The following is a 49782-nucleotide window of genomic DNA, read 5'->3' on the forward strand; positions in this document are numbered from 1 at the left end:
GTCCAGGCCGAACACCGGCACCGCGTCCGGTCGGCGCCGCGCGGCGTAGAAAGCCTTGTCCGATGCCCTGAGTTCCGCCATCGACATCGTCCGGCTACCGGGGCAGGCGTACCGCTCATGCATCTCTGCCAGTGTCACGTCGTGGTTGAGCAGCGCGGCATTGATCCCGTAGGAGCAGCACACGTCCAGTACCGCCGGCCGGTGGGTGCGGCCCTCGTCGAGCGCGGCCCGCTCGGTGGCAGCCTGTCGGAAGACCGGCTGGGCATGGTGCGGGATCTCGTACTCCAGCGGCGCCAGCCGCCTGAAGTACGCGCGAGGGTCCGGCCCGCTGTAGATGTCGTCGAACCGTGACATGCCGCCCCGCCACGCCCCCGGTACCGCCAGAGCCGGTTCCCTCCATGCCGCACTCCGCCTCTCACGACGAATCAGTGCTTTCATCCTGTCTCGCCTCCTCCGCCCGAGATGTCTGCCACACCGGGGCACCCCCTGTCTGCGGGCGGTCGTACCCGGCTCACCGCGGGGCGGGCTCGCTCGACTGTCCGATGCTTGTTTCGCTGTCCGACGGACCAGAGCGGCAGCGAGCCCTCGGCCCGGGAGGCGCCGGCAGGCACGCCATGGGCACGGGCATCGAAGCCGGGGACACGGTCAGGCGAGCCCTACCGGCCTTGCGAAGGGGGATCGGATCCCGGGCCCGTGGCTGTCGCGGTCCCGGCCCGGACAGGAAGACGCAGTGCCATCAGCCAGCCGACCACGGCCAGCACGGCCATGCCGGCGGCCGACACGGTCAGCGCCCGCTCCCTGGCACGTGCGTTGATCCGTACGAGCGCGTCGGCCGCGGGACCCGTGATGCCCCGTGACGTCGCCTTCGCCCGCAAGGCGTCGTCGGACACGGCGGTGATCTGGACCTGGTGCTCCACGGCCCGCGTCACCAGCTCCTTCTCGGCGGTGGGAAGAGCCCTGCTGTCGTTCACCCCGGCCTCGAACGCGTACAGCAGCGATGTGGCCATGAAGGCACCGGCGAGGGCGACTCCGAAGGAACTTCCCAGATAGCCGGCCGTGTAGGAGAGCCCTGTCACGTCGCTCACCTCGTCGCGGTCAGGTGCTGACTGGACGAGGTCGGTGAGCGTCGTGGCCAGACCTCGGCCGAGGCCGATCAGGAGGATGCCCGGCGCGAGTGCCAGGCCCACCGCGGCCAGTCCCTGTGCACGCGGACTGAACAGAACGGCGACAGCGGCGCAACCGACGCCCATGCAGACGAACGCCCCCATCGCAGCGGCGCGGTGGGTCATCCTCCCCTGCCCGATCCGCCGGGCGGCGGGCGGGGCGGCCGCCATCAGCCCCAACGAGATCGGGAGCAGCACGACTCCGCAGTGCAGCGCGCCGAATCCGAAGGCCGTCTGCAGGAAGACCGGCACCAGGAAGAGCATGCCGTTGGGCACCAAGATCAGCATCAGCTGCGTCGAGATCCCGGTACGGACGGTGAGGTTGTGCAGCACCGTCACGTGGACCAGCGGATCCCTTCCGCTCTTGACGAGATGCAGCTCCCATCCGGCGAAGGCGGCCAGGACCACCACCCCCGTACCCGACAGGACGGGAACGGGTGACAGACCGCCGCGCTCCAACAGTGCGTGGCCGAGTACCACGAAATCCTGCCGAGCCCTGAGCAGGCCGTACCGCCCCGCGGACAGGGCCGCGACGACGAGCAGGACGAGTCCTGTCGTGGACAGCAGCACCCCGGGGGCATCGAAGCGCCGTACTGAGCGTCCTGGGAACGGCCCGGCATCGACCGTATACCGTATGAGCCACGTCACGGCCAGAGTGATCGCGGCGCCCAAGAGGAACGACACGCGCCAGGTCAGGTAATTGGTGATCAGGCCGCCCAGAACGGGACCCGCTGCCGCACCGATCCCGGACGTCATGGCCAGGGTCGACAGCACCTTGGTGCGTACGGCCCCGGTGAAGGTCGCGGTGAGCATCGCCATCAGCGACGGAAGCATCAGCGCGACCCCGAGTCCCTGGAGTACGGACCAGCCGAGCAGCAAGAACGCCAGGCTCGGAGTGAGCGTGCTGATCAGCGCCCCCAGAGCGAAGATGCCGCCGCCGGTGACGAAGGCCCGCCGGTACCCGTGGCGTCCGCCCAGCTTGCTGCCGCTGATCAAGAACGCGGCGACCACCAGGGCGTACAGCGAAATCGCCGACTGCACGCCGGTCAGCGAGGTGTGCAGACCCCTGACGAGCGCCGACAGGGCCACGTTCATGGCGGTGGCGGTGTAGTTGATCAGCAGGTTCTCGGCGGCGAGGAGGAAGAACAGCGTCTTGGCGGCCGACGACGTAATCCCTTCGAACGGTTTCCTGATCCGTCGCGCCCTGTTTCGCCCATGCACGAATGCGTCCTGCCGTTCGATCGGCCCGCTCCGGACGGGCCCGTTGCTGCCAGGACCGGCCTCTGTTTCCGACTCTCCGGTTCAGAGTGCACGCCGTGCGCACCGCAGGGCTGCGTGACGCGCCTGTACAGACCCGAGCGAGCGGCATGGCCCGCCGGTCGGCCCCCGCCAGGGCTGTCGGGGTGCATCTTCCGACACGGCCACTCGCATGCGTCCCGACCCGTCCCGCCGCAGGCTGCGGCCTCCTTGCGGTGGCGACCTGCTCGTCCGTGCACAGCACACGAGGGTCCTGGGGCCCGCCTGGCCCCGCCAGCACTGTTCCGTCTGCTGCCACAGCAGGTGGAGAAGGACGACGAGGGCCAGTTCCTACGTCGCCTCCCACGGGGCCGCGCGGACAGGTCCGCGCGGAGTGCGGCCGAGTCCACGGCGCGCAACTCCCCGTGGGGGCCGCGACTGGTCCGGGACGGATTCACCTGGAGCCCGGACGGTGGCGTGGGGGCGCCGTGCTGATCACGGAGGGCAGCTCCCGTGTCGGATTGCCTGGAGCGCAACGATTGCCTCCAGGCAACCGACTTCAGGCTCTAGAAGAAGCCAAGCTTCTGAGGGCTGTAGGAACAAAGAATGTTCTTCGTCTGCTGGTAGTGCTCCAGCATCATCTTGTGCGTCTCCCGGCCGATCCCGGACTGCTTGTAGCCGCCGAACGCAGCGTGCGCGGGGTAGGCGTGGTAGCAGTTGGTCCACACCCGGCCCGCCTGGATCGCGCGCCCTGCGCGGTAGGCGGTGTTGGCGTCCCGGGTCCACACGCCCGCGCCGAGGCCGTACAGCGTGTCGTTGGCGGTCTTGATGGCGTCGTCGAAGTCGTCGAAGGAGGCCACCGAGACTACCGGGCCGAAGATCTCCTCCTGGAAGATCCGCATGCGGTTGTCGCCCTCGAAGATCGTCGGCTGGACGTAGTAGCCGCCCTTCAACTCGCCGTCGTACTCGATGCGCTCACCGCCGGTGAGGACCTTCGCGCCCTCCTGCCGGCCGATGTCCAGATAGGAGAGGATCTTCTCCAGCTGGTCGTTGGAGGCCTGGGCACCGATCATCGTGTCGGTGTCGAGCGGGTGGCCCGGCTTGATCTGCCGGGTGCGTTCGACCGCCGCCTGGAGGAACTCCGCGTAGTGACCGCGCTGGATCAGCGCCCGCGACGGGCAGGTGCAGACCTCGCCCTGGTTGAGCGCGAACATGGTGAAGCCTTCGAGCGCCTTGTCGCGGAAGTCGTCGTCGTGGGCCCACACGTCGTCGAAGAAGATGTTGGGCGACTTGCCGCCGAGCTCCAGGGTGACGGGCTTGATGTTCTCCGAGGCGTACTGCATGATCAGCCGCCCGGTCGTGGTCTCCCCGGTGAACGCCACCTTCGCCACGCGCGGGCTGGACGCCAGCGGTTTGCCCGCCTCCACCCCGAAGCCGTTGACGATGTTCAGCACGCCCGGCGGCAGCAGGTCCGCGATCAGGCTGACCCAGTAGTGGATCGAGGCCGGGGTCTGCTCGGCCGGCTTGAGGACGACCGCGTTGCCCGCGGCGAGCGCCGGCGCGAGTTTCCACGCCGCCATGAGAATCGGGAAGTTCCACGGGATGATCTGCGCGACGACCCCGAGCGGCTCATGGAAGTGGTACGCCACCGTGTCGTCGTCGATCTCGCCCAGCGACCCTTCCTGCGCCCGGATCGCGCCCGCGAAGTACCGGAAGTGGTCGATCGCCAGCGGGATGTCGGCCGCCAGTGTCTCGCGGACCGGCTTGCCGTTCTCCCAGCTCTCCGCCACCGCGAGGGCCTCGAGGTTCGCCGCCATGCGGTCGGCGATCTTCAGCAGGATGTCGCTGCGCTCCGCCACCGGCGTACGGCCCCACGCCGGCGCGGCCGCGTGCGCCGCGTCCAGCGCCCGCTCGACGTCCTCCGCGGTGCCGCGCGCGATCTCGGTGAACGGCTGTCCGTTGACCGGCGACGGATTCTCGAAGTACTGCCCGCGCAGCGGCGGCACGTATTCCCCGCCGATGAAGTGGTCGTAGCGCGCCTGGTAGGAGACGATCGCGCCCTCGGTGCCCGGCGCCGCGTAACGAGTCATGCTGGTCTGCCTCCCGGTGCAGCGCTGCCCGCCGTTGGGCAGCTCTCGGGCGCGAGGCTAGGCCGGCGGACGTTGCAACCACGTTGCGCCGCGGGCCTGCCCCCGCGGCCGGCCGGCCGGTGCCGTCAGCTCGGCCTCCAGCGCGGCGAGCCGCGACCGCACCGGCGCGCTGGGCCGCAGTGCGGCCAGCGCCCGCCACACCTCCAGGTCGTCCTCGCCCCAGGGCGCGTGCGCCCAGTCGGCCAGCAGGTCCGGGTCGCGGTGCGCGACGAGTGCCGTCCGCAGCTCGGCGGCGAGGCGGCTGCGCAGCCGTACGATCGCCGGCGCCTGCGAACCGGGCAGCAGCGGACCGGTGTACGCCTCCGCCGCCGCCGTGACCGCGCCCGCCCTGAGCCGCCGCTCCACCACGGTGACGTCCGACTCGACCGCGGCCGTCAGCCGGTACGGCCGCGAGGCGAGCAGGCCGGCACCCAACAGCCTGCGCAGCCGGGCCAGTTCGGCACGCAGGGTCACGGGCGTCACCGATTCGTCCGCGTACAGCGCGCACAGCAGCTCGTCACCGCTCAGCCCCTCGGGATGCCGGGCCAGCAGCACGAGGATCTCGCTGTGCCGACGGCTGAGCCGGATCCGGCTGCCGTCCAGCACGAACTCTGCCTCGTCCCGGCCCAGCGCGCCGAGCAACGGCGTGCCCACCGCGCTCCCCGGTGGTTCCAGTAGCGCGAGCTGCGCCTCCGCGGCCCGCGCCACCGCCTGCACGAACCCGAGGCTGTGCGGATGCGCCAGCCCGTCCCCGCCGGTGATGTCCACGGCGCCCAGGACCCGCCCGGTACGCGGATCGTGCACCGGTGCCGCCGCGCACGTCCACGGCTGGACGCGCCGTATGAAGTGCTCCGCGGCGAACACCTGCACCGGCCGGTCCACGGCGACCGCGGTCCCCGGCGCGTTGGTGCCGACCGCGCTCTCCGACCAGCGTGCCCCCGGCACGAAGTTCATGCCGTCCGCCCGGCGCCGGGTCGCCGGGTGCCCCTCGACCCACAGCAGCCTGCCGTGCGCGTCGCACACCGCCAGCAGATGCTCGCCGTCGGCGGCGAACGTGCCGAGCAGCTCCCGGAACAGCGGCATCACCCTCGCCAGCGGGTGCTCAGCCCGGTAGGCGCCGAGGTCGCCGTCGGTCAGCTCCACGCTGGCGGTGCCGTCCGGCCCGACACCGGCCCGAGCGCTGCGCCGCCACGACTCCGCCACCACCGACCGCACCGGACGCGGCACCGTGCCCGCCGTGGTGAACGTCTCGTGCGCCCGGCGCAGCACACGGACCCGCTCGGCGGGATCGGCCCCCGGCTCCAGGGCCACCCACGGATCGGTCAATTCGGCCTCCCCGGACGGTGAAACAGTGACATCGGTCCCGCGACCATCGTCTTCCGGCTAGGCGAAGTTGACCAGCCTCATGTAGCGCACCCAGTCCCAGTACGGCCCCGGATCGGTGTGGTCGGTGCCGGGCACCTGGTAGTGGCCGATGATGTGCTCCCTGTCCTTGGGGATGCCGTGCTTGTCGCAGATCGCCGCCGTGAGCCGCGCCGACTGCTCGTAGAGGGCGTTGGTGAAGTAGGCCGGCTGGTCCACCCAGCCTTCGTGCTCGATGCCGATGCTGCGGGTGTTGTAGTCCCAGTTGCCCGCGTGCCAGGCGATGTCGGCCTCGTGCACGCACTGGGCGACGTGCCCGTCCGCCGAGCGGACCAGATAGTGCGCGGACACGTTCTTCTGTGGGTTGGCGAAGATCGCCAGGGTGTTGGCGTACGTCTCCTGCGTGACATGGATGATCACGCGATCGATGGTGTAGCTGCCGGGGCGGTCGGACGCGGTGTAGTTGGAGGGGCTCGCCGACTGCCACTCGGCAGGCGGGTAGTCGACGGTCTCGGACTGCGCACCGGCGCGTGGGTCGGGGAGCAGCGCATAGGGGACGGCGGCGAGCGCCGCACCCTTCAGCAGCCGTCGTCTGCTCAGGCGGGGCTTGCCCTGGCTCGCCGGGTGCACCGGCTCTCTTCGCCGTGCAGGTCCGGCCGGGTCCATGTCCATGTCCATCGGCGGGTGCCTTTCGGGGTGTGGGGGGTTTCAGGAGTTGTGGGGGAGTGGGGGCGCCGCAAGCCGGTGGTGCGCCTTCGGGGACCTGGTCGCCGTCAGCCGCGCAGGGCCCGCGCGGTTTCTCGCAGGCGCGCGTGCACGCCCCGGTACGTCTCGCGGGCCGGCAGCCATTCCTTGCGGAGCTTGGCCACGCACGTGTAGTTCGTGTCGCACACGTTGGCCAACGGGGATTCGACCGCCTGGGTTGCGAATTGGTACGCGTCCGGCTCACTGAACCCGTAGTCGCGCGCCAGCCACTGCACCAGGTCCAGCTGCGATATCCGGAACGCGTCCTCCAGCGGCCGGGCTGAGCCGGTCGAGATGATGTGGGTGTCCGACTCCAGCCGGGGCCACGGCGTGGCGACATCCTTGAGAAGCTCGACGACCACCACGGTGTTCATCGCGCACTCCACGGCCACGCCGCAGGTCTCGCCCTCGCCCTGCCGGGCGTGCCCGTCGCCGAGGCTGAGCAGGGCACCCTCGACGTTGACGCCCAGATAGCAGGTGACGCCTGCCCGCATCTCGGGTGTGTCCATGTTCCCGCCGTGCGCGTCCGGCACCAGGGCCGAGCGCACCTCGAGATTGGCGGGGGCCACGCCCACCGTGCCGTGCATGGGGTCCATGGGCAGCGCCACCTCGATGTCGCTGTCCTGCGCCTGGAAGAGGGCGGTGCGCCGCGCCCGGTCCAGCTGCCAGATCCAGACGCGTTCCGGCAGCGGGGGCTGCAGGGTGGCCGTGGTGTGCGTGGAGGTGAGCGCGCCGAAGAGCGGGACCGTCGTCGACGCCGCCCAGTCACGGGCCGGTTCGATCGACACGAAGTGCACGGCCACCGTGTCACCGGGCTCGGCGCCCTCGATGTGGAAGGGGCCGGTCTGCGGATTCAGGAACGGGAACTCGCAGACCTCGGAGACGAGATCCTTCTCGGAGCGCACCCGGCCGGCGAAGCAGTCCTCCGTGTACAGGTCGAGAACCGTGCCGGGCGCGATCCGCGCCACGGGCGGTGCGCCGCCGAACGTCCAGGCGTAGTCGTCCGGTTCCGGGCGCACGGTGAGGATCCGGGGGTCGGTCATCGTCGAGGTGGTCCCTTCTGACGGGAGCGTTCGTGGGGAAGGGGGCTTGCGCAGGCCGGCGGGGTGGCTCTCCGTAGGGCACCGGCGGGTCAGCGGGGTACGGTCCCGTCCTGCCGGGGACCGGCCGTGTCGTACGTGTCGAGGTGCACCCGAGCGGTCTCGGCTATGCGCTCGGGGTGCCGGCGTATCAGCAGGAGCAGCACGACCACGCCGGCCACCATCCAGACGCCGACGATCGGGCCGGCGTAGGACACCGGGGCCGTAAGTTCGGTGACGAAGTCGAAGACCGGGAGGCCTGCGGCCGTCAGCAGCGCGGGGACGAAGGCCGCGATGCCGAGCACCGGGAACACCAGATGCCGTACCGGCCTGAGAGCGGCCCGGCCGGCCCGCAGAAAGTAGCCGGCGCAGGAGAGGTTCACGACGATGTAGACACCGACGACGACCGTGACGATCACCGTGGCGAGCAACAGGAACGCGGTCACGGGGTCGTAGCCGAAACCGAGTCCCAGGACCGCCCCGACCGCCACGAGGGTCTGCAGTGCGATCCCGGCCACGGGGGAGCGGTGCCGGGGGTGGAGCGTGGCGAGCAGACGGGGCAGGACCCGGCTACGGGCCAGGGCGAACGCCGTGCGGGTCGACACGTTGGCGCACGCGTTGGCGTTGGCGATCGTGGAGTTGATCACCGCCAGGAAGACCAGCACCCAGAAGAGGCCGAAGGAGGCCCGGGCGACGCCGTCCCAGGAGGCCGCGCCGGAGGCGCCGAACTTCGCGAAGCGGTCCGGGCCGAAGTAGACGGTCATCGCGTAGGTCGTGATCACATAGAACAGGCCGATGCCCAGGGCCGCTCCGAGGACCGCGCGGTGCATCGTCCGCCGGGAATCGCGTGTCTCCTCGGCGAGCGGCGCCGCCGCCTCGAACCCCGCGAACGCCAGCACCGTGTACACGGACCCGGCGAACACCCCACTGATCCCCGCGTAACCGTCGGCGGTGTGGGAAGTGCCGAACACCGACAGGGTGTTGGCGTCGCCCGCCCTGCCGATGAGCAGGGCCGCGAACACCAGAAAGACGAGGATCTCGAAGACGCCGAGGACGGTGCCGAAGCGGGCCGAGGCCCGGACGCCCAGGTAACCGGCGACGGCGATGATGCCGGCGCCCGCCAGGGACCACGGCCACCACAGGTCCGCCGGATACGAGGACCACTCCTCGTGCAGCGTGCCCGCCGCCGTGAAGCCCAGTTGGAGGAGCAGCAGCGGGGGGACCAGCATCTCCACGAAGACGTACCCCCAGCCGACGAGAAACCCGACCGCGGGGTGCAGCCCCCGCGCCGCATAGGTGGCCACCGAGCCCGCGGCCGGCAGCTCCCGGGCCAGCTCGGCCACGCACGACGCGGTGAACAGACAGGCCACCAGGGCGATCAGCACCGCCAGCGGCAGGCTGCCGCCCGCGAAGGCGGCACCGGCCGGGATCGACGCGGCCACCGCGGCTGCCGGCGCCATCGCCGTGACGCTCTGGAACAGCACCTCGCGCAGCCCGACGGCGTCACGCCGCAGCGCCCCGGTCCTCTCCTCGTGCATGTGTGTCCCCCGATGCCTGTCAGCCCACTGCCACCCGAACGCGCGTGAAATACCGTGAACCGTTCGGCCTGCCGACGACCTTGACGAGCCGTCGGCCGTGCCTCGCGTGAATCACGGTACGGCGCGGGCGGGTTGGGCAGAAGAGCGCACACCACATCCGTGGAGAGGCCTCCACTTGTGGAAAACCCGGCCACCCGAGCGGGTGAACACGGCAGCCGCGACGCCCCGATTCCCGGCAGCGTGGGAGCCCCCGGCGAGTCGGTCCGAGCCGTCAGGGACGCTCCGCCACCACTGCCGGATCGTCCAGCACAGCCCGGACGACCGAGTGCGCCGCCCCCAGCAGGGGGCCCTCCGGGCCCAGCCGGGAGACCGCCACCGGGCAGGGCGGGCCTGCCGTGCGGCTCGTCAGCTCCGTCTCCAGGGACGGCAGCAGCCAGGGGGAGAGGCCGGCCAGGGCACCGCCCAGGACCACTGTCTCGGGGTCGAGGAGGTTCACCGCCCCGGTGAGGGCGATACCGAGCGCCGTGCCGGCCTCCCGCAGGGCCGCCCGTACGCCGGCGTCGCCCTGCTCGGCGCGCCCCGCGAGCAGGCCCACCAGGTCCTCGCGCGGCTCCAGCCCCGCAGCGCGCCGCACCGCCTCCTCGCCCGCGTACTGCTCCAGGCAGCCCCGGCCGCCGCACGGACAGGGCGGCCCGTCCGGCCGCACCGGTACATGACCCAGCTCGCCCGCGAAGCCGCGGGTGCCGCGCAGCAGTCCGCCGTCCACGACGACCGCGGCGCCGATGCCGATCTCGGCCGACACGTGCAGGAAGTCACGCGGGGTGCCGTCGCCGAGCCACAACTCGGCGAGCGCACCGAAGTTGGCCTCGTTGTCCACGGCCAGCGGCCAGATCTCGGGCAGCAGGGCGCCGAGGTCGGCGTCGTGCCAGTCGAGGTTCGGGGCGCGTACGACCGTACGGCCGTCCCGTGCCACGAGTCCGGGGACGGCGACCGCGAGCCCGGCGGGCCAGAGCGCCTCCCGTTCCGCCTCGGCGACGACCCGGTGCACCAGCTCGGTCAGTTCCTCGACCACCGGTCCGGGCGCCCGGCCCCGGTTCGCGCCGTGCCGCAGGGCCCGCGCCCGGACCGCCCCGCGCAGATCGACCGCGCACACCGCGAGGTGATCGACGCCGATCTCCGCCCCGATCCCGGCCGGACCATGGCCGCTCACCGCGAGCGCCGACCCGGGCCGGCCCACCCGGCCCGGCCGCTCCGGACCCAGTTCCTCCAGCAGACCCCACCGGGTCAGCTCGTCCACCAGCGTCGACACGGCCGCCCGCGTCAGCCCGATGCGCGAGGCGACCGCGGCCCGCGACAGCGAACCCTCCGCACTGACGGCGTGCATCACCCGGGCCAGGTTGCGCCGGCGCATGCCCTGCTGGGTGTCCGGCAGGACGCGGCCGGCGCCCGGCGGACGGGCCTCGTGCAGGGGTGCGGTCATGCCTGAACTCAGTCCTCGGTGTCTGCCGCCCGGCTCATGCCCGCGGCGTGGTCTCGGTCCCCCGCTCCAGCAGCGGGGCCGCGTCGGAGAGTACCCCGGTGATCCGCTCCAGCGTCTCCTGGTCCCGCTCCACGGCGTCCAGCACCGGTCCCGCGGCCGTGTTCCAGCGGCGCGCCACCGCGCCCGGGTCCTCGCCGGTCAGCAGGCCGGCGGCCTGTGCCGCGGCTCCGAGGGCGACCAGTTCCCGGGCCTCGGGGACCTGGACCGGCCGCCCGGACAGCCGCCGTACCGTCTGCTGCCAGGCCGTCCCGCGTGCCCCGCCACCGATCAGCAGCAGCGGGGTGCTGCGGTCCGCGTCCTCGTCCAGGACCAGGTCGAGCGCCCCCAGCAGCGCGTGCACGGCGCCGTCGTACGCGGCCTGCAGCAGCTGCCCGGCGGTCGTGTCGTGACGCAGGCCGTGCAGCAGACCGGAGGCGTTCGGCAGGTTGGGGGTGCGCTCGCCGTCCAGGTACGGCAGCAGGGTCACGGCGCCGCCGGGTGCCACCGCCTCGCGGTCCAGGCCCAGCAGGGTCGCGACGCGGTCCACGGCGAGCGTGCAGTTCAGGGTGCAGGCCAGGGGCAGCCAGTCCCTGTGTGCGTCGGCGAACCCCGCCACCGTGCCGGTCGGATCGGCCGGACGGTGCCGGGAGACGGCGTACACCGTGCCGGACGTGCCGAGGCTGAGCACCGGGGTGCCGGGCCGCAGGCCGAGACCGAGCGCGGCAGCCGCGTTGTCGCCGGTTCCCGGGGCGACCAGCGTGCCCTTGGAGAACGGCAGGTCATGGCTGTCGCGAACGGTGCCGGCGACCTCGCCCGGCCGCACCACCCGGGGCAGCAGCGCCGGGTCGAGACCGACGTGCGCCAGGGTCTCCGCGTCGTACGCCTCCGTGCCGGACGCCCACCAGCCGGTGCCGGACGCGTCGCCGCGGTCGGTGGTGCCCTGCCCGGTCAGGCGCTCGGTGAGGTAGTCGTGGGGAAGCCGAACCGCCCTGGTCGCGCGGACCGACTCCGGCTCGTGCTCGGCCAGCCATGCCCACTTGGCGACCGTGAAGGACGCCCCGGGCACGCTGCCGGTGCGCTCCGCCCAGGCCTTCGGACCGCCCAGTTCCTCCACCAGCCGGCGGGCCTGCGGCGCCGAGCGGACGTCGTTCCACAGCAGTGCCGGACGCACCGGCTCGCCCCGCTCGTCCAGGGTGACCAGGCCGTGCTGCTGGCCGCCGATGGACACCGCGGCCGCCTCGTGCGCCGCGTCACCGCACTGGCGCAATGCCTCGCACAGCGCGTCCCACCACTGACGCGGGTCGCTCTCGCGGCCCGCGCCGGCGGACACGGTATGCGGTGCCTGGCCGCTCGCCACCACCTGGCCGGTGGCCGCGTCGACGACCAGTGCCTTCGTGGACTGGGTGGATGTGTCCACGCCGACGACGAGCGGACCCTCGGCTGCTGACATCGGGCTCTCCCTTTTCCGCGACGTTCCGCGATTCGCGTGACTTTCCGTGACTCTGCGGGACAAAGACATCTTGTCTCTTCCCAGAGGCGTGAGCGCATACTAATTTGTAAACGGCCATGACGAAATAGTCGCAACGCAGCAAGGAGCCGCGGCATGAGCTACCAGCCCACCCCCGAGGACAGGTTCACCTTCGGACTGTGGACCGTCGGCTGGCAGGGAAGGGATCCGTTCGGCGACGCCACCCGCCGCGCCCTGGACCCTGTCGAGACGGTGCAGCGCCTGGCCGAGCTGGGTGCTTACGGGGTGACCTTCCACGACGACGACCTGATCCCGTTCGGGTCCTCGGAGACCGAGCGCGAGTCGCACATCAAGCGGTTCCGCCAGGCCCTGGACGCCACTGGCATGACCGTGCCGATGGCCACCACCAACCTGTTCACGCACCCGGTGTTCAAGGACGGCGCCTTCACCGCCAACGACCGCGACGTGCGCCGCTACGCACTGCGCAAGACCATCCGCAACATCGATCTCGCCGTGGAGCTCGGCGCGAAGACGTACGTCGCCTGGGGCGGCCGCGAGGGAGCCGAGTCGGGCGCCGCCAAGGACGTGCGCGCAGCGCTGGACCGGATGAAGGAGGCCTTCGACCTGCTCGGCGAGTACGTCACCGCCCAGGGTTACGACCTGAGGTTCGCGATCGAGCCGAAGCCGAACGAGCCGCGCGGCGACATCCTGCTCCCCACCGTCGGCCACGCGCTCGCGTTCATCGAGCGCCTGGAGCGCCCCGAGCTGTACGGCGTCAACCCCGAGGTGGGCCATGAGCAGATGGCGGGCCTGAACTTCCCGCACGGCATCGCGCAGGCGTTGTGGGCGGGCAAGCTGTTCCACATCGACCTCAACGGCCAGTCCGGCATCAAGTACGACCAGGACCTGCGGTTCGGTGCCGGTGACCTGCGGGCGGCGTTCTGGCTGGTCGACCTGCTGGAGAGCGCCGGCTACGACGGCCCGCGGCACTTCGACTTCAAGCCGCCGCGGACCGAGGACCTCGACGGGGTGTGGGCCTCGGCGGCCGGCTGCATGCGCAACTACCTCATCCTCAAGGAGCGCGCCGCGGCCTTCCGCGCCGACCCGGAGGTCCAGGAGGCGCTGCGTGCCTCGCGGCTGGACCAGCTGGCCCAGCCGACCGCGGCCGACGGCCTGCAGGCGCTGCTTGCGGACCGTTCGGCCTTCGAGGACTTCGACGTCGAGGCCGCTGCGGCGCGCGGCATGGCGTTCGAGCGGCTCGACCAGCTCGCGATGGACCACTTGCTGGGCGCGCGAGGCTGAACGCGAAGGGCCGGGGTGCGGTACATGCCGCACCCCGGCCCGCCGTCAGTCCACTTTCCGGACTGTCCCGTCGAGGAACCTCACAGTTCCTCGGGCAGCCGGACGTACACGACGCTCGTCTTGATCCCGCTGTCGACCAGTCGGCCCTGCGCGTCGAAAGAGCCCGGGCCGTCGGCCATCCCGAAGTCGTTGTCGTTGATCAGGGCGAGCGTGTCGTGGTCCACGCGCGCGATGCCCTCGATCTTCCGCTGCACGCCGTCGACCTTGTTCAGGTCGACCACGAGGCGCTTGTCCAGCACCGGCACACCGTCAGCCGCCGGATCGTCCAGCTGCTCCAGGGACGGCGAGGTCGTGTCGGCGTCCCAGGGTCCGCCGAGAATGCTCGACTTACGCCCCAGCCGGACCAGTTGCAGCCGGGTCGCCTTGTCCGTGCGCTCCTCGACGAGCAGCCGGTCACCGCCCACGGCGACTATGGAGGAGATCTTCAGTTCGGAGGTGCCGTCCTCGCTCGGGTCGACCACGTTCACCGGGTCGAACCGGTAGGCGTACTCGGCGGTGACGGCCTTCTCGCGCGGCGAGAAGCGCAGCAGCCGTGTGGTGCGCGAGGCGTCTCCGGCGTCTGCGTCCGGCAGCGACAGCGGGCTCTGCAGGGCCATCACCAGATCACCGTCGGGAAGCTGCGCGAGCCCCTCGAACCCCCGGTTGATCTTGCGGTGCAGGAAGATCGACGGCAGCGCCTCCACCACCGGGTAGTCGGCGCCCGTCAGGCCGAGCCCCTTGGGTACGAATCGGGTGAGCACCTCCCCGCGCGCGGAGACGTGGATCAGCGAGGGGCCGTACTCGTCGACGAGCCAGAACGTACCGTCGGCGGCGCGCACGATGCCCTCGGTGTCGAGCCCGTTCGGGTTGTACGAGAGCGGCGTCTTCGCGTCGTAGGTGTACGGCGCCTCGTCGCGGCCCTGCTGATGGGGCAGCCCGGTGACGGCCTTCCCGGATGAGGTGGTCAGCGGGATCGCGTCCATGACCTGGACCGTGTCTCCGCAGACCCGGATCTTCACGATCGCGGGGTCGAATCCCGGCACCGGGAAGGTGCGGCGCTTCTTGCCGTCCACCTTGATCTGCCCGTTGGGCCCGCGGTCGGTCACCGTCCAGTACTCGCCCTTGCGGCCCGCCGGATAGATGTCACTGCCGATGCCGCCGAGCTTCACCCCGTGGTCGTCGCCGACGCTGCCGGGCAGCAGTGCGTTGCTGAACGCGCCGAGCGGGATCTCGCCGAGCGTCGCGGTGCGGATGACGCGGGCGTCGCGGGACGGCGCAGCCGTGGCCGGTCCCGCGGCGAGCAGAGCGGCCGCCAGGGCCAGGGGCAGGCCCATGGCGACAGAACGGTGGACGTGGCGCCGGCCGGCATCATGCGAGGACATCGGGCCTCCTGGGGACAACTTCATTGACAACGGCCAGAGTTGGGCCCCATGAGGAACGCTGTACGACCGCGGGGTGAACGGTCGGCGTCGGCGGCTCATCGGAAGGCGGCGGATTGTGATGACGGTGTGTCAGAGGCCGTCTAACTCCTCCGATTCGGCGCCGAGCCGTGCCGCCGCCAGTGCCGTCGCCGGATCACCGTCCGGCCCGGGGTGGCCTGGGCCTCGACCGCCGGATTCCACCAGCGGTCGTAGTAGCAACGGCAGGGCGTGGTGCGCGGGCAGCAGGAGCGCGGGCGCACGGACCGGCTCGACGACGCCGTCCGTCGTGGGCAGCACTATGTCGAGTTCCACCATCGGGGAGCCGTGGAAGGCGCCGGGATCGGCTGCGCCGGGAGGGGGCGCGCCGACCGGTCGCCAGAAGGCGACCCGCCCGGTGCGTGCCGGGTCGTCCGGCACGAACACCGTGCAGCAGTGCGCCGGTTCGGAGAGTTCGGAGGATGGTGCCGTGGGAATGGTCTGCACAGCTCTGCCGTGCTCCTCAAATTTGACTACCTGGTGGGAGTCGCCGAGGGTACAGCGCGCCGAAGGACGCCCCGCCATACTGGCGTCATGATCCGGGCCACTTCACAATCTGTTCGAGTGGTGGCGGGCGATCGTGGCACGCGCGGGCACGGCATGCTGGCAACTCTTCCGCTCAGGAGCACGATGGGGCAGGGAGCGCTGTCACGGTCCTGTCCGGCGTGCGCGAGGCCGTGCATCGGTTCATGACGGCAGCGAACCTCATCCACTAGGGGGTGGGGCTCAGGGATGCCTCAGGGGCGAGTTCTGGAACCGTGGCGAGCGGGGCGCCGTTTTCAGAGCAGAGAGCGGCAGTAGCCGCGAAGGAGGCGACGCTCATGTCCAACAACGCGAAGATCGCCGTCGGGGGTGTGGCGGTCGGGCTGATCCTGCTGATCTGGCTGCCCTGGTGGGTGGCGTTCCTGATCGTGGTCGGGGTTCCGGTGGCCGCGTATCTGGCGCTGGACCCCTCACAGCGGCGCCGGCTCCGCAGGGTCACACGCAAGGAACTCGGCCGCTGACGGCACCGCCCGTGCCGCGGACAGAGCCGACTGGTGGGATGCCGGAGCCGCCGGCTTCCCGCCCGCGGAGGCCGTCAGGAGGCGCGCGGAGCTGACTGCGGGAGCCGGCCGGCCTCGGGCGCGCCCGGCCCCCGGGTCAGCGCTGGGTACGTGCCCGAGGGTCTCGCACCGCGCGGCCACCAGGATTCAGCACCGGCCATACGGCCGTCGCGGAACACGGCGGGAGTGGGCGGCGCTCCCGGCCGCCGTGTGGTGGTCGTCGGGGCTCGGGTCTTGGCGTGGGTGGTGCGGTCGTGGTTCCGCCGGGTTCCCGCGTGGGCGGTGCGGTCGGCGGGGGCGTGTGGTGGTCGTGGGGGCTCGGGTCTTGGCGTGGGTGGTGCGGTCGTGGTCCCGCCGGGTTCCCGCGTGGGCGGTGCGGTCGGCGGGGGCGTGTGGTGGTCGTCCGGGCTCGGGTCCTGGCGTGGGCGGTGCGGTCGGCGGGGTCGGGCTGTGGTCGTTCGTCCTCCGGTCGCCGCCCGGGCCGTGCGGTCGTCGGGCCTCGGGCGGCGGCGGGCCTGCGGTCGTCCGGCCCCGGAGGTGCGCCTGCCGCCGCTTGTGGCACTTCGAGCGGCGACCGTATGCGCGGCAGGCGGCGGGCCGTGAGGAGGCCTCACCAGCAGGTGGCGGGTCGTAGGGGCGCCCCGGCTCCGCCGGCCGGTCCCGCCGCCGTCCGGCCTCAGATGGGCCGTACGGCCATCTTGTCGAGTGCCTCCAGCAGGCCGGGCAACTCGGGGCCCCGGCCCACGGGTAGGACCTCGCCGGGCTCGTCGTCGAGCAGGACGAAGGCGATGTCGTCGGTGCGGGCCACCATCGACCAGCCCGGGCCGTCGGCGCGCAGCGTACGCGCGTCACCGGGCGCGAACGACGAGCGCACCCGGCCGAGCGGCGGCGGCGACTCGACGTAGGCACGAGCCTCCGCGAGCACGCGCCTGATTCCCCGGTGGCCGCCCTGCGGCACGCCCTGCCCGCCCTCGGGTGACAACTCCTCGGCCTTCGGCTCGCCGGGCTTCCCCGGCCCGTCCGGTTCCGCCTGCGCGTCCGGCACGGAGAATGCCTCGTCGTTGAGCTGCTCCCGCCACGACGCCCACTGCAGGGCTATCTCGTCGGCGCCCAGGCGGCGCTGGGCCGGTCCCCAGGTGGTGGTGTCCGGCGGGCTCAGCGCGGGCCGGTTCGCCACCTCGGGATCGGGGTCGTGCGGGGCGGGGACACCGGGAGCCGCGACGGCGACCGCCAGCGGCCAGCCCGGCAGCGCGGCCACGACCGCGCGCTCGTCCGGGGACAGCTCGTACTCCATGCCGCAGTCCCAGGACGCGATCGCCACGGCGACCAGCGAGACATCGTCGATCACGACCGTCCAGCGCGCACCGTCGCCGTCCTGGCCCAGCACCAGGCCGTACCCGTCGGCGAGGGGGGCGAGTCCCAGCGCCGCACACGCCTCCGGATAGTCGTCGCCCAGCACGCTCGGAAACTGCGCCGGCGTCAGCAGCACTGCCGTCAGCACGTACAGCGCATCGTCTCCGGCGGCGACGGCCTCCTCGTCGGTTCCGGCCATCCCTGCCTCCCAGTGGTTCGTCCAACGGCGCGCACCCTAGTGCGAGCGGAAGCCGCTTGTCACGACTGCTCACACCACGCGGACCTGCAGGTTTCCGCCTGGACGGGGGCGAAACGACCACGGCGCACGGAGAGCTTCCGCTCAGCCCGTGCGCAGCCCGAGGAGATCACGGGCCACCGCCGCGGGCGACTCGTCGCGCTCCCGGGCCAACGCGAGGACGGCCCGGCAGGCGAGTTCGCTCACCCCGAACGACAGGGCCTCCGGCGACACCCAGGCCGCCGCCTCCTCGACCCGGTCCTGATCGTCCTCCGCACGTGCCACGACATACGTGGCCGCGGCTTCGAACAAGTTGTGCGCGCGTCTCTCCCGAGCGCCTGCCGGCTGCGGGTGCGTGGAGGTGCGGAGTCTGGCGGCGTACTTGCGTATCTGACCGAACACGCGGACCACCCTCCCCCCGAACGGGGTCATCGTCGATCGTTCATCTGCTCTCTTTCAACGTAGAGTTGGACTTTCTGCGGCAGAAGGGGGGCGACGCGATGAAGCGTTTCGAGCGGCTCGGCCAGATCCGCCGACTGGACCCGGTGACGGACGCCCTGGAGATCTACCGGCTCAGTGTGGCGTTCGAGTTCCCCTGGGACTACACCCGTGCCCTTGAACTGGCCCTGTACCGCACGTACGCCGTGCCGAGCATCGGGCGGCTGCTCGCGCGGACGGCGGAGCTGACCGAGCGCCCGCAGAAGCGGTACGACGACACCGTGCTGCTCCTCGACACCGTCGTCGAGCACGGTTTCGCCACTGAGGAGGGCCGTACCGCGATCCGTCGCATCAATCAGATGCACCGCAGCTACGACATCAGCGACGACGACATGCGGTATGTACTGAGCACCTTCGTCGTGATGCCGAGGCGCTGGATCGACGCCTACGGCTGGCGCCGGCTGTCGCGGCACGAGATCGTCGCCGCCACCGAGTACTACTGCACCCTGGGCCGGCACATGGGAATTCCCGGCATCCCCAAGACGTACGAGGAGTTCGAGGCACTCCTTGACGCGTACGAGGAGGAACACTTCGGCTGGGACGAGCAGTCCCGGCGGGTCTCCGACGCCACACTCGACCTGATGGCGTCCTGGTATCCCCGGGCTCTGGCGCCACTGCTGCGCACCGCGACGCTCGCGCTGCTCGACGAGCCGCTGCTGCGCGCCTTCGATTACACCCCGCCCGGCGCGGCCACCTCGGCGTTCGTGCGTCGGGCCGTACGCGCGCGTGGCCGGCTCGTCCGGCTGCTGCCGCCGCGCCGTGCCCCGCACTTCGCCCGCCAGAACCGGGAGATCAAGGGCTACCCGGACGGCTACCGGCTGGCGGACCTGGGCACCCGCCCGGTTCCCGGGCTGCGCGGCTGCCCGGTGCGGCACCGGGACACCTCAGCGGCCGACGTCGTCGAGTGAGCAAGGGTGTCGCGCAGCAGGCGAGTTGGGCCCGGCTCGTGGCACGCGCAATGGTGGGGCGACCCCGCCGGAACGGGTCGTCCAGTTCCTCGGCGGGCAGCGGCCGGTCGCCGTCGTAGAAGAAGCCTGCCCTGCTCGGACAGCCTCAGCACGTGGCGCGGCGCGGCCACGGAGCCCGGCCGAGTTCGGCACGTGCACGTGCTGGACGGCGGACATCGAGCCGAGCCCGTGCAGATGCACCAGTGCGGGCTCCGCCCCCGGCGCCTCGTTCCACCGCAGGCCTGCGCCGGGGCTCGGACGGCCGTCGCCGGCACGGACCGCCTCGACCGGCTTTCAGCGACAGAACGTTCAGTCCTCGCGTCGGCGCACCGCGAGCGCGAGGAAACGGGCGTCCTCGTCGACGTACGACGTCATGTTCCACCCCGATCGGGCCAGCAGCGGACCGAGGTTGGCCTCGGCGCGTAGGTCGTCGGGTGTGATCCGCCGGCCCTGGCGTGCCGCCAGAGCCGCGCGACCGATGGGATGGAAAAGCGCGAGCACGCCGCCGGGCCGCACCACGCGGACGAGCTCCCGCAGGTTCTCCTCCGGGCGCGGCAGATGGGCGATCAGGCCGGCCGCGAACACGGCGTCCAGCGACCCGGCCCGCAGCGGCAGCGCGGCGACGTCCGCGAGCAGCAGGTGCCCGTTCCGGCCGCGGCCCGCCCGCACCGCGGCCTCGAGCATCGCCCGCGTCAGATCGGCACCCAGCACCACACCGGAGGGTCCCACGGCGGCCCGCAGCGGCGGCAGGGCGCGCCCCGTGCCGCAGCCGGCGTCCAACACCCGGTCGCCCGGCCGCAGTCCGAGATCGGACACAGCCGCCGCGTAGGCGGGACCGTCGTCGGGGAACCTGCTGTCCCAGTCGGCCGCACGGGCGGTGAAGAAATCCTGAACGTGTGTGTGGTCGTCGCTCATGTTCCGCATGATTCCTCACCGCCATGGGGGATACCTAGGCGCACATGTTCGGGCCGGACCCGATCGTTCCGTCGCATCTGTGTGTCATATTCCAACAGCTTTCGAAATGCGCCCCCTTTGTGCGCCCGTGCCCCCTAGCGTCCCTTGGCCATGGGACACCTGGACCACGCCGCCTTCGGCTGGCTGACCCCCGTGCTGTCGTACGTCATGGCCTGCGTGGGTGCCGCGCTCGGACTGCGCTGCACCGTGCGCGCGCTCGCCACCACCGGCCGCTCGCGCCGCAACTGGCTCGTCACCGCGGCCTCCGCCATCGGGACCGGCATCTGGACCATGCACTTCGTGGCCATGCTCGGCTTCCGCGTCAGCGGCACCGACATCCGCTACAACGTGCCGCTGACCATCCTCAGCCTCCTCGTCGCCATGGTCGTCGTCTGCGCCGGCGTCTTCGCCGTCGGCTACAGCCGCGACCGCACCCGGGCGCTCCTGCTCGGCGGCCTCACCACCGGAGTGGGCGTCGCCAGCATGCACTACCTGGGCATGGCGGCGGTCCGGCTGCACGGCGACATCAGGTACGACCCCCTCCTCGTCGGAGTGTCGGTGCTGATCGCCGTCGTGGCGGCCACCGCGGCTCTGTGGGCCGGGCTCAACATCAAGTCGCCCCTCGCGGTCACCGTCGCCTCCCTCGTCATGGGAGCGGCCGTCAGCAGCATGCACTTCACCGGGATGTTCGCGGTGAGCGTGCATGTGACCCCCTCCGGCGAGACCCTGCCCGGGGCCACGGCGATGCAGTTCATCTTCCCCCTCGCCGTCGGCCTCGGGTCCTACCTGTTCATCACCGCGGCCTTCGTCGCCCTCTCGCCCACGGCCGACGAGCGAGAGGCGTCCGCCTCCGCTCAGCGGCCCGTCGAGAGCATCGCCCGCTAGCGGGAGCCCGGCCCGAGCGCCCCGACCCACCTTCCGAGCGAGGAGGCCATGCGCCCACCCCGTACCACCCCGAAAGCCGGCACTCCCGCGCATCCGCCGCGCGGCCGCCGCGCACACGCCGGACCGCCCGCCGCCGATGAGGCCGACCGCCCGCTCGGCGTCCCACCGGCCAAGGCACGCACGCGTGGCAACCGCCGGCATCTGCGCCCCCGCACCGTGCGCGCCAAGGTGGTCAGCCTGCTGATGGTGCCGGTCGTCTCCCTCCTCGCCCTGTGGGCGTACGCCACCGTCACCACCGCCCAGGACGTGGCCCGGCTGCGGCAGTCCCAGCGGGTCGACGCCGAACTGCGCAGCCCCTTGGCCGCGGCCGTCTCCGCCCTCCAGGCCGAGCGCGCCGCAGCCGTGCGCTACGCCACCGCGCCGGGCGCGGGCGACGGCACCGACCTGCGAAGCCTGGCCGCCCGCACCGACCGGGCGGTGGCCGAACTGCGGCTCGGCGACAACAACACCGTCGCCGACAGCGAGGAACTGCCGGCCGGTGTCTCCGGGCGCCTCGGCGCCTTCGTCACCGGTGCCGAGCACCTGAGCACCGTGCGCACGGCCGTACTCGACCGCAAGACCGGCTGGGACACGGTGTACGCGCAGTACACGAAGACCATCGGCGCGGCCTTCGCCGTGGACGGTGCCCTCACCGGCATCCAGCGGGACGACGTCGGCTCGGACGCGCGCGTGCTGCTCGAATTCAGCCGGGCCGCCGAGGCACTGGCCCAGGAGGACACCCTGCTCGGCAGCGCACGCACCGCCGGGCCGCTGCAGGGCGAGCGGCTGCGGCTGTTTAGCGCCGCCGTCGCCGGGCGTCGTACCCTCACCGAGGCCGCGGTCGCCGATCTGCCCGCCGCACAGCGCGCCGCCTGGCAGGATCTGGCCGACAGCGACGTCTACACCGCTCTCGGTGCCACCGAGGACAAGATCATCACAGCCGGGCCCGGCGGCAAGTCGGCCGACGCGGCCACGCAGGGCGCCTGGAACGCCGCCCACGCGCGCGTGCAGGACGGCATGCAGGGCATAGCGGCGGACACCGGCCGGGCCGTCGCGGGCCTGGCCGACCCCTTCACACGCGGCCTGCTCAGCCCCGCCGGCGCGGCCGTGCTCCTCGGCCTGGCCGCCGTCGTCGCCTCGCTCGTCATCTCCGTCCGCATCGGACGCGGTCTCGTGGTCGAACTCGTGAGCCTGCGCAACGACGCCCTGGAGATCGCCCGCCGCAAACTCCCCGAGGCGATGCGCAGACTGCGCGCGGGCGAGGAGATCGACATCCAGGCGGAGGCACCCGCCGGACCACCCGCCGAGGACGAGACGGCGCAGGTCTCGGAAGCGCTGACCACCGTCCACCGCGCCGCCCTGCGCGCCGCCGTGGAACGGGCCGAACTCGCCAGCGGCATCTCCGGCGTCTTCGTCAACCTGGCCCGCCGCAGCCAGGTACTGGTCCACCGCCAGCTCAGCCTCCTGGACAGCATGGAGCGCCGCTCGGACGATCCCAACGAACTGAGCGACCTGTTCCGCCTGGACCACCTCACCACACGCATGCGGCGGCACGCCGAGAGCCTGATCATCCTCTCCGGCGCCGCACCCGGCCGGGCCTGGCGCATGCCGGTGTCCCTGACCAACGTCGTACGGGCCGCCGTGTCGGAAGTCGAGGACTACGCGCGCGTGGAGGTGCGTCAGCTCCCCGAGGCCCGTGTCGTCGGCACCGCCGTCGCCGACCTCACCCACCTGCTCGCCGAACTCGTCGAGAACGCGGCCCAGTTCTCCCCGCCCCACACGCGCGTGCGCGTCACCGGCGAACCCGTCGGCAACGGCTACGCCCTGGAGATCGAGGACCGGGGACTCGGCATGGGCGCCGAGACCCTCGCGGAGGCCAACCGCCGCATCGAACAGTCCGAGGCCCTCGACCTGTTCGACAGCGATCGGCTCGGCCTGTTCGTGGTCAGCCGGCTCGCCTCCCGGCACGACGTGAAGGTGCATCTGCGGACCTCCCCCTACGGAGGCACCACCGCGGTCGTCCTGCTGCCCACCGCCCTGCTGCACGGCGGCGCGGCGGAACGTCTCTCCCGCCAAGGTGAGCAGTCCCGTCAGGAGCCGGAACCCGAGTACGCGCGCGTGCCCGGCACAAATCCACACCAGGAGGCCGTCGCCGCACGGTCGGACCGGCCCGCCCTCGCGGCCACCGCTCCCGGCCCGCACGGCGCCGTCGACGAGCCGGCCTCGCACGGATCCGGAGACGAAACCCCACCCCCCGGAGTCACCGCCTTGAGGCTGCACCGACCGCCGAACGACTCCGAGGACTCCGACAACCTCCCACGCCGTGTGCGCCAGGCGAGCCTCGCACCCCAGCTCCGGCAGCAGCGCCCGGAAGCGCCGACGCGGGACACCGCACGGCACGGCGACGAACGGCGCACCCCCGAACTGGTGCGGGACCGCATGGCCGCCTACCGCGACGGCTGGACGCGCGGCGGCGGCAGACAGCCCGGGCGCGGAGCCGCCCCGGAACCCGAAACGGGCAGTGACAGCAGCGAAGGAGACCCGGCATGATCCAGGACCCGAACGCGAGTGCCGGCCAGCGCTCCGGCGAACTGGACTGGTTGCTCGACGACCTGGTGATGCGCGTGAGCGAGGTACGGCACGCCGTCGTGCTCTCCAACGACGGGCTGGCCGTCGGCGCCTCCACCGGCCTCGCGCGGGAGGACGCCGAGCACCTCGCCGCCGTGGCCTCCGGCTTCAACAGCCTCGCCAAGGGCGCGGGACGGCACTTCGGAGCGGGTGGCGTGCGGCAGACCATGGTCGAGATGGACGACGCGTTCCTCTTCGTGGCCGCCGCCGGTGACGGCTCCTGCCTCGCGGTGCTCACCGCCGTCACCGCCGACATCGGATTGGTCGCCTACGAGATGGCGCGCCTGGTCAAACGGGTCGGCGAGCACCTGTACACGCCCCCGCGTGTCGCCGCACAGCCGCCCGCAGCCGGATGACCGGGAACAGGCGGCACAGATGACCGAGAACCAGAGCGCCGGTCCGTGGGAGCCGGGCAGCCAGTGGTACGACGGCGAGGCCGGACCACTCGTGCGCCCGTACGCGATGACGGGCGGGCGCACCCAGCCGGGTCCCACCGGGGTGCGCTTCGACCTGATCGCCCTCGTCACCCTCGACCCCGCGGCACCGGCGCTCGAGGACGCCGCGCTCGGCCCCGAGCACCGGACCCTGATCGAGCTGTGCCGCACGGAGACACAGTCCGTCGCCGAACTCGCGGCGGACGCCGACCTTCCCGTCGGCGTCGTCAGGGTGCTCCTCGGCGACCTCCTGGAACTCGGCTGCGTGGTCATCAGCCGTCCCGTGCCGCCGGCCCACCTGCCCGACGAGCGGATTCTGCGCGAGGTCATCGCGGGACTGCGAGCGCTGTAGATGAACGTTCCGAAGCCGCCGTACGCCACGCAGCGCCCCGATCCGTACGCGTTCCGCGTCAGACCGGACGCAAGTCAGTCACATCAGGTGCATTCCGGTCCAAGAGCCCGGAGGTGCCGCTCCGTTGTCATCATGCTGCCTTCGCGCCCGCAGCAGACGGACGCCGACCGCAGCCGGCCCTCCCGAGAGAAGTGATGATGGTCACCGAGCACTCCGAAGCCGTCGGCGACACCGCCGCCCTGGCGCTGAAGATACTGGTCGCCGGTGGGTTCGGCGTCGGCAAGACGACCCTGGTCGGGGCCGTCAGCGAGATCCGGCCGCTGCGCACCGAGGAACTCCTCAGCGAGGCAGGGCAGTTGGTGGACGACACCGACGGCGTGGACCAGAAGGTCACCACCACTGTCGCCATGGACTTCGGCCGCATCACCATCCGCTCCGGCCTGTCCCTCTACCTCTTCGGCACACCTGGACAGGACCGCTTCTGGTTCCTCTGGGACGAGTTGTCCCAGGGCGCCCTCGGCGCCGTCGTCCTCGCGGACACCCGGCGCCTGGAGGACTGCTTCCCCGCGGTCGACTACTTCGAGCACCGGCGCATCCCGTTCGTGGTGGCCGTCAACTGCTTCACGGGCGCCCGCACCTACGGCGCCCATGACGTCTCGCGTGCCCTCGACCTCGACCGCGGCACCCCGGTGGTGCTGTGCGACGCCCGCGACCGGGACTCCGGCAAGGAAGTCCTGATCCGGCTCGTCGAGTACGCCGGGCGGATGCACACCGCCCGGCTCCTGGACTCGGTCGGCTGATCCCACTGCTCAGGCCGCCACATCCTTCACGGCCACCACTTGGTCGACCGGGACCCGGACCAGCAGCTCGCCCGGAACGCCGTTGCGGGCGCCGTACTCCTCGGCGCGGTCCTCACCCATGTACCGGGCGGCGATCCGGGTGGCCCAGTGGCGCAGCTCGTCCAGGTTCTCCGACAGCCGTGCCCGGCCGTTGAGCACCACGAAGTGGAACGGCGGCCGATCATCGTCCACACACAGGGCGACCCGCCCGTCCTGGGCGAGATTGCGCCCCTTCACCGTGTCCTTGCCCGTGTTGAAGACCAGTTCGTCCCCGTCCAGCAGAAACCAGATGGGGGCCACATGAGGGCTCCCATCGGCGCGAACGGTGGACAGCTTGCCGGTCCGGGTGCCCTTCGAGACGAACGCCCGCCATTCCTCGTCGGTCATCTTCTGTGCCATGCGCCCATCCTGCTTGCCCGGACGCCGGACGTGGGGAAGGCTGGCGGGGAGTTCCTCCAGCCAGGGGGGAGACATCACGCGGGGAGACGGAGATGGCGCAGAACCAGGGACTCGGCTGGCTCCTGGACGATCTGACCGAGCGAGTGGACGACGTGCGGCACGCGCTGGTCCTGTCGAACGACGGGCTGGTCACGGGCGCGAGCACGGGTCTACGCCGCGAGGACGCCGAGCATCTGGCCGCCGTGGCATCCGGGTTGCACAGCCTCGCCAAGGGATCGGGACGCCACTTCGGCGCCGGCAGGGTACGCCAGACCATGATCGAGTACGACGACGCGGTGCTGTTCGTGACCGCGGCGGGCACCGGCAGCTGCCTGTGCGTGCTCAGTGGCGCGGAGGCCGACATCGGCCAGATCGCCTACGAGATGACCCTGCTCGTCAATCGGGTCGGCGAGCACCTCGGCGTCGACGCCCGGCAACCGGAGCGCACCCCCCTCGCTGACGCCTGACCTGCTGCTTCTCCTCGCATCGCGGAGTTATCCACAGGGCCACCACGCCCTGGACCGAATTGGCTACGGTGTGTGCACGGCGAACGCACAGGGCGTGAGCCAACGACTCCACGGGGGAGTGTCACCATGTCGGCAAGCACCTTCAGCCCGCCCCGGCCCACATCCTGCACCGCGAGCCACGCCGCGCGGGAACTGGGCCTCAAACGCGGCGAGTTCGACCTCGCCGTGCACCTGGGCCTCATCCGGACGTTGCCCGACGAAGGTGGGGGAGGAGGTCGCAGGGTGGAGCGCGCGGAGATCGACCGCCTCCGCGCACAGAAGGGCTACCCTGACACTCTCCAGGAGCGCGTGCGGGTGGTGGGCACCACCGAGGGCGCAGCGCTCATGAAGATCCCGGCCGGGCGCTTCACCCGCCTCGCCCGCCTGGGCCTGCTCGTGCCGGTGAAGTGGTATTTGAACCGGTACCGAGCCGTGGTCTGGCTGTATCTGGCCGAAGACCTGCGGCACTTCATCTCGGGCACCGAGAACGCCCACCTGCTCAAGGGGCGGACGCCCGAGAGCCTGCGGGGCCAGCTGGAGGCCGGGGTGGACCTGCGCGCCCGCAACTGGCGGGGACGCCACCTCGGGTTCCTGCTCCGCCAGGCAGAGGATCCGTGGGTTCGGGCCGGTGCCGTGGCTGCCTTCCTCCCGCCCATTGAGATCGCCGATCTCGTCAAGGATCCGTACGACCGCGCCTATCTGCATCGGTTCCGGCCCGCGTTCCCTGGTCAGGGCATTCCGGGATCGCCTGCCGCGCACCTCGCCGAGCGGATCGCCACCGCGCAGGACGCGGACGAGATCGAGTGGCTCCGCAGCGAACTAATCCAGGTGCTCCAGGAGGCGCGCGCCCTCTCACCTGCCCCGCGCCCGGCCGCCCGGTGTGCCGCACCGACCATGCGAGCAGTCGCACGGCCCGTCCCGCCCATGGCCCGCACGGTCACACCGCCCACGGAGCCGGCGGTGCCGTCGGAGGCCGGGGCGGAGCCGGCCGTGGCCCGGGTATCCGAGCAGCTGCTGCTGGGATCGCCCGAGCCGGAGGGCGGGCCGGTGACAGTGGCGTCCGGGGCGAGCGGCAGACCGCTGCCGGGGGCGCCCGAGCCGAAGGACGAGCCCGTGGTCCGGGCCTTCGGGTGGCACGGCCCGCCCACTGTGCCGGCGGCCGCGCTGTCGTCGGCCCACCGGGGACACCGCCCGGCCGAGCAGTCCCGGACGCGGACCGACCGCGGCCTGCGTGGCTGGCTGCGGCGCAGAAGCCACCGGCCCGCGCAGGCCTGAACCACCCGGCCGCAGGCCCTGCCGTCGGCTTGCTAGAGGGACCTGAACAGGCCCTCCTGGACGACGGAGACGAGCAGACGCCCCTGCAGGTCGTAGATGCGCCCGCGGGCCAGGCCCCGGCCACCGGTGGCGATCGGCGACTCCTGGTCGTACAGGAACCACTCGTCCGCGCGGAACGGCCGGTGGAACCACATGGCGTGATCCAGCGAGGCCATGTCGAAGTTCCGCGCTCCCCACAGCGGTTCGACGGGGATGCGCACCGCGTCCAGGAGGGTCATGTCACTGGCGTAGGTCAGCGCGCACGTGTGCACCAGCGGGTCGTCACCGAGCGGTCCGACCGCGCGCATCCATACGGCACTGCGCGGCTCGGCCCCCTTGATTTCCTCGGCGTTCCAGCGCAGCCGGTCGACATAGCGGATGTCGAAGGGCTGGCGGCGCGCCATCCGCTCCAACTGCTCCGGCAGCGCGCCCAGGTGCTTGCGGATCTCCTCGGAGACCGTCGGCAGCGATTCCGGGTCCGGCACCTCACGGGCCGGCGGCAGCTGGTGCTCGAACGGTCCTTCCTCAGGCTTGTGAAAGGAGGCGGTCAGATTGAAGATGGTGCGGCCCTGCTGCACGGCCGTGACCCGGCGCGTGGTGAACGACCGGCCGTCGCGCACCCGTTCCACCTGGTACACGATGGGCACGCCGGGGCGGCCCGGGCGCAGGAAGTACGCGTGCAGCGAGTGCACCGGGCGGTCGCCGTCCGTGGTGCGGCCGGCGGCGACCAGCGCCTGGCCCGCCACCTGGCCTCCGAAGACCCGCTGGAGCGACTCCTGCGGGCTTCGGCCACGGAAGATGTTGACCTCGATCTGCTCCAGGTCGAGCAGGTCGACCAGTCGCTCGGCCGGGTTCGTCATCGGTGGCATTCTCCTTGGCTCACAACTGGTCGAAAAGCGCTCACAGCTGGCCCACGTCGGTGACGCGGACGATCGCACGGCCCTCGGCGTCCGAGGCCGCGAGATCGACCTCGGCGCTGATGCCCCAGTCGTGGTCGCCGTTCGGGTCGTCGAAGATCTGGCGGACGCGCCAGATGCCTTTCGCCGGCTCCTCGTTGATGACCAGCAGCTTGGGGCCGCGGGCGTCCGGACCGGTGCCGAGGTCGTCGTACTCGTCCCAGTACTTGTCCATCGCCTCGCCCCAGGCGTCGGCGTCCCATCCGGCGTCGGCGTCCATCTCGCCGAGCTCCTCGACCTGGTCGAGGGCGGCCAGCTCCACGCGACGGAACATGGCGTTGCGGACGAGGACGCGGAAGGCGCGCGCGTTGGTGGTGACCGGCTTGACCTCGTCGGCCTTTTCCTGGGCCTCCTCGGCGGTCATCTCCTCCGGGTTCGCCAGCTGCTCCCATTCGTCCAGCAGGCTGGAGTCCACCTGGCGCACCATCTCGCCGAGCCACTCGATCAGGTCCTGCAGGTCCTCGGACTTGAGGTCGTCCGGGATGGTGTGGTCGAGGGTCTTGTAGGCGCTGGCCAGGTAGCGCAGCACGATGCCCTCCGTGCGGGCCAGCTCGTAGAAGGACACCAACTCCGTGAAGGACAACGCCCGTTCGTACATGTCCCGGATGACCGACTTCGGCGACAGCGGGTGGTCGCCGACCCAGGGGTGGCTCTTGCGGTAGGTGTTGTACGCGTGGAAGAGCAGCTCCTCCAGCGGCTTCGGGTACGTGATGTCCTGGAGGCGCTCCATGCGCTCCTCGTACTCGACGCCGTCCGCCTTCATCGCGGCGACGGCCTCGCCGCGCGCCTTGTTCTGCTGGGCGACGAGGATCTGTCGCGGGTCGTCCAGGGTGGACTCGACGACGGAGACCATGTCGAGGGCGTAGGACGGCGACTCGGGGTCGAGGAGTTCGAACGCGGCGAGCGCGAACGTGGACAGCGGCTGGTTGAGCGCGAAGTCCTGCTGCAGGTCGACCGTGAGCCGGACGATCCGGCCCTCGGCGTCGGGCTTGTCCAGCTTCTCCACGATCCCGCCGTCGAGCAGCGACCGGTAGATCGCGATCGCCCGTCGGATGTGCCTCAACTGCTGCCTGCGCGGCTCGTGGTTGTCCTCCAGGAGGTGGCGCATCGCCTCGAACGCGTTGCCCGGGCGGGCGATCACCGACAGCAGCATCGTGTGCGTCACCCGGAAACGCGAGGTCAGCGGCTCCGGTTCCGACTCGATCAGCTTCTGGAAGGTGTTCTCCGTCCAGCCGACAAAACCCTCCGGCGCCTTCTTGCGCACCACCTTGCGCCGCTTCTTCGGGTCGTCGCCCGCCTTCGCCAGCGCCTTCTCGTTCTCGATGACGTGTTCCGGCGCCTGCGCCACGACCAGCCCCGCCGTGTCGAAGCCGGCCCGGCCGGCCCGGCCTGCGATCTGGTGGAACTCCCGGGCCCGCAGCGTGCGCACCCGGCTGCCGTCGTACTTGGTGAGGGCGGTGAACAGCACCGTGCGGATGGGCACGTTGACGCCCACGCCGAGCGTGTCCGTGCCGCAGATGACCTTGAGCAGGCCCGCCTGGGCGAGCTTCTCCACCAGGCGCCGGTACTTGGGCAGCATGCCGGCGTGGTGGACGCCGATCCCGTGCCGTACGTAACGGGAGAGGTTGCGGCCGAACTTGGTGGTGAACCGGAAGTTGCCGATCAGCTCGGCGATCTGGTCCTTCTCCTCGCGCGAGCACATGTTGATGCTCATCAGCGCCTGCGCCCGCTCCACGGCCTGCGCCTGCGTGAAGTGCACGATGTACACCGGGGCCTGCTTGGACTCCAGCAGGTCGGTGAGCGTCTCGGTGAGCGGGGTGAGCTTGTACTCGTAGGAGAGGGGCACCGGCCGGGTCGCCGAGCGGACCACCGATGTGGGGCGGCCGGTGCGGCGCGTGAGGTCCTTCTCGAAGAAGGACACATCCCCCAAAGTGGCCGACATCAGGATGAACTGCGCCTGGGGAAGCTCCAGCAGCGGGATCTGCCAGGCCCAGCCGCGGTCGCCCTCGGCGTAGAAGTGGAACTCGTCCATGACCACCTGGCCGATGTCCGCGTCCTTGCCGTCGCGCAGCGCGATCGACGCCAGGACCTCGGCGGTGCAGCAGATCACGGGCGCGTCGGCGTTCACGGAGGCGTCGCCGGTGAGCATGCCGACGTTCTCGGTGCCGAACAGCTTGCACAGCTCGAAGAACTTCTCCGACACCAGCGCCTTGATCGGGGCGGTGTAGAAGGTGACCTCGTCCCGGGCCAGCGCGGCGAAGTGCGCGCCCGCGGCGATCATGCTCTTGCCGGAGCCGGTGGGCGTCGAGACGATCACGTTCGCCCCGGAGACCACCTCGATCAGCGCCTCCTCCTGGTGCGGGTAGAGGGTGAGGCCGCGCTCCTGCGCCCACGACTCGAAGGCTTCGTACAGGGCGTCTGGGTCGGCGGTCGGCGGCAGCTGATCGATGAGGGTCACGCACCCATCTTGCCTGGCCTCGCCCCTGAGAGGGGAATCGGCTGCGAGCACGAAGATCACGGCCGCTACGCTGTGGCGCCGACGAGATGTCAGCGCACCAGGTCAACTGGACAGCGGCACACGAGGAATGGGGCGGGAAGCGGCCATGATGGGACCAGCACACTCACTGTCGGGGGCCGCGGCCTGGCTAGGCGTCGGAGCGGCGGCGGCCGCGGCGGGTCACCCGATGCCCTGGCCGGTCCTCCTCGTCGGCGCCCTGATCTGCGCCGGCGCCGCGCTCGCCCCGGACCTCGACCACAAGGCGGCCACGATCTCGCGGGCCTTCGGGCCGATCTCGCACTGGATCTGCGAGATCGTGGACAAGCTGTCGTACGCCGTCTACAAGGCGACCCGGATGAAGGGCGACCCGCGTCGCTCCGGCGGTCACCGTACGCTGACGCACACGTGGCTGTGGGCGGTTCTGCTCGGTGCCGGCTGCTCAGCGGCGGCGATCGCGGGCGGCCGCTGGGCCGTGCTGGCGATCCTTTTCGTGCACATGGTGCTGGCGATCGAGGGGCTGCTGTGGCGGGCGGCGCGTGGCTCCAGCAGCGATGTCCTGGTCTGGCTGTTGGCGGCGACCACCGCGTGGATTCTCGCCGGCGTCCTGGACAAGCCGGGCAACGGCTCCGACTGGCTGTTCACGGCACCGGGCCAGCAGTACCTGTGGCTGGGGCTGCCGATCGTGCTCGGCGCGCTGGTGCACGACATCGGGGACGCGCTGACGGTGTCCGGCTGCCCGATCCTGTGGCCGATTCCCTTGGGCCGCAAGCGCTGGTATCCCGTGGGGCCGCCGAAGGCGATGCGGTTCCGGGCCGGGAGCTGGGTGGAGCTGAAGGTGCTGATGCCCGTGTTCATGCTGTTGGGCGGGGTGGGCTGCGCGGCGGCCCTCAACGTGATCTGAGGCGCTCGCTCCGGATCGGCCGGCTGAACGGTGGCTCAGGTGTCCTCGGCGGCCTCCGCCTCGCCGGCCTCGGCCCCGCCGTAGCGGCGCTCGAAGCGGGCGATACGGCCCTCGGTGTCGACCGTGCGGGCCTTGCCCGTGTAGAAGGGGTGGCTCTCCGAGGAGATCTCCACGTCGACAACCGGGTAGGTCCGGCCGTCGTCCCACTCGATGGTCTGCTCGCTCCGCGCGGTCGAGCGGGTGAGGAAGGCGTAGCCGGCGGCGCGGTCACGGAAGACCACGGGCTGGTAGTCCGGGTGCTTGTCCCGCTGCATGGCGGCTCCTCGTGCGAGGCGGTCGGGCAGGGCATGGGCGGGTCGACCGGGGTCTGCGAATCAGCCGGGCAGGGAGTCCTCGTCGACGATGTGCATCGCGGCCTCCTCGGCGGAGGCGGCGGCTCCGTCGATGCCGACGTCGGTGGCGACGAGGGCGGCCTCCTCGTCCTCGTGCGCCCCCTCGTCCGGGGCCACCAGCCGACCGGAGCGGAGGTTGCCGACCTCGTCGTCGAGGGGTTCCCCGTCGGTGTCGTGGTCACCGATGTCATCACCGTCGCGGGCGACGAGGTCGGGCTGCTCCTCGGCGAGCCGCTGGTCCAGGGTCTCGCCCGCCTGGCGTTCGGCCGCCGTCACCCCTGTGTGCTCCACCGCCCAGGGTCGTTCGGGCGGGGACCAGCCACGGTCGAGCGGGTCGTTGACGCCGTCGAAATCCAGTGTGTCCTCGACGTCGAGCACCCCCGAGTCCTCCCGGATCTCCGAGGGATCGGGCTGGTAGACGTCGTCCCCCCAGCCGTCGACGCTGTCCACGAGTACCTCCAGATGGTGAGGACGGCCGGGCGCCACCGCAACGGGCGGCAGACCGCCGGCACGCCTGGCACGAGGGTCACACGCCGCGAACCGGGTGGTTCCGTCGCGTTCCCCGCACCGGTGCCGTTCTCCAGACTTCCACCCCTGCTCGGGACCGCGCAACGGCACGAGCACCGGCCAGTGCCCGGGCCCTGGCCCAGGCGCCGATCCCACCCCACACAGGGCCCGCTCGCCGCGCCCCGGCTCCGCACAGAGCGCTCGCTCACCGCGGCCCGGTTCCCCGCCGCGCGCCGGCTCACAGGGGGCAGGCCGTGGCAGAAGCCGACAGCCGAGACCATGGCCCCCAGCGGTGCTCCCCGGGGCACCGCGGGCAGCGCCGCCGCGATCGCGGGGACCGGCCTTGCCCGCAGGCACCGCGCCGCAGGGCCGGTCGCCCGCACCCTCGCCGGATCCTCACCCGTGCCAGGACCGCCACAGCGCCGCGTACGCGCCGTCCGTCGCGACCAGCTCGTCATGACTGCCCAGCTCGCTGATGCGGCCGTCCTCCACGACGGCGATCACGTCCGCGTCATGAGCGGTGTGCAGGCGGTGGGCGATGGCGACCACCGTGCGGCCGTCCAGCACCCGGGCCAGGGACCGTTCCAGATGCCGGGCCGCGCGCGGGTCCAGCAGCGAGGTCGCCTCGTCCAGGACCAGCGTGTGCGGATCGGCGAGCACCAGCCGGGCCAGCGCGATCTGCTGGGCCTGCGCCGGGGTCAGCGCAAGACCGCCGGAGCCGACCTCGGTGTCCAGCCCGTCGTCCAGTGCCCGGGCCCAGCCGTCCGCATCGACCGAGCCCAGCGCCGCCCACAGCTCGGCGTCTGTCGCGACGGTGCGGGCCAGCAGGAGGTTGTCGCGCAGGGAGCCGACGAAGACGTGGTGCTCCTGGTTGACCAGGGCGACGTGCGAGCGGACGCGTTCCGCGGGCATCCGGGACAGCTCGGCGCCGCCCAGGGTGATCCGGCCGTCACGGGGTGCGTAGATCCCGGCGAGCAGCCTGCCCAGGGTGGACTTGCCCGCGCCCGAGGGACCGACCAGGGCCAGCCGGGTGCCCGGGGAGACCTCAAGGGACACCTTGCGCAGCACGTCGACGCCCTCGCGGTAGCCGAAGTGGATCCGCTCGGCCCGCACGTCCCTTCCGTCCGGCGCCAGCGAGGCGTCCGCGGCGTCGGCCTCGATGTCCCGCACGCCGACCAGGCGGGCGAGCGACACCTGGGCGACCTGCACCTCGTCGTACCAGCGCAGGATCAGGTTCACCGGGTCGACGAGCATCTGCGCGATGAGCGAACCCGTGGTCAGCTGCCCCACCCCGATCCAGCCGTTCAGAACGAACACCCCGCCGACCATCAGCACCGAGCCGAGCACGATGACGTGCACGGCGTTGATGACCGGGAAGAGCACGGACCGCAGCCACAGCGTGTACCGCTCCCAGGCGGTCCACTCCTTGATCCGCCGCTCCGACAGGGTGACGCGGCGGGCGCCGAGCCGGTGCGCCTCGATGGTGTGACCCGCGTCCACCGTCTCGGCGAGCGCGGCGGCGACCGCGGCGTACCCGGCGGCCTCGGAGCGGTAGCCGGAGGGCGCCCGCTTGAAGTACCAGCGGCACCCGGCCACCAGTACGGGCACCGCGAGCAGCACCGCGGCGGCCAGCGGCGGAGCCGTCACGACGAGCCCGCCGAGCAGCAGCAGAGCCCACACGACACCGATGGCCAGCTGCGGCACGGCCTCGCGCATGGCGTTGGCCAGGCGGTCGATGTCGGTGGTGATGCGGGAGAGCAGATCGCCGGTGCCCGCCCGTTCCAGCACGCCCGGGGGCAGCCCGACCGACCGGACGAGGAAGTCCTCGCGCAGGTCGGCCAGCATCCGCTCGCCGAGCACCGCGCCCCGCAGCCGCACCTGCCAGGTGAACACGGCCTGCACGGCCAGCGCGAGCACGAACAACCCGGCGGTCAGGCCCAGATGCGGCTCCCGCGACCGGTCGGACACCCGCTCGACCAGGCCGCCGAGCAGGTACGGACCCACCATGGAGGCGATCACAGCCACCGTGTTGACGCCGATGAGCAGCAGGAACGCCCGGCGGTGCCGGTGGAACAGCTCGCCGACGTAGGCACGCACGGTCGCGGCCGCGCCGATGGGCAGGGTGGTGGCTGTCGTCGGGGCCGCCGGGTCGTACGCCGGTGGCGCAACGCCGATCATGCGCTCTCCTCGATCTCTTCCAGCTCCGGGCGCGCGCCCACGAGGGCGGCCTCGTCTGCGCCGGCCAGTTCGTCGTCCGTCTCCCGGGTCACCACGGCCCGGTACCGTGGCTCGCTGTCGACCAGTTCGCGGTGCACACCGACCGCCACGACCTCGCCCTCGTGGACCAGGGCGACCTGGTCCGCGCGGTCGAGCAGCAGCGGCGAAGAGGTGAACACCACGGTCGTGCGGCCCGAGCGCAGCCCGCGCAGTCCGTCCGCGATGCGTGCCTCGGTGTGCGAGTCGACGGCGGAGGTCGGCTCGTCGAGCACCAGCACCTCGGGGTCGGTGATCAGCGACCGGGCCAGCGCGAGCCGCTGGCGCTGGCCGCCGGACAGGGACCGTCCGCGTTCGGTGATGCGGGCGTCCATCGGGTCGGCGGCGTCCAGTGATCCCTGGACCAGGGCGTCCAGGACGTCGTCGCACTGCGCCGCGGCCAGTGCGTCCGCGGCCCGTACGGCTCCCGAGGCGGGCACGTCGAGCAGCTCGCGCAGACTGCCGGACAGCAGCACCGGGTCTTTGTCCTGGACGAGGACGGCGGTGCGGGCGCTGTCCAGCGGGAGGTCGTCCAGGGCTACCCCGCCGAGCAGGACCGAGCGACCCGGCTCGGTCGGATGGCCGCCCAGCCGCTCGGCGAGCCTGCCCGCCGCGTCCGGGTCACCGCAGACCACGGCGGTGAGACGGCCGGCCGGAGCGAGCAGACCGGTGGCGGGGTCGTACAGGTCGCCGCCCGGCGCCTGCACCTCCCGGGTGCCGCCGGTGTCTGTGGACCGCTCCAGCGACAGCACGTGGGCCGCCCGTTTGGCCGAGGGGCGGGAGAAGGAGTAGGCCATCGCGATCTCTTCGAAATGGCGCAACGGATAATTCAGGATCATCACGGCGCTGTAGACGGTGACGAGTTCGCCGACGGTGATCCGGCCCTGGCGGGCCAGGTGGATGCCGTGCCAGACGACGGCGATGAGCAGCAGCCCGGGCAGCAGCACCTGGACGGCGGAGATCAGCGACCACATCCGGGCGCTGCGCACCGCGGCGTGCCGTACCTCCTGCGACGCGCGGCGGTAGCGGTCCAGGAACAGCTCCTCGCCGCCGATGCCGCGCAGCACCCGCAGCCCGGCGACCGTGTCCGAGGCCAGCTCGGTGGCCCGGCCCGCCTTCTCCCGCTGCACATCGGCGCGGCGCGTCGCCCGGGGCAGCAGCGGAAGCACCGCGAGCGCCACGATGGGCAGTCCGACGGCGACGACCACCCCCAGGGCGGGCTGGTAGACGAGGAGGCCGACACAGACCACGACGACCGTGAGCGCAGCCGCGGTGAACCGGGACACCGCCTCGACGAACCAGCCGATCTTCTCGACGTCGCCGGTGGAGACCGCCACCACCTCGCCGGCGGCGACCCGCCGGGTCAGGGCGGAGCCCAAATGGGCGGCCTTGCGGGCCAGCAGTTGCTGGACGCGGGCGGCGGCCGTGATCCAGTTGGTGACGGCGGCCCGGTGCAGGAAGGTGTCGCCGACCGCGATACCCGTGCCGCACAGCAGCATCAGACCGCCCGTCAGGGTGAGCTGGGTGCCGGAGCGCTCGACGACGGCGTCTACGGCGAGGCCGACACAGAAGGGCAGGGCGGAGACGGAGACGAAGTGCAGCAGGCCCCAGGCGAGCGACTTCAGCTGTCCGCCCAGCTGGTTCCGCCCGAGCCACCACAGGAATCGGGCGCCCGAACGTGCGTCCGGGACGCCCGGATCGGCGTAGGGAAGGTCTTGAATCTGCATGACGTCCCAGTGGCTCGTGTCAGGAGGGAAGGGATGGCGAGGGGATCGGGGTGAAGCGGGGAAGCGGCGAAAGGCGGTGACGAGCCGTGAAAGGTTCGCGTCGCCGAGTGGTGAATTTCAAACGGTTTTTCTGACGGAGCAGCGAATTCCACCGGCTTCCGGCCACTGGCCGCCGGTCCGGGCTCGGCCTGTGTGGCCGCGGACGGCTCTCCGCGGGCAGATCGCCGGCCGGTCGAACACGCACATCCGGCCGTCACTCGAATGTCCGGAAGATCGCACAATGAACCGGTACGTGGTGCCACGATGGTCGCGTGCGGATCCAGGGTGTGCGGCGAATGTCGGTAGCGGTGACGGCTCTTGTCACGCTTCTGCCGGCGTGCGGCACCGACACCTCCGGCCCGGTCCGCGCCGGCGGGGCGACCGGCTCCCGCGGCCAGGCCGGGCCGAGCCCGGCGGTGTCGGCCGCCCCCTCGGCCGGCCCGACCCGCATCCCGGGCGTGGGTGGCCGGCTGTTCCGGCAGATCCCCCGTGACTCCGGGCAGGTCGTCGTGGTGTATGGCGAGGGTGAGGACTCGGCCTACTCCACGGTCGTGCTGTACACGCGGGAGGGTCCGGAGTGGCGCCCGGTGACCAGTTGGCCGGCGCACAACGGCCGCAACGGCTGGACCACGGACCATCACATGGGCGACGAGCGCAGTCCCGTCGGCGTGTTCGGTCTCTCCGACGCGGGAGGTGTGCTCGACGACCCCGGCACCCGGCTGCCGTACAACCAGGACGAGGCCGCCTACGCGCCGCCGGACGACTGGGACGAGGCGCACCAGCACGTCTTCGACTATGTCATCGCCATCGACTACAACCGTCTCCCTGGCACCCCGCCGCACGACGCCACACGCCCCGAGGGTGACGACAAGGGCGGCGGTATCTGGCTGCATCTCGACCACGGCGACGGCACGTCCGCATGCGTCAGCGTGTCCAAGGACGCCATGGAGTTCCTGCTGCGCACGCTCGACCCGGCCCAGGATCCGGTGATGGTGATGGGCGACCGGGCGGAACTGCGCGCCTGACGCACTGACGCGGACGCCGTCCGGCGGCCATGGCAAGAGGAACGCGATCGCGGTGTCGATGCCCGCGGAGGGGCGACTCGGCATGGGCCCGCCCGATGTCCGATCGCGCCGTTCTCCCCGAGGCGTCATTGCGGGCCGGCCCGACTGGCCGTAGAACACCGGCCATGAGAAGACGGATAGTCATGTCCATGCTTGCCGGGGCGACCCTCTTGGCAAGCGCGCTCTTCGGCACCGGAGCCGCTGCGGCCCAAGCGGCCGACGTCCCGGCCGAGTTCGGTTCCGACTGGCACGACCCGGTCACCGCGGCACCGCCCGTCGAGCGCCCGCACTCCAAGTCGTGCCAGGTCACCCTCGCCGACGCCCAGTTCCGCGACTTCACGCCGTACCGGGGCGCGTACGCCCCGCCCCAGGGCTGCGGCGACCACTGGAGCAAGGTCGTCCTGCGGCTCGACGGCAAGGTGCAGGGCCGTCAGTACGACCGCCTCGGCTATCTGCACGTCGGCGGGGTCGAGATCCTGCGCACCTCCACGCCGGAGCCCTCGCCCGACGGCATCGAATGGCACGTCGAGAAGGACGTCACCCGCTACAGCGACACCTTCCGCAGCCCGCAGGGCGTCGAGATGCTGATAGGCAACGTCGTGAACGACACCTACACCGGCGTCATCGACGTACACGTCACCCTGACCTTCTACGCGGGCCGCCCCGCACAGCGGACTCCCGACCGCGTGCTGACCCTCGCCGACACGCCCGACGGGACGACCCTCACCACTCCGCGCAACAGCGAGCGGATCGTCGCCGAGGTCTATGCGACCGGGTCGGGCGGCGGCTGCGAGGAGTTCTGGTACCTGACCGTGGCCGACCCGGCGTCGTACTCCTGCAAGGCCGATCACGGTCCCTACCGAGAGGTGCAGATCAAGGTCGACGGCCAACTCGCCGGAATCGCCGCGCCGTTCCCGAACGTCTGGACCGGCGGCTGGTCCGACCCCTTCCTCTGGTACGTCATTCCGGCGCCGGGCGCCTTCGACGTGCGGCCGATCGAATACGACCTCACCCCCTTCGCGGCCCTGCTCGACGACGGGCGTCCGCACCGCGTCGAGGTCTCCGTCGTCGGCGTGCCCGCGGGTCAGTCGGGGTGGAGCGCGCCGGTGAACGTCCTGGTCTGGCAGGACGCGCACCGCGCCCACGTGACGGGGGCGCTCACCGAGGACAAGGCGACGGACATCGCCAACTCCTCCACCTACACGCCCGGTTCGGAGAACCGCGTGAACAGCGAGGCCGGGCACCGGCTCACCGTGTCCGGTTACCTCGACACCTCGCACGGCCGCGTGACCACCACCGTCACCCGGACACTCGCCAACACCTCTGTTCACCGCTGGACCGACGGCGAGAACATGGACGGACTGGACGCGACCTGGTCCGACGACCAGACGGTCACCGTCGGCGGCGACGGTCCCGCGCGGACGACTCACACAGACCGGACGTACACCATGAACGGCGAGACGACCATCGGTGCCGACGATCGGCTGCGCACCGTGCTGACGCTCGGCGACCGTGCGTCGGTCGTGGCACTGCGGGACGGCCGGCGCACCGCGTGGTCGCGGCTCGACGACACCTACAGTGGCGACGCGACGTACACGATCAACGTCCCGCGCGACCAGCGGCACGCGGTCGGCACGTCGAGCGAGCGCTATCGGCTGTACGGCTCCGACGGCTGCTACGACCGTTCGCTGACCACGGTTCAGGGAGTGCTGACGGAGGATCGCGAGCGCTGTTGAGGACGGCGGGGTGGAGTGCGCCACTCGCGGGGTGATTTACCTGGCTGTGGCACGGGTGGCTCCGCAGGGATCGACAGAGCCCGCACCGGATGCGGGCTGACCGCATGCGGAGGGCCGCACACCGCGATCGCTGTGCGGCCCTCCGTGCTTGTACGCGTTGTGTCGTCCGCCGCGGCCGGTGGGAGTCAGCAGCTCTTGCCGCCGTCTCCCTCGATGAGTGTGTCCAGCAGCACGCCGAGCACCTGGCGTTCCTTCTCCGTCAGCGGCGCGAGGATCTCCTCGGCCGCCGAGCGGCGTGCGCCGCGCAGTTCGCGCAGGGTCGTACGCCCCTCGTCCGTGAGGGCGATCCGGGTCACCCGCCGGTTCGTCGGATCCGGCACCCGCCGTACCTTCCCGCTTGCCTCCAGCCCGTCGACCAGGGTCGTCACCGCGCGCGGCACCACCTCCAGACGGTCGGCGAGGTCGGCCATGCGCGGGGGTGAGGCGTAGTGCGCGAGGGTGCGCAGCAGCCGGGACTGGGCCGGGGTGACACCCAGGTCGTGCCGTTCCAGATGGCGTTTCTGGATGCGGTGTACCCGGCGGGTCAGCCGCAGCAACTGCTCGGCGAGCAGGCCGTCGGGATCTGGGGTGGTCATGCGGGAACAATATCAGGATGCCGTTCATTGTGAGTATAGGTAACAATGAGCTACGATCCGTTCGTCAAGCGTCGGCCGCCTCCAGACCGGCGCCCGTTCACTTCCGTAGGAGCCCATGCACCCCGATCGAGAACCGTCCTGGACCCCGCCTGCCGACGCCAAGGAACAGCCCCGGCAGGTGCGCCGCATCCTGAAGCTCTTCCGTCCCTACCGCGGGCGGCTCGCGATCGTCGGCCTGCTGGTCGGCGCCTCCTCGCTGGTTTCGGTGACCACACCGTTCCTGCTCAAGGAGACCCTGGACGTCGCGATCCCCCAGGGCCGCACCGGCCTGCTCAGCCTGCTCGCGCTCGGCATGATCCTCAGTGCCGTCCTCTCCAGCGTCTTCGGCGTGCTTCAGACGCTGATCTCGACCACCGTCGGCCAGCGCGTCATGCACGACCTGCGCACCGCCGTCTACGGCCGCCTGCAGCGCATGTCGCTCGCCTTCTTCACGCGCACGCGTACCGGCGAGGTGCAGTCCCGGATCGCCAACGACATCGGGGGCATGCAGGCCACCGTCACCTCGACGGCCACTTCTCTGGTCTCCAACGTCACCAGCGTGGTCGCCACGATCGTCGCGATGATCGCCCTCGACTGGCGGCTCACGATCGTCTCGCTGCTCCTGCTCCCGGTGTTCGTGTGGATCAGCCGCCGCGTCGGCAACGAACGCAAGAAGATCACCACACAGCGGCAGAAGCAGATGGCCGCGATGGCGGCCACCGTCACCGAGTCGCTCTCGGTCAGCGGCATCCTGCTCGGCCGCACCATGGGCCGCTCCGACTCGCTCACCGCGTCCTTCGCGGAGGAGTCCGAGCGCCTGGTCGACCTGGAAGTGAAGTCGAACATGGCCGGGCGCTGGCGCATGGCCGTGATCACGATCGTCATGGCCGCGATGCCGGCCGTCATCTACTGGACGGCAGGTCTGGCCCTGCAGTTCGGCGGCCCCAAGGTCTCGCTCGGCACCATCGTCGCCTTCGTCTCGCTGCAGCAGGGACTGTTCCGGCCGGCCGTGAGCCTGCTCGCCACCGGTGTCCAGATCCAGACCTCCCTCGCCCTCTTCCAGCGCATCTTCGAGTATCTGGACCTGCCCATCGACATCACGGAGCGCGAGCTGCCCGTCCATCTCGACCAGGTCAAGGGCGAAGTCCGCTTCGAAGGCGTCGAGTTCCGCTACGACAACGACGACAGGGCCCGCCCCGTCCTCGACGGCGTCGACGTCACCGTGCCGGCCGGCGGCAGCCTCGCGGTCGTCGGCCCCACCGGCGCGGGCAAGTCCACGCTCGGCTATCTGGTGCCCCGCCTCTACGACGTCACCGGCGGCCGCGTCACCATCGACGGAGTCGACGTCCGGGACCTCGACTTCGACACCCTCGCCCGCGCGGTCGGCGTCGTCTCGCAGGAGACGTACCTCTTTCACGCCTCGGTCGCCGACAACCTCCGCTTCGCCAAGCCGGACGCCACGGACGAGGAGCTGCGGGCGGCGGCCAGGGCGGCACAGATACACGAGCACATAGCCGCCCTGCCCGACGGTTACGACACGGTCGTCGGTGAACGCGGCCACCGCTTCTCCGGCGGTGAGAAGCAGCGCCTCGCGATCGCCCGCACCATCCTGCGCGATCCGCCGGTCCTCATCCTCGACGAGGCGACCAGCGCGCTCGACACCCGTACGGAGGCCGCTGTCCAGGAGGCGATCGACGCCCTGTCGGCCGACCGGACGACGATCACCATCGCCCACCGGCTGTCCACGATCCGGGGCGCCGACCAGATCGTGGTCCTCGACTCCGGACGGGTCGCCGAAAGCGGCAGCCACGAGGAACTGCTGGATCTCGGCGGGCGGTACGCCGCACTCGTGCGCAGGGACGCGCAACTGGAACCGACGAGCTGAACGCGGCCGTGGACGAAGCGCTGACGCTGCGGCCGACAGGCTGAATATATGCCGGGTTTGCGCTGATATGCGTATTACCGTTCCCGCATGCAGACGAACAATCCGCCACGGAGCACGATTCGACTGACGCGCCGGGGCAGACTCGCCCTCGTCGTGGCCGGCACCGTCGTGGCCGGTACCGCCGTGGCGGTGCCGTTGCTGATGCGGGAGAGCCGAGCCGAGCAGACACCGTACGCCGGGCTGGTCGTCCCGGAGGGCTGGCGTGCGAGCCAGGTGTACGACGCGATCGACAGAGTCCTCCAGTTGCCGCCGGGAAGCACGCGCAAGTCCGTCGGGAAGGCCGGTCTGAAGCTGCCGGGCGATGCCGCGGGCAACCCGGAGGGCTATCTCTTCCCTGCGACATATCCCGTCGAGAAGGGAGCGACGCCCGAGTCCCTGCTGCGCTTCATGGTCGACACCGCCGACAGCAAGTTCCATGTGGTGCCGATCGCGGCCGGCGCGCAGCGCAACGCGATGAACGTCTACCAGACCGTCACCGTCGCCAGCATCGTGCAGGCCGAGGCCGCGACCAAGGCGGACATGGGCAAGGTCGCCCGGGTCGTCTTCAACCGGCTGGAGCGCGGGATGCCGCTGCAGATGGACTCGACGATCAACTACGCGCTGAACCGCAACACCCTCCGCACCGGCCAGGACGACACCCGTATCGCGAGCCCCTACAACTCCTACCAGCGCATGGGCCTGCCGCCCACACCGATCGACAATCCCGGTGAGGACGCGATGCGTGCCGCTCTCAACCCGACGCCGGGCAACTGGCTGTACTTCGTCACGGTCAAGCCCGGAGACACCCGCTTCACCTCCGACTACAGGACGCACCTGCGCAACGTGGCGGAGTTCAACTCCCTCCACCAGGGCAGGGGACAGGCGCCAGGCCCGAGCCAGACTCCGGCCTCCCCGCTGCCCTCGGTCAGCTGAGCCGACGGGCCGTCACGCGGCGACCGGCTGTTCCTCGGCCAGCAGTCGCCTGATGTCCCGGACGGCCGCGCGGCCCGCCCGGTTCGCGCCGATGGTGCTGGCCGAGGGGCCGTAGCCGACGAGATGGACGCGCGGATCGGCCACCGCCCGGGTGCCCTCGACCCGGATCCCGCCGCCCGGCTCGCGCAGCCGCAGCGGACGGAGATGGTCCAGCGCGGCGCGGAACCCCGTCGCCCAGAGGATCACATCGGCGCTGACGTGCCGTCCGTCGGCCCACTCCACACCGTCCGGAGTGATCCGGTCGAACATCGGCTGCCGGTCCAGGACACCGTCCGTGAGCCCCTGCCGGACGGCGTCGTTTAGGGGCAGCCCGGTGACCGAGACCACGCTGCGCGGGGGCAGCCCCTGGCGCACCCGCTCCTCCACCAGCGCGACGGCCGCCCGGCCCACCTCCTCGTCGAACGGTCCCTCGCGGAACACCGGAGGCCGCCGGGTGACCCAGGTGGTCGCGGCCGCGTACGGGGCCAGTTCCAGCAGGTGCTGGGTGCCCGAGGCGCCGCCGCCCACGACCACCACCCGCTGGCCGGCGAACTCCTCGGGTCCGGCGTACTGCGCGGTGTGCAACTGCCGCCCGCGGAAGGTCTCCTGACCGGGATAATGCGGCCAGAACGGCCGGTCCCAGGTGCCGGTCGCATTGATCAGGGCACGGGTCGACCAGGTGCCGTCCGAGGTCTCCACGAGCAGCCGCCCGCCGTCGCCCTCCCGCACCGCCCGTACGTCGACGGGCCGTCGCACACGCAGGTCGAAGGTGCGCTCGTACCGGTCGAAGTACTCACCGATCACCTCCGCCGAGGGGCGTGCGGGATCCGCGTCGGTGAGGTCCATGCCGGGCAGCGCGTGCATCCCGTGCACCTTGCTGTACGTCAGTGAGGGCCACCGGAACTGCCAGGCGCCGCCGGGGGCGGGGGAGTGATCGAGGACGACGAAGTCGCGGTCCGGCTCGAAACCGGTGCGCCGCAGATGGTAGGCGCTGGACAGCCCAGCCTGACCGGCGCCGATGACGACGACCTCGACCTCACGCGATTCGTTCACGCTTCTACCAACCGGACTCAGGGTGCGGATCTTCCCGAGAGCCGGCTGTGGGTTCTCATTTCGCTTGTCCTTTTCCCATGAGGCTTGGCCCATGTCCGGCCCAAAGGACAGCACGGTGAGACGAACGCGCGTTTGATGGTTCACTCGTAGTAGTGCAGATCGTACTTTCGGCTGTGAAGGCGGTGTGCTCCGGTGTGACCCTGGGGCGGCTCGGCTGATTGAGGCTGGCTCTCATATCGCGCCTTTGTTGCTCGCGGGTGGGGCGTGTCGCGCGTCGTCGACGAAGTCTCCGTGAGCCTGCGTCGCACGGACGGGACGATCGAGGGGGACCGGCCTTGGCCTTCGACGGGCGTCGATGACCTCGGGCCGTCGAAGCCTTGGGGGACGGTTCGCTGGCGGCGCGAGCAGAAGCACTACTCGGGCACGTATTGGTCCTCCACAGCGTGGGATCACGTTGCCTACGAGTCGCGACTTGAGTTGACACGCTTGCTCTATGCCGACTTCGAGCGCCAAGTGGTCAGGCTCAGCGACCTGAGCGAAGCACCCATCAGGTTCTTGGTCTCCTTGTGGTACACGACCTCACCCGGTTCTGACCTGCGGCAACGGGTGGAATCGCTTGATGCGGAGCCGAGTCCGGTCCGCACCTGGTCCGGCTCTTGGTGTGGTGCCGGCGGAGGAGCTTCCTGCGGTGCTCCATGGCACAGGTCGTAAGGCCCAGGCGAGCAGTCAGTTGCCGTGAACGTTCAGCTCGTCAGGACGCCGTGCAGAAGCAGGTCGATGAGCGGCGCCGCGAGGTCGGGGCGCCGCTCGGTGTCTGTCATGACGCTGATCCCACCGAGCGCCATCAGGACGTCCTACCGCGTCACCGCGAGCAGCCGGCCCTATGCTGCGTGCCCCACGATCTGGACCGATAGGTCAAGAAGAAGGTAGGCTGCAGTCATGGGGCGACCGCGGAATTTCGATGACAACCAGGTACTGCAGTCTGCGCGCGAGCAGTTCTGGAATCAGGGGTACGCGGCTACGTCACTGCAGAACCTGACGGACGCCACCGGACTGGGCAAGGGAAGTCTGTACGGCGCCTTCGGCGACAAGCGGCAGCTGTTCTTGCACGTACTGGACGGCTACCGCGAGGAACAGCTGAACGGCGTCCGGGCGGTCCTCACCGGGCCCGGGACGCCCTTCGAACGCCTGACCCTGCTCGTTGAGGGGGTGGCCAAGGGATTCACGGAGGACCCGCAGCGCCGCGGCTGTCTTCTGGTCAACAGCACGTCCGAGCTGCACAGCACCGATCCGGATGTGGTCTCCCGAGCCCGGACCACCTATCAAGCGGTCGAAGATCTTCTGATCGCCTGCGTAAAGGAAGCCCAGGACGACGGGACGGTCGAACCGAGCGCGGACGCCCAGGAGCTCGGGCGCCTGCTCCTCGCCGTCATGCAGGGCATCGAGTTTCTCGCCAAGACCGACATGGACGGCTCAGCTCTGCTGCAGATAGGCCAGGCCGCCCTCAAACAGCTGTCCCGGCACTGAACATCCTGCGGGTCGGCATCGTCCACAGGTGATATGCCGACAAACAGCGATCAGGGCGGGCCCGCCTGGGATCAGCGCGCGAGCGTCCAGCTCACCTGCCCTTCGAACGTTCCCACGAGTGGCCCGGCCGCCCGCCCCGGCACAGTTGGCGGCCCGCCCCTTTCGTCATGCCCTTGAGCGGGCCATCTTCGGCCGTGCGCCACCGACCGCGCCTCACCGTGGGCCGGACGACGCTCTGGCAGCCGACGGCGCCGGAGGTTTCACACGAGCGCTGCGGGCGAGCTCTACAGATTCCCGCACAGGACCTTGTTCGCGGCTCTCTTTCGCATGCCGACGGCGCGGCGAGCACTCAAATAGTGCATTGATCGACTGGCTTCGCAACGCATTTGAAGGAGGCATACGTTCTTGACTGTACGGTCCATAAACTCTACCTTTGAACTGCGACCCGTGGATTCGCTACTGCAAGGGGACGTCGGGTCGGCGGTAGACAGGTACAGACTGTTTCCGCTGCACAGCAGGGAAACGCCGGGGCGGGACTGCGCGAGGGTCTCGCATGCCCCTCCGCAAACGACTGCACACCCTCAACGAAAAGTGATCACCATGACCACCCCTCCCCAGCCGCTCTTCACCTACAGCCTCCACAACGTGACGATTTCCGTCAGTGACCTCGACGCGTCGATCCAGTGGTGGAACCGGGTGTTCGGCCTCACCCTGCTGGCGAAGTCCCGCTTCGACGCCATCGGAGCGGACGTTGCCTTCTTGGAGGGGCCCGGTTTTCGGCTGGAGCTCCTTCAGCCCGCAAACGGTGTGCGGATCCCTGAACTGACGGCAGAGCCCCCCGCCCACATCCGCCCGATCGGCAACAAGGCCCTGGTCTTCCGTGTCGAGGACCTCGACAGCGTGACCCGCACCTTCCGTGATCTGGGGGTGACGACCGTCTGGGAGCAGATGGACCTCGGCGACGGCAGTATCTCGACCGCGATCCGTGACAACGACGGAAATCTCATCAACGTCTTCCAGCAAGGCGCAAGCCCGGTCGGCTGACACGGCGAACCGATCAACCTGGCCGCCGAGCCAGATTCAGCCGCTCCGGACGTAGTTGCCCGGGACATGGTTCGGGAGCGCCGCCGACCGCCGCCGCTGCCTAACGCAGGTTTGCGGCGGCCGGCCGGCGAATGCCCTTTGCGCATGCAGCCAACGCGCGGTCTGTCAGGCGATGAGCCGGCGCTCCCGGGCGGCCAATTCACAGCGCCGATTCCCAGCAGTTCCAGCGGTAGTGCTGCCGTTCACCGGCGCGCGAGCCGCCGCTAACTCCGCGCGAACTCAAGCAGGTCTTTGTTGAAGATCTCGGCGTACTTGGGCACCATCGCAAGGCCATGAGGTGCGCCCTCGTAAACCTTGTACTGCGCGCCCTTGACGATCTTGGATGATTTGGCGCCCGCGGAGACGATGGGCACGATCTGGTCGTCGTCGCCATGCACGATCAGTGTCGGCACATCGACCTTCTTCAGGTCCTCGGTCGTGTCCGTCTCGGAGAACGCCTTGATGCAGTCGTAGGCGCCCTTGATGCCGACTGTCATGCTCCAGAGCCAGAACTCGTCACGCGTTCCCTGGGAGACGGTCGAGCCCTCACGGTTGGCACCGTAGAACGGGGCACTGAGGTCCTTGTAGTACTGCGAGCGGTCCGTGAGCACACCCTGGCGGATCTCGTCGAACACCTCGATCGGCAGGCCCTCAGGGTTGGCTTCCGTCTTCAGCATCAGCGGCGGGATCGCGCCGAGCAGGACCAGCTTGGCGACCCGTGCCGTGCCGTGCCGGCCGATGTAGCGGGTGACTTCGCCGCCGCCGGTGGAGTGCCCGACCAGAATGACGTCGTGCAGGTCTTCGGTTTCGATGACCGCGGCCAGGTCGTCGGCGTACGTGTCGAGGTTGTTGCCGTCCCAGGGCTGACCGGAGCGGCCGCCACCGCGCCGGTCGTGAGCGATGGCGCGGAATCCGTTGTCCACCATGAGCTTCATCTGGGGGTCCCAGGCGTCGGCGGTGAGCGGCCAGCCGTGGGAGAAGAGCACGGGCTGGCCCGAGCCCCAGTCCTTGTAGAAGATCTGCGTGCCGTCCTCGGCGGTGGCGAAGGGCATAGTTGCGCTCCTCTCGATGTCCGCTCGCGGGCCCCTTGCGTCACGCCCTCCGGGGATGTGACGCGAAAGCGGCGCCGCATGAGGTCAACATAATTGTCGGGCAGCGATTCAGCGCGTCTGGAACCACCGCTTAGGTACGAGTGGGACGGTCGTTGCCTGACAGGCGAGGAAGTGGTCTGTCTCGTACGGTGGTCCTTGCGGTCAGGAGAATTCACCGGTCCCGCCACCCGAGTGAATTCCCGGGCACGGTCACCCACCCGCCCTGAACATCACCACCGGTGGCGGGCGGCAGCCAGGTGATCACGGGTCGTTATCACTCGTTCTGTGACACGCGGAGGGCAGGACATGGGATCCGACGTTGAGGTGCTGGTCGTCGGTGCTGGTCCAGCGGGGTTGCTGCTCGCAGGTGACCTGGCCGAGGCCGGAGTGCGCTGCACCGTCGTGGAACGGCGAGAAGGGGAATCCCAGCTGACACGCGCATTCGCCGTTCACGCCCGAACGATGGAGCAACTGGACGCCCGCGGCCTGGCCGACGACCTGCTGCTGACCGGCCTCCGCAACCCGATCTTGCAATTTCTGCGGATCGATCTGTCGCACCTGCCGACCCGTTACCCCCACGTGCTCGTGACGCCCCAGTACAACACCGAGCGACTGCTCCTGTCCCGCGCCCTGACACACGGCGTGAACATCATGCGGGCCCACGAAGTGACTGGCGTCCAGCAAGACCCGAGCGGTGTCGATGTCACCGTGAAGACACCAGCCGGCACTGAACACAGCCTGCGCGCAGACTTCGTCGTCGGCGCAGACGGACGAAACAGCTGCGTGCGCCAGTCCCTCGGCCTCCCATTCCCCGGCCGCTCCGCCGTTCGCTCCATGATGCTCGCAGACGTCCGGATGGCTGATCCGCCGAAGAAGCCGCCCACCGTGGCGGCGACCGGAGACGCCTTCGCCATTGTCGTCCCGTTCGGCGACGGCTGGTTCAGGGTCATGGCCTGGAATCGCCACCACCCCATGCCCGACAACGCATCGGTCGATCTGGAAGAAATCAAAGACGTCTCCCGCCAGGCGCTCGGCAGCGACTTCGGCATGCACGACCCTCGCTGGCTCTCCAGATTCCACAGCGACGAACGCCAGTCACCCCGCTACCGAGTAGGCCGAGTATTCCTCGTCGGCGACGCCGCCCACGTCCATTCCCCGGCCGGCGGCATGGGCCTCAACACCAGCATCCAGGACTCCGCAAACCTGAGCTGGAAACTCGCAGCCGTTCAGCGTGGCCGCGCACCAGACACCCTGCTCGACACCTATCAGAACGAACGGCACCCGGTGGGACACCGGGTTCTGCGGATGAGCGGGGCACTGCTCCGCGGCGTCCTCACCACGCCACGGGCATTGTGCGGCCTCCGTGACTTGTCAGCGCGTACGGTGCTGCAAACCCCACCAGTGGCCCGACGACTGGCCATGGCAATCTCGGGAATCGACATTTCCTACGCCGCCGCGGTCGGCGCGCATCCCCTTGTCGGGAAGCGGGCACCTGACGTCCCCCTCAGCGACGGACGCAGACTCTACGAAGCCCTCCGTAAGCGACGGTTCGTCCTTGTCACACCGTCCGACACGGAGCGCTTCCCCTCACTGATCACAGAGTGGGCCGGCGAGGTGGAGATCGTATCCCCGAAGGGTGCTACCAAAAAGAGCGTTCTGGTCAGACCAGACGCCTATATCGCATGGGCCATCTCGGACGAGTCACCTGAACATCGCATCGACGCGGCCCGTCAAGCATTGACCGAATGGTGCGGCACACAGGGCTCCAGCTCTGTAGCCCCTTCACCCGACTAGCTTGACTCTGTCGGGGATCTTGAAGCAGTGGAGGTCAACTGCCCAGCGTTCGCCAGGACTTCGCCCGGGCGATGCCGTGCTGGTCCAGGAA

The 49782-nt window shown here is 70.8% G+C and carries 42 protein-coding genes and 1 pseudogene (1 of these 43 cut by a window edge); 18 read left to right on the forward strand and 25 right to left on the reverse strand.

All coding sequences use genetic code 11. The annotated features are described in order from the left end of the window. The 9 genes from ACZ5NH_RS07955 to xylB form a co-directional block, all read right to left on the reverse strand. Positions 1–354: the start of a hypothetical protein gene (locus ACZ5NH_RS07955; RefSeq protein ID WP_468773446.1), read on the reverse strand. 444 nt of this gene lie to the left of the window's left edge; 354 of the gene's 798 nt are visible here — the first part of the coding sequence; it begins with the start codon at positions 352–354; its stop codon lies off the left edge, out of view. Between the two features lie 302 nt (positions 355–656). Beyond that, positions 657–2384: an MFS transporter gene (locus ACZ5NH_RS07960; RefSeq protein ID WP_468773448.1), complete on the reverse strand. Its 1728-nt coding sequence runs from the start codon at positions 2382–2384 to the stop codon at positions 657–659. A gap of 581 nt (positions 2385–2965) precedes the next feature. Next, positions 2966–4489 carry an aldehyde dehydrogenase gene (gene adh / locus ACZ5NH_RS07965; RefSeq protein ID WP_468773450.1) on the reverse strand — a complete coding sequence of 508 codons (1524 nt, stop codon included), beginning with the start codon at positions 4487–4489 and terminating at the stop codon, positions 2966–2968. A 57-nt stretch (positions 4490–4546) separates the two neighbouring features. Beyond that, positions 4547–5854: a GAF domain-containing protein gene (locus ACZ5NH_RS07970; RefSeq protein WP_468773453.1), complete on the reverse strand. Its 1308-nt coding sequence runs from the start codon at positions 5852–5854 to the stop codon at positions 4547–4549. A gap of 57 nt (positions 5855–5911) precedes the next feature. After that, entirely contained in the window at positions 5912–6556 is a 645-nt protein-coding gene (locus ACZ5NH_RS07975) for an N-acetylmuramoyl-L-alanine amidase (protein ID WP_468773530.1), read from the reverse strand. A gap of 107 nt (positions 6557–6663) precedes the next feature. Continuing rightward, positions 6664–7677, reverse strand: a complete 1014-nt coding sequence (locus ACZ5NH_RS07980; protein ID WP_468773455.1) for an acetamidase/formamidase family protein — start codon at positions 7675–7677, stop codon at positions 6664–6666. Positions 7678–7766: 89 nt separating this feature from the next. Continuing rightward, positions 7767–9251 (reverse strand): APC family permease, encoded by a 1485-nt coding sequence (locus ACZ5NH_RS07985; RefSeq protein ID WP_468773457.1) that lies wholly within the window; start codon positions 9249–9251, stop codon positions 7767–7769. Between the two features lie 271 nt (positions 9252–9522). Beyond that, on the reverse strand, positions 9523–10731 hold the full coding sequence (locus tag ACZ5NH_RS07990; protein WP_468773459.1) for an ROK family protein: 1209 nt from the start codon (positions 10729–10731) through the stop codon (positions 9523–9525). 34 nt (positions 10732–10765) lie between these two features. After that, positions 10766–12220 carry a xylulokinase gene (gene xylB / locus ACZ5NH_RS07995; RefSeq protein WP_468773461.1) on the reverse strand — a complete coding sequence of 485 codons (1455 nt, stop codon included), beginning with the start codon at positions 12218–12220 and terminating at the stop codon, positions 10766–10768. A 153-nt stretch (positions 12221–12373) separates the two neighbouring features. Here xylB and xylA point away from each other — a divergent pair, with 153 nt between their 5' ends. Continuing rightward, positions 12374–13540, forward strand: coding sequence for a xylose isomerase (gene xylA, locus ACZ5NH_RS08000; protein ID WP_451557173.1), 1167 nt, complete (start codon positions 12374–12376; stop codon positions 13538–13540). An 80-nt stretch (positions 13541–13620) separates the two neighbouring features. On the opposite strand, the gene ACZ5NH_RS08005 is transcribed toward xylA, so the two are convergent. Further along, positions 13621–14961, reverse strand: coding sequence for an esterase-like activity of phytase family protein (locus ACZ5NH_RS08005; RefSeq protein WP_468773463.1), 1341 nt, complete (start codon positions 14959–14961; stop codon positions 13621–13623). Positions 14962–15090: 129 nt separating this feature from the next. Next, entirely contained in the window at positions 15091–15483 is a 393-nt protein-coding gene (locus tag ACZ5NH_RS08010) for a hypothetical protein (protein WP_468773465.1), read from the reverse strand. Between the two features lie 374 nt (positions 15484–15857). On the opposite strand from ACZ5NH_RS08010, the gene ACZ5NH_RS08015 reads away from it, so the two are divergent. Beyond that, positions 15858–16040 (forward strand): hypothetical protein, encoded by a 183-nt coding sequence (locus ACZ5NH_RS08015; protein WP_031226809.1) that lies wholly within the window; start codon positions 15858–15860, stop codon positions 16038–16040. 715 nt (positions 16041–16755) lie between these two features. Here the strand turns inward: ACZ5NH_RS08015 and ACZ5NH_RS08020 are convergent. Then, positions 16756–17631 carry a hypothetical protein gene (locus tag ACZ5NH_RS08020; protein WP_468773467.1) on the reverse strand — a complete coding sequence of 292 codons (876 nt, stop codon included), beginning with the start codon at positions 17629–17631 and terminating at the stop codon, positions 16756–16758. Between the two features lie 141 nt (positions 17632–17772). Continuing rightward, positions 17773–18069, reverse strand: coding sequence for a hypothetical protein (locus ACZ5NH_RS08025; RefSeq protein WP_388632914.1), 297 nt, complete (start codon positions 18067–18069; stop codon positions 17773–17775). A 98-nt stretch (positions 18070–18167) separates the two neighbouring features. Between ACZ5NH_RS08025 and ACZ5NH_RS08030 the strand changes: the two genes are divergently transcribed. Then, positions 18168–19073 (forward strand): oxygenase MpaB family protein, encoded by a 906-nt coding sequence (locus ACZ5NH_RS08030; RefSeq protein ID WP_468773469.1) that lies wholly within the window; start codon positions 18168–18170, stop codon positions 19071–19073. A 19-nt stretch (positions 19074–19092) separates the two neighbouring features. Here the strand turns inward: ACZ5NH_RS08030 and ACZ5NH_RS08035 are convergent. Together ACZ5NH_RS08035 and ACZ5NH_RS08040 are read right to left on the reverse strand one after the other, a co-directional pair. After that, positions 19093–19203: pseudogene (locus ACZ5NH_RS08035) on the reverse strand (PadR family transcriptional regulator); the annotation flags it as partial. A gap of 218 nt (positions 19204–19421) precedes the next feature. After that, positions 19422–20036: a class I SAM-dependent methyltransferase gene (locus ACZ5NH_RS08040; RefSeq protein WP_388632918.1), complete on the reverse strand. Its 615-nt coding sequence runs from the start codon at positions 20034–20036 to the stop codon at positions 19422–19424. A 141-nt stretch (positions 20037–20177) separates the two neighbouring features. On the opposite strand from ACZ5NH_RS08040, the gene ACZ5NH_RS08045 reads away from it, so the two are divergent. The 5 genes from ACZ5NH_RS08045 to ACZ5NH_RS08065 all read left to right on the forward strand — a co-directional run bounded on the left by ACZ5NH_RS08045 (position 20178) and on the right by ACZ5NH_RS08065 (position 25204). Next, entirely contained in the window at positions 20178–20951 is a 774-nt protein-coding gene (locus ACZ5NH_RS08045; RefSeq protein WP_388632921.1) for an MHYT domain-containing protein, read from the forward strand. Between the two features lie 48 nt (positions 20952–20999). Next, entirely contained in the window at positions 21000–23540 is a 2541-nt protein-coding gene (locus ACZ5NH_RS08050) for a sensor histidine kinase (RefSeq protein WP_468773472.1), read from the forward strand. Then, a complete protein-coding gene (locus tag ACZ5NH_RS08055) occupies positions 23537–23974 on the forward strand; it encodes a roadblock/LC7 domain-containing protein (protein ID WP_451552596.1) in 438 nt (145 codons plus the stop codon). Before ACZ5NH_RS08050 ends, ACZ5NH_RS08055 begins: the two co-directional genes overlap by 4 nt. Positions 23975–23993: 19 nt before the next feature. Further along, the gene (locus ACZ5NH_RS08060) at positions 23994–24404 is read left to right on the forward strand and encodes a DUF742 domain-containing protein (protein ID WP_351804524.1); all 411 of its coding nucleotides are present in this window, start codon (positions 23994–23996) and stop codon (positions 24402–24404) included. Between the two features lie 197 nt (positions 24405–24601). After that, the gene (locus ACZ5NH_RS08065) at positions 24602–25204 is read left to right on the forward strand and encodes a GTP-binding protein (RefSeq protein ID WP_451006455.1); all 603 of its coding nucleotides are present in this window, start codon (positions 24602–24604) and stop codon (positions 25202–25204) included. Positions 25205–25213: 9 nt separating this feature from the next. Here ACZ5NH_RS08065 and ACZ5NH_RS08070 read toward each other — a convergent pair whose 3' ends face one another. Then, positions 25214–25642: a PPOX class F420-dependent oxidoreductase gene (locus ACZ5NH_RS08070; protein ID WP_468773475.1), complete on the reverse strand. Its 429-nt coding sequence runs from the start codon at positions 25640–25642 to the stop codon at positions 25214–25216. 92 nt (positions 25643–25734) lie between these two features. Between ACZ5NH_RS08070 and ACZ5NH_RS08075 the strand changes: the two genes are divergently transcribed. Continuing rightward, positions 25735–26148, forward strand: a complete 414-nt coding sequence (locus tag ACZ5NH_RS08075) for a roadblock/LC7 domain-containing protein (protein ID WP_388632932.1) — start codon at positions 25735–25737, stop codon at positions 26146–26148. A 126-nt stretch (positions 26149–26274) separates the two neighbouring features. Further along, positions 26275–27462, forward strand: a complete 1188-nt coding sequence (locus ACZ5NH_RS08080; RefSeq protein ID WP_468773477.1) for a DUF6397 family protein — start codon at positions 26275–26277, stop codon at positions 27460–27462. Between the two features lie 32 nt (positions 27463–27494). On the opposite strand, the gene ACZ5NH_RS08085 is transcribed toward ACZ5NH_RS08080, so the two are convergent. After that, the gene (locus tag ACZ5NH_RS08085) at positions 27495–28361 is read right to left on the reverse strand and encodes an acyl-CoA thioesterase (RefSeq protein WP_388632937.1); all 867 of its coding nucleotides are present in this window, start codon (positions 28359–28361) and stop codon (positions 27495–27497) included. A gap of 40 nt (positions 28362–28401) precedes the next feature. Beyond that, on the reverse strand, positions 28402–30915 hold the full coding sequence (locus ACZ5NH_RS08090) for a DEAD/DEAH box helicase (RefSeq protein ID WP_468773479.1): 2514 nt from the start codon (positions 30913–30915) through the stop codon (positions 28402–28404). A gap of 145 nt (positions 30916–31060) precedes the next feature. On the opposite strand from ACZ5NH_RS08090, the gene ACZ5NH_RS08095 reads away from it, so the two are divergent. Continuing rightward, the gene (locus ACZ5NH_RS08095) at positions 31061–31855 is read left to right on the forward strand and encodes a metal-dependent hydrolase (protein WP_388632943.1); all 795 of its coding nucleotides are present in this window, start codon (positions 31061–31063) and stop codon (positions 31853–31855) included. A 35-nt stretch (positions 31856–31890) separates the two neighbouring features. Here ACZ5NH_RS08095 and ACZ5NH_RS08100 read toward each other — a convergent pair whose 3' ends face one another. From ACZ5NH_RS08100 to ACZ5NH_RS08115, 4 genes are all read right to left on the reverse strand, one after another. Next, positions 31891–32169, reverse strand: coding sequence for a type B 50S ribosomal protein L31 (locus ACZ5NH_RS08100; RefSeq protein ID WP_388632946.1), 279 nt, complete (start codon positions 32167–32169; stop codon positions 31891–31893). A 60-nt stretch (positions 32170–32229) separates the two neighbouring features. Further along, entirely contained in the window at positions 32230–32697 is a 468-nt protein-coding gene (locus tag ACZ5NH_RS08105) for a DUF5709 domain-containing protein (RefSeq protein ID WP_450982687.1), read from the reverse strand. A 453-nt stretch (positions 32698–33150) separates the two neighbouring features. Further along, positions 33151–34932, reverse strand: coding sequence for an ABC transporter ATP-binding protein (locus ACZ5NH_RS08110; protein WP_468773482.1), 1782 nt, complete (start codon positions 34930–34932; stop codon positions 33151–33153). After that, the gene (locus tag ACZ5NH_RS08115; RefSeq protein WP_468773484.1) at positions 34929–36734 is read right to left on the reverse strand and encodes an ABC transporter transmembrane domain-containing protein; all 1806 of its coding nucleotides are present in this window, start codon (positions 36732–36734) and stop codon (positions 34929–34931) included. Before ACZ5NH_RS08115 ends, ACZ5NH_RS08110 begins: the two co-directional genes overlap by 4 nt. 335 nt (positions 36735–37069) lie before the next feature. On the opposite strand from ACZ5NH_RS08115, the gene ACZ5NH_RS08120 reads away from it, so the two are divergent. Continuing rightward, the gene (locus ACZ5NH_RS08120; protein ID WP_468773486.1) at positions 37070–37798 is read left to right on the forward strand and encodes a hypothetical protein; all 729 of its coding nucleotides are present in this window, start codon (positions 37070–37072) and stop codon (positions 37796–37798) included. A 164-nt stretch (positions 37799–37962) separates the two neighbouring features. Then, a complete protein-coding gene (locus ACZ5NH_RS08125) occupies positions 37963–39573 on the forward strand; it encodes a peptide-N4-asparagine amidase (RefSeq protein WP_468773488.1) in 1611 nt (536 codons plus the stop codon). Between the two features lie 185 nt (positions 39574–39758). Here the strand turns inward: ACZ5NH_RS08125 and ACZ5NH_RS08130 are convergent, their stop codons facing one another. Then, positions 39759–40208 carry a MarR family winged helix-turn-helix transcriptional regulator gene (locus ACZ5NH_RS08130; RefSeq protein WP_468773490.1) on the reverse strand — a complete coding sequence of 150 codons (450 nt, stop codon included), beginning with the start codon at positions 40206–40208 and terminating at the stop codon, positions 39759–39761. 115 nt (positions 40209–40323) lie between these two features. On the opposite strand from ACZ5NH_RS08130, the gene ACZ5NH_RS08135 reads away from it, so the two are divergent. Both ACZ5NH_RS08135 and mltG read left to right on the forward strand, forming a co-directional pair. Next, positions 40324–42132, forward strand: coding sequence for an ABC transporter ATP-binding protein (locus tag ACZ5NH_RS08135; RefSeq protein WP_468773492.1), 1809 nt, complete (start codon positions 40324–40326; stop codon positions 42130–42132). Between the two features lie 87 nt (positions 42133–42219). Beyond that, entirely contained in the window at positions 42220–43104 is an 885-nt protein-coding gene (gene mltG / locus ACZ5NH_RS08140; protein WP_468773494.1) for an endolytic transglycosylase MltG, read from the forward strand. A gap of 12 nt (positions 43105–43116) precedes the next feature. Here the strand turns inward: mltG and ACZ5NH_RS08145 are convergent, their stop codons facing one another. Beyond that, positions 43117–44196, reverse strand: coding sequence for an NAD(P)-binding domain-containing protein (locus ACZ5NH_RS08145; protein ID WP_468773496.1), 1080 nt, complete (start codon positions 44194–44196; stop codon positions 43117–43119). A 939-nt stretch (positions 44197–45135) separates the two neighbouring features. Between ACZ5NH_RS08145 and ACZ5NH_RS08150 the strand changes: the two genes are divergently transcribed. Together ACZ5NH_RS08150 and ACZ5NH_RS08155 are read left to right on the forward strand one after the other, a co-directional pair. Continuing rightward, on the forward strand, positions 45136–45723 hold the full coding sequence (locus ACZ5NH_RS08150) for a TetR/AcrR family transcriptional regulator (RefSeq protein WP_468773498.1): 588 nt from the start codon (positions 45136–45138) through the stop codon (positions 45721–45723). 600 nt (positions 45724–46323) lie between these two features. Then, a complete protein-coding gene (locus ACZ5NH_RS08155; protein WP_147474078.1) occupies positions 46324–46767 on the forward strand; it encodes a VOC family protein in 444 nt (147 codons plus the stop codon). A 263-nt stretch (positions 46768–47030) separates the two neighbouring features. Here the strand turns inward: ACZ5NH_RS08155 and ACZ5NH_RS08160 are convergent, their stop codons facing one another. After that, positions 47031–47858, reverse strand: a complete 828-nt coding sequence (locus ACZ5NH_RS08160; protein WP_030172753.1) for an alpha/beta fold hydrolase — start codon at positions 47856–47858, stop codon at positions 47031–47033. Positions 47859–48203: 345 nt separating this feature from the next. Here ACZ5NH_RS08160 and ACZ5NH_RS08165 point away from each other — a divergent pair, with 345 nt between their 5' ends. After that, positions 48204–49691: an FAD-dependent monooxygenase gene (locus tag ACZ5NH_RS08165; RefSeq protein ID WP_468773500.1), complete on the forward strand. Its 1488-nt coding sequence runs from the start codon at positions 48204–48206 to the stop codon at positions 49689–49691. The last annotated feature ends 91 nt before the right edge of the window (positions 49692–49782 follow it).

The organism is Streptomyces sp. NPDC031426 (genome assembly GCF_055581585.1).

Coding starts and splice junctions, on each gene's coding strand:
- adh (WP_468773450.1), bottom strand. CDS start 4,489: ATGACTCGTTACGCGGCGCCGGGCACCGAGGGCGCGATCGTCTCCTAC.
- ACZ5NH_RS07975 (WP_468773530.1), bottom strand. CDS start 6,556: ATGGACCCGGCCGGACCTGCACGGCGAAGAGAGCCGGTGCACCCGGCG.
- ACZ5NH_RS07980 (WP_468773455.1), bottom strand. CDS start 7,677: ATGACCGACCCCCGGATCCTCACCGTGCGCCCGGAACCGGACGACTAC.
- ACZ5NH_RS07985 (WP_468773457.1), bottom strand. CDS start 9,251: ATGCACGAGGAGAGGACCGGGGCGCTGCGGCGTGACGCCGTCGGGCTG.
- ACZ5NH_RS07990 (WP_468773459.1), bottom strand. CDS start 10,731: ATGACCGCACCCCTGCACGAGGCCCGTCCGCCGGGCGCCGGCCGCGTC.
- xylB (WP_468773461.1), bottom strand. CDS start 12,220: ATGTCAGCAGCCGAGGGTCCGCTCGTCGTCGGCGTGGACACATCCACC.
- xylA (WP_451557173.1), top strand. CDS start 12,374: ATGAGCTACCAGCCCACCCCCGAGGACAGGTTCACCTTCGGACTGTGG.
- ACZ5NH_RS08005 (WP_468773463.1), bottom strand. CDS start 14,961: ATGTCCTCGCATGATGCCGGCCGGCGCCACGTCCACCGTTCTGTCGCC.
- ACZ5NH_RS08015 (WP_031226809.1), top strand. CDS start 15,858: ATGTCCAACAACGCGAAGATCGCCGTCGGGGGTGTGGCGGTCGGGCTG.
- ACZ5NH_RS08020 (WP_468773467.1), bottom strand. CDS start 17,631: ATGGCCGGAACCGACGAGGAGGCCGTCGCCGCCGGAGACGATGCGCTG.
- ACZ5NH_RS08030 (WP_468773469.1), top strand. CDS start 18,168: ATGAAGCGTTTCGAGCGGCTCGGCCAGATCCGCCGACTGGACCCGGTG.
- ACZ5NH_RS08040 (WP_388632918.1), bottom strand. CDS start 20,036: ATGCGGAACATGAGCGACGACCACACACACGTTCAGGATTTCTTCACC.
- ACZ5NH_RS08045 (WP_388632921.1), top strand. CDS start 20,178: ATGGGACACCTGGACCACGCCGCCTTCGGCTGGCTGACCCCCGTGCTG.
- ACZ5NH_RS08050 (WP_468773472.1), top strand. CDS start 21,000: ATGCGCCCACCCCGTACCACCCCGAAAGCCGGCACTCCCGCGCATCCG.
- ACZ5NH_RS08055 (WP_451552596.1), top strand. CDS start 23,537: ATGATCCAGGACCCGAACGCGAGTGCCGGCCAGCGCTCCGGCGAACTG.
- ACZ5NH_RS08060 (WP_351804524.1), top strand. CDS start 23,994: ATGACCGAGAACCAGAGCGCCGGTCCGTGGGAGCCGGGCAGCCAGTGG.
- ACZ5NH_RS08065 (WP_451006455.1), top strand. CDS start 24,602: ATGGTCACCGAGCACTCCGAAGCCGTCGGCGACACCGCCGCCCTGGCG.
- ACZ5NH_RS08070 (WP_468773475.1), bottom strand. CDS start 25,642: ATGGCACAGAAGATGACCGACGAGGAATGGCGGGCGTTCGTCTCGAAG.
- ACZ5NH_RS08075 (WP_388632932.1), top strand. CDS start 25,735: ATGGCGCAGAACCAGGGACTCGGCTGGCTCCTGGACGATCTGACCGAG.
- ACZ5NH_RS08080 (WP_468773477.1), top strand. CDS start 26,275: ATGTCGGCAAGCACCTTCAGCCCGCCCCGGCCCACATCCTGCACCGCG.
- ACZ5NH_RS08085 (WP_388632937.1), bottom strand. CDS start 28,361: ATGACGAACCCGGCCGAGCGACTGGTCGACCTGCTCGACCTGGAGCAG.
- ACZ5NH_RS08095 (WP_388632943.1), top strand. CDS start 31,061: ATGATGGGACCAGCACACTCACTGTCGGGGGCCGCGGCCTGGCTAGGC.
- ACZ5NH_RS08100 (WP_388632946.1), bottom strand. CDS start 32,169: ATGCAGCGGGACAAGCACCCGGACTACCAGCCCGTGGTCTTCCGTGAC.
- ACZ5NH_RS08110 (WP_468773482.1), bottom strand. CDS start 34,932: ATGATCGGCGTTGCGCCACCGGCGTACGACCCGGCGGCCCCGACGACA.
- ACZ5NH_RS08115 (WP_468773484.1), bottom strand. CDS start 36,734: ATGCAGATTCAAGACCTTCCCTACGCCGATCCGGGCGTCCCGGACGCA.
- ACZ5NH_RS08120 (WP_468773486.1), top strand. CDS start 37,070: ATGTCGGTAGCGGTGACGGCTCTTGTCACGCTTCTGCCGGCGTGCGGC.
- ACZ5NH_RS08125 (WP_468773488.1), top strand. CDS start 37,963: ATGAGAAGACGGATAGTCATGTCCATGCTTGCCGGGGCGACCCTCTTG.
- ACZ5NH_RS08130 (WP_468773490.1), bottom strand. CDS start 40,208: ATGACCACCCCAGATCCCGACGGCCTGCTCGCCGAGCAGTTGCTGCGG.
- ACZ5NH_RS08135 (WP_468773492.1), top strand. CDS start 40,324: ATGCACCCCGATCGAGAACCGTCCTGGACCCCGCCTGCCGACGCCAAG.
- mltG (WP_468773494.1), top strand. CDS start 42,220: ATGCAGACGAACAATCCGCCACGGAGCACGATTCGACTGACGCGCCGG.
- ACZ5NH_RS08150 (WP_468773498.1), top strand. CDS start 45,136: ATGGGGCGACCGCGGAATTTCGATGACAACCAGGTACTGCAGTCTGCG.
- ACZ5NH_RS08155 (WP_147474078.1), top strand. CDS start 46,324: ATGACCACCCCTCCCCAGCCGCTCTTCACCTACAGCCTCCACAACGTG.
- ACZ5NH_RS08160 (WP_030172753.1), bottom strand. CDS start 47,858: ATGCCCTTCGCCACCGCCGAGGACGGCACGCAGATCTTCTACAAGGAC.
- ACZ5NH_RS08165 (WP_468773500.1), top strand. CDS start 48,204: ATGGGATCCGACGTTGAGGTGCTGGTCGTCGGTGCTGGTCCAGCGGGG.